Source organism: Chitinophaga sp. GbtcB8 (assembly GCF_019091455.1).
In the GTDB taxonomy this organism is placed as follows: domain Bacteria; phylum Bacteroidota; class Bacteroidia; order Chitinophagales; family Chitinophagaceae; genus Chitinophaga.
In genome coordinates, this window is sequence record NZ_JAGXJN010000024.1 from 1 (window position 1) to 57,671 (window position 57,671).

A 57,671-nucleotide genomic window follows, 5' to 3' on the forward strand; every position below is an offset into this window, starting at 1 on the left:
TCCTTAAAACTGTATTTGCCTCGTTTATCCATAAAAAATGCCCCCATAAAGTGTCCAACTTTATGGGGGCATTACATCCTGGGACCCGGCTTTTTGTTTTATAGATAAGATGGTGTGGCTTACCACCAGCCTAACTTATGATACTTGAAGTTGTGAATGTAATTGGGGCTAATGTACACCTGCGATAAGCTGGTGGTATTGGAGCGCAGCATACCAAACCAGCTGGTATTGTAAATGAACAGATCATCCCAACCGGAGCCACCATTGAAGTTGGTAACCGCCAGCTTGTCTACACTGCCCAGGTTCCAGCTGCCTATCCAGTCCTTTTGCCAGGTGCCGCTTAAAGTAGTACCGTTAGAGGTGAGGATGCCCAGGTATTCTTTATCCCAGTTGCTGGTATTATAAATGTACAGGTCCTTTTTACCATCGCCATTGGCATCGGCAACGTATAAACGATCATTGGGGGCCATTTCCCAGCCGGGTATTACGCCATCAAAACGTTTTACGTAAGAAAGGTTGCTGCCGGTGGATTTCAGCATCAGCAGGTATTCCGGGTTCCAGTTGGTACCATTAAATACATACATATCTGCTTTCCCATCTCCATCAAAATCACCTACCAGGTGCTGATCGTTATCGGCCATGGTCCAGCCGGGCAGGGTGTTATTAAATACGCGGATGCAGTTCAGCGTGGCGCCGGTGGATTTCAGCATGCCTACATAATTGGTGGTCCAGTCTTTCAGGTTCGCCATGTACAGATCGGCTTTTTTATCACCGTCAAAGTCGCCTACGTAGAACTTATCGTTCTTAGCCATGATCCAGTAGCCGGGTGCGCCCAGGTTGTTATCATACCTTTTTATAAAGCTCATTTTGTTGGAGGCGGCTTTCATCATGCCTACATACTTAGTGCTCCAGGTGGTGGTGTTCACAATGTAGAAGTCTTCTTTGCCGTCGCCGTCAAAATCGCCTACATAAAAATCATCGCCTGCTGACATTTGCCAGCCTTCCAGGGTTTTATCGTAACGTTTTACGCAGTCAAAACCGGTGCCGGTAGAGCGTAACAGGGCGAAGTAAGGGCCATAGCTGCCCCAGTCGCCGCTGTTAAATACATACAGGTCTTTTTTACCATCGCCATCAAAATCGGCTACATAAAATTTATCGCCGGGTTTAAACTGCCAGCTGGACCCGCCGGTATTCACCCTTTCGGTGCCGGTGAATACGTGGTTCATTTTAGTGCCGTCGGAGCTGTACATGGATATGCTGTTGCCATAATGCACTACCAGGTCGCCCTTACCATCGCCGGTAAAATCACCTGCGTAAGAGTTGTTGAAATTATAGCTGCGGTAAGGTTTTACCCTTGTCTGCATCTGGTTATAACATACGGGGCAAAACAGGGGCGAGTTACCTTTCATACGGCAGTTATAGGCAGGGCGGAACTTGCCAAGACCGGTGTACTGGGCACCTTCAAACACGCCGGCATCTTCGTCCGTATCATTACCGGAAGGGTTAGCAGCACTGCAACCGGAAATGGTGGGTACGGGGCGGGAAACGGGTACAAAATTCTTCCACTCCCCTTTTAAAGTAGCGCGGTTGGTGTTCTTGGTTACATTTACCTGTGCAGGTTCATCGCTGGTGTAGTTATCACAGTTCACGGTATACTCATCTGCCAGCAGGCCTACCATGTGGCCCATTTCATGCGCTGCGGTAGACCATCCCGGATCATTATCATTTGAACCACGGGTAATGGCCAGCTTGCCGCCGCCGGCGCAGCCGCCAAAACCGGTTTCATTCAGAATAATGAACACATAATTGTATTGCGGCACCAGGGTGGTGAGCAGGTTATTGAGGCGGGTGGCGGTGTTGGGACCAGGCTCCATCCAGCAGCGGTCCCAGATACCGCTGTAACGGTAATCCAGGGCGGTGTTGCGGGCGGTGGTTACGGTACCGCTGGCATTTACTTTAGTTACGCCAGACTGGGTGGAGTTTACGTTGATGCGGTAAATGTTATACGCATCCATCGTTTCATCATACAGGTCTTTGGTAAAAAGGTTCTTTACCAGGTTTGTTACGTGGGTGTTAAACGCGGCCTGGTCAGCGGCGGTAAACCCATCGCCTATGATCACCAGGTTTAGCTTGGCGCCATTGGAGCCATTGCGCAACACTTCTGTTACGGTTTGCGCTTTTATGGCTGCGCTTATAGTGCAGCATATAAATATGCTGAAAAGGATCTTTTTCATGACTTATTTTCTTTGGGGTATGTGTGGTGGTTACAGGTTATTTTCTTTGTATCACTTTTTGCAGCGCTTCTGTGCTGATGAGGCCTTTGCGTTGCAGCGTGGTGGCCTGCAGCATTTTTATATTGCGGTTCTCCGGCACTACTTCGCCGCGGATGCGGGAAAACTCCAGGGTGGGCGCTGCTACTGCATTCTTGTCCAATACCTGTTTGGGAAGGGTAATGTTAATGTAGGTTTCTTTGGCCTGCAATATTTTGTGGCTGCCATCGGGGGAATAACTGTGCAGCTCCAGCGGATCATCAATAGCGGCGGTGTATACATTCCTGCCATTATCCTTTAGCTGGTACACAAAATCGCCGGAGGCGGTGCTATCATTCACCAGATTGCCCTGCACCTTGGTGTAGCTTACCGGCTCATAACCATTGGGGGTTACTTTCACGGTTACTTTTACATAATAGTCATCTGTTTGCTGGGGTAAGGCTACCAGCTGTTGTGCGCGTATGCTGGTTGTTGCTACCCGTGTGGGCATATTACCGGCCCTGCTGGTTATGATGGCGGTGCGGGCGGTTCTTTTTTCTGTTACAACCGATTCTGCCGGCTTAATGCCCATGGCCACGGGTTGCGCTTTCAGCTGCATTTTAATGGCGGTGGCGCTGGTAATGCGGGAGCGTGCCTGCCGGGCCTCCGGTTTGCGGTCTTCCACTTCCGTGCTCCCGTTCATAAAACGGTAAAAGAAACGGGCAGATGGCGGCAGCGCTTCGCGCAGGGCATCGTCAATGAACTTGTCCTGCACATCACAGGTAACTTTAGTATCCATAGATACTTCCATTACAAACAAGCGGATGTTGTAGGCTGCTTCCAGCTTGCTTACCAGGTCTGACAAAGGTGCGTCTGTGGCTTTGATAGACATTTTGCCGCTTTTGCTGTCGTACCGGATGTTCACCTCTGCCCGCAGGTGGTAAGCGGCAGCTGGTGTGGCGTTGTGGTGCGCTGCCATGGCCGGATAAACCAGGGCGCTGCATAATACGGCCATTAATAATTGTTTGATCCGGTTAGGGGTGGTGTTCGGTGTACGGTTGGTACCGTAGCGCTGACCGATGCTGTTGAAAGGTAACACAGGGTTACATTTGCCATCAGCAATGGGGCTGTAGAATAGCTGTTTCATGCTTTTTGTTTGGGGTAAATGAAAAAAATTGAAAAACAGTACATTATCCAGTTTGTAACATGCTCTCTCTTAACAAACCAGGGGTTATTAAACTTGTAAACATATATGCAATATTAGTATGCCTAAGGATATTGAGAAAAGGAAAGTTCGCATTTGGCTAGAAAACTTTAATAAGTGGTGGATTTATAATGATAATTGCTAAAAAAGCATTTTTTTAGCTGACGGAGAAGGCGGGATGATTTCCATCTATGCCTAATCTCCTTTATTTTTGCAGACTTATATTTGAATTGCATGGAAGAATTATCAAAGAATTACCTGCCGGCAGCTACGGAAGAGAAATGGTATCAGCACTGGATGGACAAAGGATATTTCAGGAGCCAGCCGGATGGCCGACCTGCTTTTACCGTGGTAATACCGCCTCCCAACGTAACCGGGGTATTACACATGGGGCATACCCTGAATGAGACCGTACAGGATATACTGGTACGGCGCGCCCGCATGAGCGGGTTTAATGCCTGCTGGGTGCCGGGTTCTGACCATGCTTCTATTGCTACGGAAGCCAAGGTGGTGGATATGCTGAAACGGGAAAAAGGCATCGAGAAATCGCAGCTTACCCGGGAAACATTCCTGCAACATGCTTTTGAGTGGAAGGAAAAATACGGGGGCATCATTTACCAGCAGATCAAAAAGCTGGGCTGCTCCTGTGACTGGGGCCGGGTAACCTTTACCATGGACGACCATTATTACCAGGCTGTTATAAAAGTATTTATAGACCTGTACCGGAAAGGACTGATATACCGGGGCGCCCGTATGATCAACTGGGACCCTAAGGCTAAAACGGCCCTGAGCGATGAGGAAGTGGATTATAAGGACCTGCAGGGCAAGCTGTATTATGTGAACTATGCTATTGTAGATAGTGAGAACAACCCTACCGGCGACTATATTACCATTGCCACCCAGCGCCCGGAAACCATTATGGGCGATACCGCTATTTGCGTAAACCCTAATGATGAACGTTATGCGCACCTGAAAGGCCGCTATGCCGTGGTGCCGCTGGTGAACCGTAAAGTGCCGGTAATATTTGATGAATATGTAGACCCGGCTTTTGGTACCGGTGCGCTGAAGGTAACGCCTGCGCATGATATCAATGACTATAACCTGGGCCTGAAACATAATTTAGAGATCGTAGATACGCTGAATGAAGACGGCACCCTGAGCGCTGCTGCCGGCGTATTTATTGGCGAAGACCGCTTTGTGGCCCGTAAGAAAACCGTGGCTGCATTGCAGGAACAGGGCCTGCTGGTAAAAGAGCAGGAATATACTACCCGCCTGGGTTACAGCCAGCGTAACCCTGATACAGTGGTAGAGCCGCGCATTAGCACCCAATGGTTTGTGAAGATGGCTGAAATGGCCAAACCTGCCCTGGATGCAGTGGTGAACGGGGATGTGCGCATACACCCCGGCGACCGTTTCCTGGCTACCTACAAATACTGGATGGAGAATGTGAAGGACTGGTGTATATCCCGCCAGCTGTGGTGGGGCCAGCGTATACCGGCCTTTTACGCACCAGACGGAAGCTTTGAAGTAGCGGAAACTGCGGAAGAAGCACTGGAGAAATTACGGATTACGAATGCCGGATTACGTATGGAGGACCTGCGGCAAGATGAAGATGTGCTGGATACCTGGTTCTCCTCCTGGTTATGGCCTATGGAAGTATTTAACGGCATCAGCCAGCCGGGTAATAAAGATATTAACTACTACTACCCTACTTCTGTGCTGGTAACCGGGCAGGATATTATTTTCTTCTGGGTGGCACGCATGATCATGGCGGGGCTGGAATACAAGCAGGTAAAGCCATTCAGCGATGTATACTTTACCGGCATGGTGCGTGATAAGCAGGGCCGTAAGATGAGTAAATCATTAGGCAACTCGCCTGACCTGCTGGAGCTGATCCACCAGTTTGGCGCAGATGCCGTGCGTTTTGGGATCATGATCTCGTCCCCTGCGGGTAATGACCTGCTGTTTGATGATGCCAGCTGTGAGCAGGGCCGTAACTTCTGTAATAAGATATGGAATGCGTTGAAGCTGGTAAAGATGTGGGAAGGCAGACAGTCGGAAGCTGGCAGCGGGCAGTTGGCAGAAGGGAATTTTGCCGTGAAATGGTTTGAGAGCCGCTTGCTGGAAGTACAAACACAGGTGGCTGATCTGTTTAAAGACTTCCGTTTGAGCGAAGCGCTGAAAACCGTTTACAGCCTGATATGGGACGATTTCTGCAGCTGGTACCTGGAATGGGTGAAGCCTGGTTTTGAACAGCCTATTGATGCAGCTGTATTCCGCAAAACGCTGGACTTTTTTGACCAGCTGATGCAGCTGCTGCACCCCTTTATGCCATTTGTAACAGAAGAAATTTACCAGCAGCTGCAAACGCGTGGTGCTGGTGATGATCTGATCGTAAAACAATTTGTTACCCCTGCTGCCCCGCACCACGCTACGCTGGTAGAAGGCGCGCTGGCAAAGGAAGTGATCAGCAGCATACGCGATGCGCGTAATAAACACCAGATAAAACCTAAAGATCCTATTACGCTGCATATTGATACTGTACACGAAAATGCCTTTAAACAAATTGAAAGCATTTTGGCCAAGCAGGTAAATGCTAAAGCTGTTGTATATACGAAAACAGCGGTAGCCGGCAGCATTACACTGGTGGTGCAGAAAGATAAGTTTTACCTGGAAACAGAACATACCCTGGATACCGGCGCGCAGAAAGAGCAGCTGGAAGCTGACCTGAAATACCAGCAGGGCTTTTTGGAATCAGTAGAAAAGAAGCTGGGGAATGAACGTTTTGTATCAAATGCCAAACCGGAGGTAGTAGCCGCGGAGCGGAAGAAAAAAGCAGATGCAGAAGAGAAGATACGGGCGATCACGGAGAGTTTGAAGACGATGTAGGGGTAGGCTGAATGCTGAACGCCGAATGCTAAACGCTGCCTGCGTTATGTTGTTTGGGTTAATGAGAAAGATCCTGATGTGTAAATAGTTTATGTTAAGAAAGCCGCTACAGCAAAAGACTGTAGCGGTTTTCTATTTAGAGTGATGTTTATTGGTCATTATAAGGCAGGAAATTGCTTCGTCGCGCCTCCTCCACAAAATCCCCCCTGCTCCTCGCAATGACGGGGATAATCACTTAGATCAAAATGACTTTTTCCTGAAAATGATAAAGCTTAATAAAGCTAATATCCATACACCGAAACCTCCATATAACATAACCCATTCAAAGCCGTGTGTAAAAGCAGCGTGAACGGTAAGTCCTGAGGGATCCAGTGAAGAGAGTTCCGGATATTGGCTTTGCAGGCTCTCAAAACCGCCGGCTGCTGTTTTTTGAGACAGGGCATATAAACGGCCCACGGCGAATGCCCCATGAAAAGCGCCTTTCAGATGGGCCGCAATCCCCTCTACCAATATAAATCCCATCACAGCAATATTGATGGCAAGTGTGATCAGGCGTGCGCTTACATCAATGCCTGAAGCCATGCCGGCACGGTCAGCCGACACAGATCCTGTTGTAGTATTGGTGACAGGCGTATTGGTTAAACCAATGCCGATACCCGCCAGGAGAATACCGGGCAGCATGGTCCAGCCATTGGCATGCGCTACGCTTCCGCCGAACTTCATGAGTATAAAACCCAGCCCAATGGTGAACAAGCCCAGGGGAATAATAATCTGCGGCCTGTAACGCAGCAGCAAACGTTCTGCAACAGGCGACATCACGAAGTAAGGTATTGTATAGGCCAGCAGGAACAAACCGGTGGTAATGCTGTTATAACCCAGACCACCCTGAAAATAAACCGGCAGGTAGATCATCAGGGGCCAGAAGCTGAAATTCATTCCAATACAGCCAATAATAGCGCCTGAAAACTCCCGTATTTGGAAAACAGAAAAATCAAACATGGGATGAGGAGCTCTTTTTTCTACCCAAATAAAAAGTAAAAAACTGATAACAGCGGCGGCCAGAATACCCAGGGCAGGTACGCTGCCAAAGCCAAGCTGCGGCCCTTGTGTAATGTAATAGGCCAAGCCAAAAACAGCCAGCGAGAGCGTTATAATACCCCATACATCCAGCTGCTGCGCCAGCGGATCACGGGATTCCTGCACGCCTGCAAATGCAGGGATCAGTGAAAGGGCGGATAAAGGAACAAATACCAGGAAGATCCATTGCCAGTTGGATATGGCAACGATAAAACCACCAATGACAGGGCCTAATCCCAGGCCAATGCCACTAACAATGCCCCACATGGCAAAGGCTTTACTGCGCTCCTTACCTTCTCTGAACTGGTGCGAAAGAATGGCTATGGAGCAAATGAACATAGTGCCGCCAGCCAGGCCCTGGAATAACCTGCTGATGATGAGGCCCAATACCTGCTGCGACAAACCGCAAAACAGGGAGGTGATACCAAAAGCAATAATGCTGATAATAAATACCTGCTTGCGGCCAAACCTGTCTGCCAGGGTACCGGTAGCCATCAACACCGTGGTGCATGCAATCGTATAGGCATTCATTACCCATTGCATATCGCTGAATTTGCCATTCAGTACTTTTTCAAGTGTTGGCAGTATGACCGGCACGCTGGATATTTCAAGACCAAACATGAGCGATGCCAGGCATACGGCTGCGAGTGCCATTTTGTTGCTGCTGTGAAGAGTTCCATTCATAAGTTTATCTGTATTTCACAAAAATAGACTGATAACAGGCCTGCATATCAGTACATTTCTATGATAAAATGGTACATTTACGCCATGTTCAGAGAAAACATGCATCAACTGGTGGAGGTAGTACGCAAAACGCTGGACGGGCCGCCCATGAAAGAAACGCAGTTCAGCTTTTTCCAGATGGCTTATGTGATTTCCGGGACAGGCATTGTACAGATGAATGACAACCGGGCATTTTATAAGGAGGGAGCTTTTATTCTTATGAACCCCAGTGATGCTCATGCCTTCGATATTTCCAGCACAACCGAACTTTTGCTGATCCGGCTTAACAGCAGTTATGTAAAGGAATACCGGTGGAAAAGCCTGGATTGCCTGGAATGCCTGTTGTATTATGCTACCCGTGTATCGGGCTGCGTTATGCAATGCAAATCGGATATGGTGCGTATCAGAAAGATAGTTGAGCTGCTTTTATTGCAACAGCAGCAGCAGAACGATCCCTATTACCAGGACCTGACCATGCATTTTGTAAATGCGCTGATCGTTATTGCTGCCAGAAATATTTCGATGATGAAACCATCGAACCTTAAACCTAACAGTGATCAGCGTATCCAGGAGATCATCCGTTACATACAGAATAATATTTATGATCCGCAAAAGCTGAAAGCTGCTACCATTGCCAAAGAGGCAAGTTTATCGGAAGCGTACCTGGGCAGTTATTTTAAGAAGCAGTGCGGCGAAACCATTCAGCAGTTTATTGCGCAATACAGGATACGGCTGATCGAGCACCGGTTAAAGTTCAGTGATAAACTGATCAATGAGATCGTAGCTGAATTTGGGTTTGCGGATGAAAGCCATCTGAATAAGTTCTTTAAAAAACACCGTAACATGAGCCTGAGCGCGTACAGAAAAACAGTAATGAGCGCGGCATAAATGCTGTATCTTGGGGCTGGCAATTTCTGGGAGCGGGTGATAATTGAATGAGTGTCTTATACTTTTTATAACCGGTCAACGTTTTATATAATGAGCGGTTTGCAGGGAGCAGCCAAGCTGCCTGTTGTTCCGCCGGTTGAAGCCATAAATGCCGCAACTACACTGATCCATTATGCAGAAAACCTTTTTAATTTTCAGTCTTTTATGCGCGGCGGGTTTGCCGCTGAACGCACAATCTAAAACGGATAAAGGCAAAACAGCGTCCGGCAAAACGGCTGCTGCAGCTACCGGCACAGCGGGCAAAACCAACCTGCGCTTCCGCACCAGCTGGGGCGTATTTCTAAGCGATACCCTGCCCCGGCCCGAAGTGCTAAAACTACTGGATTCTGCACTGGTAGTACGTGATCAGCAGAACCACACTTTCCCTGTGATATCTTTTGACTTTACCTACGAGAAAAAAGAAGCTTATGTGAATGATACCACCGGCCAGCCGGGCGTGTATTCTGATTTTACCGGCGATAGTTTTAAGGCTGATAAACTTCCCACCCTCTGGAGCACCCGCCTGAAAGAAGTACTGCAACGGAATGAGGTACTGTACTTCGATAACATTATTATTAAGTATACCGGTGATAAGTATTACCGGGTGCCGGAATTAAAGATTGTTGTCCGATAATCAATAACTAAATAGCTGCTGCAGCGGCAAGATAAAGTCAAAACGGTTGCGGGTAACCTCTAGGGGATCGGGATCCAGGAGATGGCTGAAGCGCACGCCGAATGAAAAAGGAATGGTATTGCCTATTTTGGTATCAAAGAAAAGCTCTCCCCCTGTTGAGGCAAAACGCCGGCTGGTTTTAGTGCGGAAGTTGTAAGCCTGGCTGTAATCGTAAAACGCATTGCCCCGCAAGCGCATCAAATAGATTAGCTGCGCAAAACCCCAGTCCGGGTAAGCAATAGGAAAATGATAGTTAGCACCCAGCTTATAAATATGCCCGTAAAACGGCTCATTATACCCCCTCGCATATACGAAGTTATCTGTAAAAGAATACCGCTGCATAGTATCCTGCTGCTGGTAAGCAGCCTGTAATACAATGCTGTGATTCGGGAATAATCCCGGCAGGTACAGGTCAAAACGGCCGTAGAACTGCTCCGCCGGCACCTCGTCAATGGAGTGGGTGTATTGCAGGTACAGGTATTGCCCGAAATGACTATAAATATTCTGTGGCGCTTTTATGCGCTGGTTGTTAAACACCAGGGTGTTGCTTAAATATTGTATGCCCTCATCCCGGAATTTAAAACCATCGGGATAACTGCGCAGGTAGTGATAGTTGGAGCCTGCGGATAAGCTCCGGCCATATTTACCGGATGACAGCAGCAAGGGAATAGTAATACCACCATGCCAGTCCAGCTCCTTCCAGTATAAACGGCCAATATCCTTTACCAGCGCAGAGCGGTTAAAGGTATAATCCACGCCGGCCTGCAAATACGGGAACCAGCCGCCGAACAGGAAGTTGGCGCCTATGGCGGAACTGCCTTCATTGCGGTTATAGGTATAACCGATAGCGGTAGATGTGGTGTTCAGGATATTGTTACCGTATAACGTTAAACTATAATCCGGATCATCAAAGGTAGGCACCCAGCTATGCAAGTTAAAAGGCCGCGTAAGCTGGGGATACTTTTTTACCGGGTAATCGTTATGCGGTACAATGGGCAGTATGTTGCCACTTTCTTCCAGCTGGGGTTTTAGCCAAACGCTGTGCGCATCTACCGCAGTGTCAAGGGGCATCCACTGGCTGGCTTGCAGCGGGGTGCTGTATAATTTATAACCACCGGTGGTAAATTCGCTGAACACCATTTGCTGCTGCTGTGCATCTACTGCCCCATGTAATATGCTGTTAGGGCGGTCTGTTACCTGGTAGATCTTTTTATCAGCTAACGTACACGCGTATATGTTATTTACATCTTTCCAGCTGCCGGTAAAATACAGGGTATCCCCTGCTACTACAGGTGCGCCAATTACATTAAAACTAAAGGGAGTGAGCAGGGTGCTTTCCCCGCTGCTGATGGATTGCTGCACCAGGGCCATTTGTCCTAAACGATTGCGTACAGGGCTTATCACGGATTGACCGTCTGCCGTAAAACGGGGAAAGCTGTAATACCAGTTCTCCGGGTTAGGCAGCACCTGTTTTACGGCGCCGGTATGGGCATTCAGCAGGTGCAGGCCGTATTGCTGTTTGGGTGTGGTAAAGGCTACTATGATGGATTGGCCGTCATTTGTAATGTCCGGGGAAAAGTATTTGGTGCGGTGTGTAATGGTGGCGGTGTGGCCGCTGGCACGGTCGTACAGTTTGATGATGGAATAATCTTTCCATACCCAACGGGCATTATACCGTGCTTCTGTCCATAAAATGCGGCCGTTATTATAGGTAAAAAAGTCGTCAAAGCTATTACCGGGGCGGGTAAGCAGCTGCTCATGGCCGGTACTATCCACCAAATAAAAACCGGGTATGCGCTGATAGCTGCTTTTCAATGTAACCCATTGCCCGGGGCCGGCGCTGTACACATACCTGTAATTGGTAACTATGTTTGACGGTGCATTTAAGGGCTTTGCCGGTGTAATGGCTGGCCTGTTAGCATACTGCTGCCACTCATGCTGGTACTCCTGCATGGTGGCTTTATAAAAGCCGGTAATGTTATAACCTGTTCTGCGGCGTATGCTTTGTGATAAGGGATAGAACACTCCGCGGAAACGTACGGCATCTGTTGTTACATCGCGCCAGAAGGTTTGCCCGTAATGCGTGCGGCCGTATACGCTCATCAGGTAACCCAGCTCATAATGGTTAGGTACATAATCCCTGTAAGATCCGTTGCGGATCTTCATGTAGGAGTAATGTTTATTATCCAGCATTAAACCACGGAAGCCGTCAAAAAAAGCGGGCAGTCTTCCCCTGCCCTGCGGGCTAAGGGCTGTTTCCATAGTTACGGCATCACCTTCCCAGAACCAGTTAGGTACTGCTATATTGGTGATAGCGGCCTGTCCCAGCTCACCGCCCAAATAGGAAAATGCTTTAGAAATGCCCTGGCGAAAGTTCATATTCTGCAGCACGTGCCGGTATTCATGCAGGGCCAGCTGCTCGTCCCATTGCAGGGATCCCAGCTCCAGGGGAGAGGGTGGCGGGTTCAGATAAAACTCTGAACGGAAAGGACCCAGCTGTACGTAACCATTGGATTCCAGGGTTTGGTTCTGTAATACGATGTTCACCTTTTGCTGGCGGTTACCAATAGAATTACGGGTATGCTGATTCAGGTAATGTACAATGTTGGCTACACGCTCCCCCTGGGTTTCCAGGCCGGCGGGGAAAATAACGCGTACGGTATCTGTATTGATCTGCCGCCATTTTAAGGATGGCGGGTTGCCGCCGAAGTTTTGCGCGGATGCGGATAATGCGCCGATGTGCAGATATGCTGATGTGCAGATGAATGCCCGGATGAATATGCTGATGTACTTATATGCCGATGTGCTGATATTTGAGTGTAGGGCGTTGCAGGCTAATTTCATAATGTGCGGATGTGCTGGTATGCTAATATAATATATTAATGTGCAAATGTATATTTCCAGTTAGATTAACTGGCAGATTTCATCTGCACATTTGATATCACGCATATCATACTGGATCAGCATTCCGGCAGGCTAATGGGAATATTCACAGCCAGGCCGCCATCGGAGGTTTCCTTGTATTTGGAGTTCATATCCAGTGCGGTTTCCCACATAGTTTTTACCACGGCATCCAGCGATACTTTGGCCAGCTCGGGGTTGCTTTGCATAGCCAGCTGGGAGGCGGTAATAGCTTTAATAGCGCCCATGGTGTTACGCTCTATACAGGGTATCTGTACCAGCCCGCCAATAGGATCGCAGGTAAGGCCCAGGTGGTGTTCCATGGCTATTTCTGCGGCCATTAATACCTGGCGTTGCGATCCGCCCAAACACTCGGTAAGCGCTGCTGCGGCCATGGCAGATGATACGCCTATCTCCGCCTGGCAGCCACCCATGGCGGCAGAAATGGTAGAACGTTTTTTAAAGATGCTGCCTATTTCTGAAGCGGTGAGCAGGAACTGGATGATCTTTCCGGGGGCATAACCATCACAGAAAGTAATATAGTATTGCAGTACCGCGGGTATTACCCCTGCGGCGCCATTGGTAGGCGCCGTTACCACGCGGCCGAAGGAGGCATTTTCCTCATTCACTGACAGTGCAAAACAGCTTACCCAGTCCAGCGTATAGGCGAAATGGTTACCACCGCCGCGGATGGCCTGGATCCAGGTATGGTAATCAGTATAGGTACGGCCCTGTAATAATTTTTTGTTAAGTGCAGCGGCCCTGCGGGCTACGCGCAAACCGCCGGGCAGCTCGCCGGTTACATGGCAACCGCGGTACATGCATTCCTGCATTACCTGCCATATATGCAGCACACCCTCTTTGGTAGCGGCTTCTGAACGCCAGGCCTGCTCATTTTCCATTACCAGCTCGGAAATGGAGTAACCGGTTTTAATACACCACTGCAATAGCTGCTGCGCAGTATCTATGGGAAAAGGCAGCTCCACCAGGGGGCCGCTGCCGGACTGCCCTCCTTCCTTTACCACAAAACCGCCGCCAACAGAATACCAGGTAAATGCCTGCTGCTCCCCGCCTATAAAGGTTACCAGGAAGGTAAGCGCATTGGGATGGTAAGGCAGGGTTTCATCATACAGGAAATCAATATTTTCCAGGGGATCAAAATCAATGTTATACCGGCCATTGAGCGGCAGCTTTTTGTTGCGTCTTATGTCCGCTATTTTGGTGTGAATATTATTTACGTCGAAGGTTACGGGATCATCGCCGCAAAGGCCCAGCTGTACTGCAATATCAGTACCGTGCCCATGACCGGTTTTAGCCAGGGAGCCGTATAACAGCACGCTCACCTGCTCTACTGCCGGCAGGCGGCCGCTGGTTTCCAGTTCAGCTAAAAAATTTAATGCTGCCCGCCAGGGGCCTAAGGTATGAGAGCTGGAGGGGCCAATGCCTATCTTAAAGATATCGAAAACGGAAATGCATTCCTGTGCCACGTTTTGGTGTTTAGCTTTCAAAGATAGGGAAAAGGGTCCATCTACTTAAAATCCACCAGCTCGGCTTCGCATACCAGGATAGAGTTAGCGGGGATCTTATCAACGGCTATTTTGCCAAAGCCCAGGCCGGAGGGGATGATCATGAGTATTTTACCGCCTTTGGTGATCTTTTGTAAACCGATCTGCCAGCCGGCGATGTGGTCTTTGAGCTTGCGGCCGTCAAAATCTGTGGCGCCTATAGAGCCATCAATAAAGGTATTATCCATGAGGCGGCGGGTATAGATCATGTAGGGCACATTCTCCAGGGATATCCGGTTAATGCTGTCGCCATAGGCTATTACCTGGTAATACAGGCCGGAGGGATCTTTCTGTGCTTTAATATTATGGTAAGCAAGGTATTGCTGGATCTGGATGTCTTCACCGGCAGGTTCACCGTTCACAGCGTCGTACAGGGCCGAATTTTCCTTTTTGGCGCAGCCGGCAAACAGGCATAGGAGGATCATGCAATATAGACTGGCTTGTAGATTCCGCTTCATATGATATAAAACGCGATACCGGGCGGGAATGTTACATTCCGGGCGGCTTATAAAAAAGCTCCGTTCCGGAATTCCGGAACGGAGCCTATAAAAAACGGGTGTGTTTTTCTGGAAACTATTAATAGTCCATGCCCATACCATGGCCGCCCGGCATAGCAGGTGCGGAAGATTTAGGCTCGGGTTTGTCAGCTACCACACATTCAGTGGTCAGCAGCATACCGGCAATAGAAGCGGCGTTTTCCAGTGCAATACGGGCAACCTTAGTCGGGTCAATTACACCGGCAGCGATCAGGTTCTCATACACCTCTGTGCGGGCATTGAAACCGTAATCAGCCTTACCTTCTTTTACTTTCTGTACCACGATAGAACCTTCGATACCGGAGTTAGCGGTGATCTGGCGCAGGGGCTCTTCGATAGCGCGTTTGATGATAGCGATACCGGTTTGCTCGTCGTTGTTATCACCTTTCAGCTTATCCAGGGTTTCGATGGCGCGGATGTAAGCTACACCGCCACCAGCTACGATACCTTCTTCTACAGCAGCGCGGGTTGCGTGCAGGGCATCGTCTACGCGGTCTTTCTTCTCTTTCATTTCCACTTCGGTAGCAGCACCTACGTACAGTACAGCTACACCACCGCTTAATTTAGCCAGGCGTTCCTGTAATTTTTCGCGGTCGTAGTCAGAAGTGGTTACATCTATTTGTGCACGGATCTGGCTGATGCGGGAGGTGATATCTTCCTTCTTGCCTTTACCGCCTACGATAGTAGTGTTGTCTTTATCGATGGTTACGGATTCCGCTTTACCCAGGTAAGTGAGGTCGGCATTTTCCAGTTTGTAACCCTGATCTTCGCTGATCACGATACCACCAGTGAGGGTAGCAATGTCAGTCAGCATTTCTTTTCTTCTGTCGCCAAAGCCCGGTGCTTTTACTGCAGCTACTTTCAGGGTACCGCGCAGTTTGTTCACTACCAGGGTAGCCAGTGCTTCACCTTCCAGATCTTCAGAGATGATCAGCAGGGGAGCGCCTTGCTGGGCTACTTTTTCCAGGATGTGCAGGATATCCTTCATAGCGCTGATCTTTTTGTCGTAGATCAGGATATAAGGGTTCTGCAGCTCAACCTGCATTTTTTCGCTGTTGGTGATAAAGTAAGCGGACAAGTAACCGCGGTCAAACTGCATACCTTCTACTACTTCTACAGTAGTGTCGGTGCCTTTTGCTTCTTCAACGGTGATAACGCCGTCTTTGGTTACTTTATTCATTGCTTCAGCGATCAGTTTACCGATCTCGGCATCGTTATTAGCGGAGATAGCAGCTACCTGCTCGATCTTTTTATTGTCGCTACCAACTTTTTCAGACTGTTTTTTCAGGCTTTCTACTACGGATTTAACCGCTTTGTCGATACCGCGTTTCAGGTCCATCGGGTTTGCACCTGCAGCTACGTTCTTCAAACCTTCGCCTATGATAGACTGGGCCAGTACGGTGGCAGTGGTAGTACCATCACCTGCAACATCGGCAGTTTTGGAAGCTACTTCTTTTACCATCTGGGCGCCCATGTTCTCAATAGCATCTTCCAGTTCGATCTCTTTCGCTACTGTTACACCATCCTTGGTTACGCCGGGTGCACCGAATTTCTTTTCGATCACCACGTTACGGCCTTTAGGACCCAGGGTTACTTTCACCGCATCGGCCAGGATATCAACGCCCTTCTTCATTTTGTTGCGGGCATCGGTGTTAAAGAATATTTGCTTTGCCATAATTGTTAGAAATTTTTAAAGTTTTAGAGGTGGAATTGGGAAAGCTGTTAGCGGTTGGCTTTTAGCTTTTAGTATTTGCACTGGCTAAAAGCTAAAGGCTAAGAGCTAATAGCTGATCTAAACAATTGCCAGAATGTCGGATTCACGCATGATTAAGTAATCGTCGCCTTCAAAGCTGATCTCAGTGCCGGAATATTTACCGTATAATACGGTATCGCCCACTTTCACGGTTACAGGCTCGTCCTTTTTACCAGGACCTGCTGCTACTACAGTACCTTTTTGCGGTTTTTCTTTGGCAGTGTCGGGAATAATGATGCCACCGGCGGTTTTTTCTTCAGCGGCTGCAGGTTTCACGATTACCCTGTCAGCTAAAGGTTTAATACTTAAATTCTTAGCCATAATGTATATATTTTTTAAAAAAGGTAAGATGAATTTTTGTGTCAGTTCCGCCCACCAGAATAATGCCAATGGGTTTTTCGGGTCAAATTTTCAGTCAGTAAGGATCGCAAAGATAAGGAGGACGGATATAAATGTCAATTTTTCAGGAGAAATGTGACAAAATGGGTTGAATAGTCCATGGACTGCCGGAACGGACCGTGGACTCTTTTTGTGATTATGAACAAATTGCTCTAGCTTTGCGCCCTTATTAGTTCTTGTTATACGATATAAAAGATGATCAGCAGAAGAAACATCCGGGTAAAGGTTATGCAAACCCTTTACGCCCTGGAAACCATGGAACCAGGCACTATTAAACCAGGAACGGCTACCAGCCTGTTAAAAGAAAAGCTGGACCAGACCTGCCAGATCTTTACTTACTTACTTTACTCGCTGGTACGGGTGGCCCAATATGCAGAGATAGATGCGCAGGCCCGTGCTTCCAAACACTTACCTACGGCGGAGGACCTCCGGGTAAGCACCAAAATAACCGGGAACGAATTCATAGACCAGATCTCTGCTGATAAAGGTTTCCAGGTGAACCTGGACCAGTGGAAAATGAAGCTCATGCACGACCAGGAGCTGATCCGCAAACTATATAACATCCTGGCTGCTACCGACACTTACAAATCCTACATTAATACGCCCGACCGTTCCAAAACTTCTGAAAAAGAGCTGGTGGAATTTCTGTACAAACAGGTGCTTATTACCAATGAGGCCTTTTTACAGCATATGGAAGACCAGTTCCTGCATTGGGGTGATGACGCGGATATGATGGGCATCCTGATCAATAATTACATGAATAAACCGCACCTGTTCAACTTCCTGCAGCTCATCAGCCAGGAAAAGCTGGAATATGCGCGGGAGCTGCTGCTGACGGTGATGGATAAAAAAGAATACTGCCTGGAGCTGATAAAGCCTAAATTACAGAACTGGGACCCGGAGCGTATTGCTGCGGTGGATATGCTGCTGATGGAAATGGGCGTATGCGAATTCCTGTTCTTCCCTACTATTCCTACCAAGGTTACCATCAATGAATATATAGACCTGGCCAAAGCCTACAGCACGCCGCAAAGCGGGCAGTTTGTGAACGGCATACTGGATAATATTCTGAAAGACCTGGAACTGGGCAAGCAAATACAGAAAATTGACCGTACAAAAAAATAATTACTTTTGGAGCGAAAAGCGGAAAGCATAAAGCACAAAGGGAGGGTATAGTATTCAACACTTTTTGCTTTTAGCTTTAGGCTTTCAGCTCAAATACAGATCATGAAACAACTGTTCTATATCCTTATCAGTGCCGGTGTACTGTTCACCGCCTGCCAGTCAAAGGCTTCCAAAGAAGCGGACGGGCAAACGGCTGCCAATGTATCTGCTGCTCCCGACAGTATTAAAGCCGGGACTGCAGAAATGACCTTTGAGCAAACCGTGCATAACTTTGGCCAGATCACACAGGGCGAAAAGGTGGAATATGCGTTTAAATTCACCAATACCGGTAAAGAGGACCTGGTGATCCAGGATGCCATATCCAGCTGCGGCTGTACGGTACCGGAATGGCCTAAGGAACCGGTAAAACCCGGTCAAAGCGGCTACCTGAAGGTGGTATTTGATAGTCATGGAAAAGAAGGATATACCGAAAAAGAGATCAGTATAAAAGCAAATACCAATCCTCCTTTTATACAAGGTCCCAAGATCCAGTGTACGATTGTGAAGAATTAATGAATGCAATTAAACTACTAAACAAATAATACGATTTACAACATGAACAACATGCTGAACATTTTGTTGATGGCATCACCGCAGGGCGGCCAGGGTGGCGGCTCTCCCATGGTGTCTTTACTGTTCTTTGCGGGTATGATAGTGGTAATGTGGCTATTTATGATCCGTCCGCAAACTAAAAAAGCCAAATTACAGAAACAATTTGGCGAAGGATTACGCGAAGGTGATAAGATTGTAACCATTGCCGGTATACATGGTAAAATAAAGAAGATCAACGATAACAATACTATCCAGATGGAAGTAAGTCCCGGCACTTTCTTTACCATTGAGCGTTCTGCTGTTAGTATGGAGTACACTACTGCGCATAACAAACCTGCAGAGGAAAAGAAGTAAGAGATTGGATGTGAGAAGTGTGTATTAATGACTGACTGACAACATTGTTGTGATCTGTTTTTAATTTATGCAAATCATTATAAGGGATCCTGTTCCGGCTGCGGAACAGGATCTTTTGTTTTTAGGCCTTTTACGGCAGCGCGTATTTTCTTATTTTCCTATTTTACCCCTAACTTGCCCGGATGTTAAAGATCGGCATAACAGGCGGTATTGGTTCCGGCAAAAGCACGGTGGCAAAAATCTTTGAGCTGCTGGGCATTCCCGTATATTATGCGGATACGGCTGCCAAAGATATTATGAACCGTGACCCGGAACTGAAAGCCCAGGTGCAGCAGCATTTTGGCGCGGATGTGTATGACAGCAACGGGCAGCTGGACCGTAAACGCCTGGGCAACATTGTTTTCAACGACCAGGAAAAACTGCAGCTGCTGAATTCCCTGGTACATCCGGCTACCATCCGTGATTCTGAGCAATGGTCCCTTCGGCAAAAATCGCCCTATGTGCTGAAAGAAGCAGCCCTGCTGTTTGAATCGGAATCTTTTCATTACCTGGATAAGATCATCGGCGTATCTGCCCCGCAGCCTTTGCGTATTTTACGTGTAATGCAGCGGGATAAGGTTAGCCGCAATGAAGTTTTTGCCCGTATGCATAAACAAATGGATGAAACCATTAAAATGCGTTTATGCGATTACGTGATCTATAACGATGAACAGCAGATGGTAATACCGCAGGTGCTGAAATTGCATGAGGAGCTGTTGGCTAGCTGTTAGCGGTTAGCTTTTAGCAGTTAGCAACTCAAACATTTAAACGTGAAGTACTGAACAGATATGGCTGAGAAAAAAGATCCTACAGGAAAAACCATTATTATTACAGAGGGCGCCGGCAAACAAACGGTTACACCGGTGCTGTTGCTGGAGCTGGATAACGATGTTAGCCCGGCCGTAAAGATCAGCGCAGGCCTGCTGAAAACCGTGCAGGAAGAGCGCAAATGCCAGCGCATGCCGCTGCAGGACAAAAAATCACTGGCCATTTTCAATAAACTACCCCCCGGCGTGCAGCACCTGCTGCTGCCCTGCACACAGGAAGCCATGGTGCACAGGGAGCTGCAGCTTAAAGATAAGTTCCTGGCCAACCCGGTGAAAGAGCAAACCTTACAGCAATATATACAGGAAGGCATGCTGCAATACCTGTATCATACCCTGCAGCAATTACGGCCCCTGGCCCCTCTCCTGCCCTGGTACTGCCAGGTGGTGGAACACTCCCTTGAAAAAAAGATACGGCCGGTAGCCGTTAATAACTATAATCCTTTACTGTCGTTTGAGCTGGTGCGCACCAATAGCGGCGCGCTGCGGCTGCTGGCATTTGTAACGGTGAACGGGCAGTCGTACCCCCTTTCTGAGTTTGAGCAATATGGTTTTTTACTGCGCAGCCGTGGCGAGCTGTTTATACTGCCACCGGCAGACGGGCAAACACTGGAACAGTTCAAACAGGGTTTTATGGAAGTTCCGCGCGGGCAGGAAGGCCCTTTCCTGCAGCATACGCTGCCGGCGCTGGAAGCCCGCTACCCGGTTAACAAAAACATCCTGTTACAGAAAGAGGAAGTGGATGTACCGCCGCAATGCAATATATGGCTTAGTGAGCTGAATAACAGCTTCCTGATGCTGCGTATTCAATGGCAGTACGACCGCTTTACGCTGGACGCCGCAGCCAAAGATCCAGTGGTATGGATCACAGAGGGCGATGTGCAGTATGAAATTAAACGGCACCCGGAGGCGGAAAAAGAGGTTACCGCTTTTGTAAGGGGCCTGCATGCCCGCTTTTCCCAGCAGAACAACGGCTATTTTTACCTGCCCTTTGCAGAGGCAGAAAAAAGCCAGTGGCTGGTGAAATGTTACCGCAAGCTAATGGACCGTAACATTGGCGTGTATGGCATGGACGAGCTAAAACATTTCCGCTACAATACCCATATACCGGTAATGGATATACGCTGGTTGGGCAGTAATAAAGACTGGTTTGACCTGGAAGTGAAAGTACACTACGGCGACCAGCCCGTAGCCCTGGCAGATATACAAAAAGCCCTGCTGCACCGGCAACCGCACCTGCTGCTGAAAGACGGCACCATAGGCATTATTCCGGACGACTGGCAGCATAAATATGACCTGTTATGGAAACTGGGGCAGCTGCAGAAAGACCAGCTGCGCCTCTCTAACCTGCACTTTACCGTGCTGCAGGAAATACTGGAAACGCCTGTTACTGCGCAGGAAAGTATTAAACAGAAATGGGAACGCCTGCAACAGCAGCATTTTCCCGTACCGGCTGAAGTGCAGGCGCAGCTGCGTGATTACCAGAAAGCCGGTTTTGAATGGATGTGCCTTTTGGATGAAATGCGCTGGGGCGGCTGCCTGGCAGATGATATGGGTTTGGGCAAAACCCTGCAGACCATTACCTTTTTACAGCACCTGTGCGCCAAATATCCCGGTGAAACCCACCTGGTGGTATGTCCTACCTCGCTGATCTATAACTGGGAACATGAGCTGCAAAAGTTTGCGCCTGGTTTAAAGTATGCCATTTACCACGGCGCCAACCGTACGTTTGATGAAGCGCAGTGGCGCCAGCAGCAGCTTATTATTACCAGCTACGGCACTGTGCGCGGCGATATGGATACTTTTTCCAAATACGTATTTGGCTATGTGGTGCTGGATGAAAGCCAGGTGATCAAAAATCCTACCTCGCAAACCACGCGCGCCTTACAGGTGCTGCAATGCCGCAACCGCCTGATACTGAGCGGTACGCCCATCCAGAATAATACCATGGACCTGTACGCGCAAATGAACTTTGCCAACCCGGGCCTGCTTGGCAACCAGAATTTTTTCAGAACAGAATTTGCCTTACCGATCGATAAATTTTCCGACGGCAGCAAAGCGGCCGATCTGCGTAAGCTCATCTACCCCTTCCTGTTACGCCGCACCAAAGAACAGATTGCCAAAGACCTGCCGGATAAAACAGAGATCATAATGTGGTGTGAAATGGGGGATGAACAGCGGCAGGTATATAACCAGGTGAAAGCCCTGTTCAAAGAAAAGCTGATGAGCCGCATTAAGGAAGAAGGGGTGGCTGCCAGCGCTATTTACATCCTGGAAGGCTTAACCCGCCTGCGGCAGATCTGTAATGCCCCGCAGCTGGTGCCGGAGCAGGCCGGCGGAATTACCAGCTCTGTAAAACTGGATGAGCTGATGCGGGAAATTGTTGAAAACACCGGCACGCATAAGGTGCTGGTATTTTCCCAGTTCACCGGCATGCTGCAGCTGATATCACAAGCCATGGAAACCCAGGCTATCCCCTTCCTGTACCTGGATGGCAGCACCAAGGCCGAAAACCGCCAGCAGCTGGTAGCACAGTTCCAGCAGGATGAAAGCCAGCGCGTATTCCTCATCAGCCTTAAAGCCGGCGGTGTAGGCCTTACGCTTACGGCCGCAGACTATGTGTATCTGGTAGATCCCTGGTGGAACCCGGCCGCAGAGCAGCAGGCCATTGACCGTACACACCGTATTGGCCAGCAGAATAAAGTATTTGCCTACAAAATGATCTGTAAGGATACTGTGGAAGAAAAAATATTGGCCCTGCAGCAACGTAAAAAGATGATTGCAGATGACCTGATCAGCGAGGAAACCGGGTTTATGAAAAAGCTAAGCGAGGAGGATGTAGCCTTCTTATTTAGTTAATTTTAATATAACTTGGGGAGAAAATCCACAATAATGGTCTGATATTTGCCAAATTTGTCCTATGTTCCCAAGGAAAGTAATACTATACATCACGCTACTGACTGCCAACGTGCTGTTTCCTAATGCTTTATGGGCACAGGATAAAGCAAATAACGGCAAATTAGTGCTGCAGCGAGGCACCAACATCAGCCACTGGTTATCCCAAAGCCGCTTACGAGGCAAAGACCGGGCTGCCTTTTTTACTGAAAAGGATGTGACCTTTATTAAAGATCATGGTTTTGACCACATACGCCTGCCGGTAGATGAAGAACAACTCTGGTCAGAAGATAATACCAAGAACAAAGAGGCTTTTGAACTGCTGCACCAGGCCATGCAATGGTGTTACCTGCACCACCTGAACGCAGTAGTGGACCTGCACATTTTACGCAGCCATTATTTTGACGCCCGTGAAAAACCGCTGTGGACGCAGCCGAAGGCGCAGGAACGTTTTCTGGCATGCTGGAGCCAGCTGAGTGATGAGCTGAAAAAATACCCCGTATCCATGCTGGCCTACGAGCTGCTGAATGAGCCGGTGGCCGACAGTGCAGATCAATGGAACGAGCTGCTGGCGCGCGGTGTAGCGCTTATACGCGCTAAAGAGCCCAAACGTATGATCGTGATCGGCAGTAACCGCTGGCAATCCACCACCACTTTCCCGCAGTTAAAAGTACCTGAAAACGATCCTAATATTATTCTCAGCTTTCACTTTTATAACCCGTTTGTGCTTACACACCATATGGCCAAATGGACCAGGATCCGCGACTATGACGGGCCGGTGCATTACCCGGGCGCTACCATCACCCAAAAAGAAATGAATGCCCTGCCGGCCACTATCAGCAACCTGTTATACGGCGGGGAAAAAGTGTATAACCGCGATACCATGCAGGCGCAGCTGCAACCGGCCATCAAACTATCCAAACGCCTGAAGCTGCCGCTATACTGCGGGGAATGGGGCTGCCTGAACACCGTACCGCGCAAAGACCGCCTGAACTGGTATAAGGACCTGCGCAAAGTACTGGAGCAGAACAACATTGCCTGGAGCAACTGGGATTACAAAAGCAACAGCTTTGGTATTATAGGGGATGATGGAGAGGCGGATAAATCGTTGTTGAAGGCGTTGACGAAGTAAGATAAAATGGATTTAGTATCTATATAAATAGAAATGCAGCGGCCTTACACCGCTGCATTTCTATTTAAACCTATACCTGTTACTATTGAAGACCGTCAGCGCCTTTTTCTTTTCTCTCCTGCCTTTTTTCCTTCATCTTATCTTTCATTTCTTCTTTCACTTCCTGGTACTTTTCAAACTGCTCTTTACTAAGCACCTCGCGGTATTCAGCCTCTTTCTGCGAGTTGATCTTTTTGACTGTACGCAGTTTGGATAATTTGCCGCCATTGCCTTTTAGCACGGGATCCATTTGCAGGGCGTACTTCAGGTTAATGGCGCCTATCTTTTGTGTTTGCGCATCATCCAGCTGCAGCTGTTTTTTTAAATAATCTGTTTGCATTTGTGCACGTTTTTCAGGCGTGCTTTGTTTCATACCATCCTGGGCCAGCAATGCGGCAGGCGCCAGGGCAAAACAACAGGCCAGTAAGGCTGCTTGCAATAAGAATAGTGTTCTTTTCATATGTTCTTGCTTTTGTGTTATAAGGTAATTGGATGGCCTGCCGGGCGCCGGGTTGTAAAAGGGAGGGTGAAACAGCAGAATCAGCGGGTGAACTTGCGGCTAAGAATGGGGAAGCGGCTATCAGGCATTCATCCATGCCTTAAAAGCAGGTACACGGGCTTTGCTGATGAGGATCTTTTCCGCAGCTTCGGGGGTAGTTTTTACCAGCAGGCGTCCATTGAAAAAGAAATCTACTTCCTGTATGGCTTTGCGCTGTACAATAAACTGGCGGTTGGCGCGGAAGAAAATATGCGGGTCCAGCTGCTGCTGCAGCTGCTCCAGGGTAAAGTCAATGGTGTATTGTTTATGTTCCAGTGTGCAGGCCTGCACTATTTCGTTGGCGGTGTAAAACCAGGCTATCTGCGCGGCTTCCAGTGACAGCATCTTTTCCCGGAAATGCACTAAAAAGGATTGTTTGTATACCGGCTGCTCCTGCATACTTTTTAACAGCCGTACCATTTGCTCCTGTGCACCGGCGTTCAAATGTCCGCCGGTAAGCTTACGGTATTTTTGCAGGGCACGGCTAATCTCCTCCATTTCATAGGGTTTAAGCACATAATCAATGCCATTGGATTTAAAGGCCTGCAGTGCATAATCATTATATGCTGTTACAAAGATCACGGGCTGCTCTACTTTCGTTTTCTCAAAGATCCCGAAAGATAAACCATCTGCCAGGCGTATATCCATGAAGATGAGGTTACACGCGTTGCTGTTTTGCTGCAGCCAGCTTACAGATGCCGCTACGCCGGGTAAAATGGCGGTTATGTTAATAGCGGGGTCAATGTCCTGCAGCATGCGTTGCAGGTTGCGTGCGGTAACAGGTTCGTCTTCGATGATAAGGATATTCATTGTGCTGTTAGTTATTAGTAAGCGGCAGCTTCACCAGGAAACTATCTGCTGTTCGTATAATACTGATCTCTTTTTTCAGCAGGATCTTAAAACGTTCATCCAGGTTGGCCAAACCCAGGCCTGCGCCGGATTGCGGGAAGTGTACCGGTTGCAGGTTATTCTTTACGCACAGCTCATCCCCCTCCACATAAACCTGCACCTGTAATGGTTGCGCAGCCAGGGCGCGGTTATGTTTGGCTGCATTTTCTATAAGCAGCTGTAAAGATAAATGCGGTAACAGCTGCTGATGATATTGTGCCGGCACATCTACCGTAATTACAATACCATCTTCAAAACGCATTTTTAATAGTTCGGTAAAAGAGTGCAGGTGCTGCAATTCATCTTTTAAAGGGATCAACTGCTGCTGCTCCTGCAACAGGTTCCGGAAGGTACGGGACAGGTGCCCGATGAACTGCTGCGCTTTCACCGGGTTTTCCCTTACAATGCCGGAAAGGGTGCTGAGCGAGTTAAAAAAGAAATGCGGGTTCAGCTGCTGTTTCATCAGCTCCAGCTCTGAACGCAGGTAACGGCTTTTGATCTGTTCTGTTTCCAGCTCCCTGGCCTGTGCCTGGCGCAGCAGGTATATGATCCGGATCACCAGCATTTCCACCACCATACATAGCGCCAGCCGGGCCAGGTAAGTAGCGCGGAAAAACCGTACCGGCAAATGATTGGTATCTACCGACAAGCGCCGTTGTATAGCTATGCCTATAATGCAGAAGATCATAAGCAGCAGAAAGTTCCAGAAGGGGTAAATGGCGTAGGTATTGGCCAGCTTATTTTTGCGCAGTTTGGGAAACCAGTGCAGGTTCAGCTCAAATACCAGCCAGCAGAACAGGAAGGTCCAGGCAAACTGGAAGCTGAACTCCCAGGGGTTAAAGGTGGTGAATTGACTGATCCAGCTGCCGTTGCGCGCCTGCAGGATCTTAGGCAGGTTTACCAGTAAGGTTACCAGCAGGGCGCTATAGAATACGATCTTTTTTTCAACGGCCAGTTTCATTTTTCAAAAATGCGGAAAAACGGGCAGATTGTTGCTTGCCGGGCCGGCGAAACGTCTTTTTGTGCTGGTGAATTTCACCGCCGCCCACAGTCCCTGGCGCAAAAGAAAAGGTCCGGTACTAGCCCGGACCTCTTGTATCAAACATTCAAGCTGAATTCTTATTTTTTTGCTTCTGCGGGTGCAGCTACTTTTTTGTTAGTAGTGGGTACTACGTCGCTTTCATTTGCCAGCTCGTTCTTATGGTCAAAGTCAACCAGTACAGGAGCAGCTACAAAGATAGAGGAGTAAGTACCGGTGATCACACCGATCAGCATAGCAAAGGCAAAACCGCGGGTTACTTCACCACCAAAGATAAACAGGATCAGGATGGTCAGGAACACCGTGAGGGAGGTCATTACCGTACGGCTCAATGTATCATTGATAGCGCGGTTAATGATGGTATTGCGGTCGCCGCCTTTCTTTTCACGGAAGTACTCGCGGATACGGTCAAATACGATCACCGTATCGTTCATGGAGAAGCCGATCACCGTCAGGATAGCTGCAATAAAGTGCTGGTCTATTTCCAGTGTAAAGGGTACAATATCTTTAAAGAAAGAGAATACTGCTAAGGTCACCAACACGTCATGCAGCAGGGAGAAGATAGTACCGATAGAGTACTGCCACTTACTAAAGCGCAGCAGTATGTACAGGAATATCACTACCAGCGACAGCACCGTGGCCTTGATAGCGCCGGCACGCAGATCGTCCGAAATGGTGGGCGATACGGTTTGTGAGCCTACTATATAACGGTTAGAGCTAAACGCTTCATATGTTATACCGGCATCGTAGTATTTTTTCAGGCCCTGGAACAGTTTTTCTGTTACTTCCTTATCAACAGCCAGGCTTTGTTCTTCTATTTTATAAGAAGTAGTGATGCTCAGCTGGTTATTGCTGCCGCCGATGGTTTTCACATAAGGCTCTGCACCAAATACTTTCTGCAGGTCTTCGCGTACCTCTGCTTCATTCACAGATTTATCAAAACGGACAGTAAAGCTGCGGCCACCGGAAAAGTCGATACCGTGGCGGAAACCATGGAAGAAGGAGGCAACACCCATTACCATTACCACTGCAGAGATCATGTATGCATACTTTCTTTTGCCTACAAAGTCAAAGTTCGCATGTTTAAAGATCTTGCGGGAAACGGGGGTGAAATATTCAAAATGTCTTTTCTTGTTAGTCCACCAGTCGGTTACAATACGTGATACCAGGATACCGCAGAACAGGGACAGCAACAGACCGATGATCTGTGTGGTAGCAAAACCCAGTACCGGGCCCAGGCCGAAATATAACAGGATGATAGCGGTGAGCAAAGAGGTGATGTGACCATCCAGGATCGGCGCGTAAGAACGTTTGTAACCGTCTTCCACCGCCTGCTGATAGGTTTTACCGCGGCTCAGCTCATCTTTTATCCTTTCAAAGATAATTACGTTCGTATCCACTGCCATACCAATGGTAAGTACCAGACCGGCAATACCAGGCATAGTGAGTGTAGCGCCCAGGGAAGCCAGGATACCTACGGTGAACAGCAGGTTCAGGATCAGGGCAATATTGGCAACCCAGCCACCGGTGTTATAGTACACCAGCATGAGGGTGAATATAATAATAAAGGAGATGATGAAGGATTTAGCGCCTGCTGCGATAGACTCTGCACCCAGGGTAGGTCCTACGATCTGTTCCTGTACAATCTGTGCAGGAGCCGGCATTTTACCGGATTTCAGGATATTGGCCATATCCTTTGCTTCTTCCACGGTAAAGCTACCGGTAATGGATGAACGGCCACCGGCAATTTCACCCAGGATAGAAGGAGCGGAATATACAATACCATCCAGTACAATGGCTACATAGTTAAAGGTAGAGCGGTCGTCCGGGTTGGTAGGGGCCAGCTGGCCGGTCAGCTTTTTCCAGTCGCGTGCGCCGGTGTTATCCATGGTCATGCTGATCTCAGGACTGCCGTTCTGGTCAAAATCCTGGCGTGCATCCACTACCCTTTCGCCACTTACCGGGGGTGCAGGGTTAGCAGGGTTCACTTTCAGCGCATATACTTCCATGGCGCCATTGCGGTCTGTTTTATTTTCCTGTCCGTATACAAATACCAGGTCTTTGGGAACCAGGTTCTTTACGCCGGGCATTTGCAGGTAACGGCGGAAGGTAGCAGTATCCTTAGGCAGGATCATACCTACTATGGGGCCGGGTACTATCTGTCCGTCCTGGGAAATATAAGGACGCATTACAGAGAACAGCGGGTTGGTTTTAGCAAAGTCGCGTTCCAGCTGTGCCTGCGTCTGGGCAGAATCAGCTTTTTTACCTTTACCGCTACTGTCTTTAGCCAGGTAGCTATCCAGGCTGGCGGTTTTGGTGGTATCTTTAGTGGCAGCGCCTTTTACGGTATCGCTGGATGCCAGTAAGGCAGAATCGGTTTTAGCAGCAGTGGTATCAGCTGCGTTCTTACCGCCCAGGGCAGCTTTCAGCGCATCGTTAACCGGCTGCAGCACACCTACTACAAATTCCTGGTTGTTCTTATAAGTTTCGCGGAATTCCAGGTTGGCGCTGGCCTGTAAGTATCTTCTTACACGGTCAGGGTTGTCAACCCCCGCCAGTTCCACGGAGATAATACCTTTATTTTCATCCAGGCTGATGTTAGGCTGTGATACCCCGAACTTATCGATACGTTTTTGCAGTACCAGGTAAGTATTCTTGATAGCAGCATTGGCCTCGCGACGGATCACGTTCAGCACCTGCTGGTTGGTAGAGTTGAAAGTAAGATCTTTTTCGTAGGCATTGGCGAAGATGGTGGCCAGGCGTCCGCTGGGCTGTACTTCTTCATATGCAGTACCGAAGAGGGATACGAAATCAGACTGGCTGGCTTTCTTACGCTGATGGGCCAGTTCCAGGGCTTTATTAAAAGCAGGATCCTTGGAGTGACCGCTCAGGGAACGGATCACATCTTCCACGCTTACATCCAGCACCACGTTCATACCACCCTGCAGGTCCAGACCCAGATTCAATTCCCTGTCTTTGGCTTTGTTATAAGTCACGTACAAAGGAAACCCTACGATCTGTTTGTTACCCACGCTGTCTAAAATCTCTTGCCTCCGCAATTTGATCTGGTCGTTCAGGCTATCCTGGTAAAAAGCCTGTTGCTCTTTGCTACCCGGATATTTCTGTTCAGGTGTAGGATATTGTTTGGTCACATCGTTCTTGGCCTGCTCCACTATTTTCTTCTCATAGTTGCGCACCACGAACGTAAAGGACAATTGGTACAGCGATATAAGGATCAGCGCCGCCGCAAAAATTCTAACCAGTCCCTTTAGTTGCATATTCTTTCGGGTTTATAAATTTTTTTTAAGAGTTGCAAAGATAGAATTTAAATTGATATATTAAAGTCATGTCCAGCATGGGCCTTTCGTGCTATTTTTTTGTAGATCCAATCTGTTGAGCTATGCGTTGTTTCTGTATCCTTTTAATGATCCTGGCTGCCTGCAACACTGACAAATATATGCAAACCCGCCATTATCCTGCAACAGATAATTTTTTAGATACCCTTTTACAGGCGAATGCGCAGCGGCTGGGACCGGTATTTGCGTACCCGGACAGCTTTCAGTTGCAGATCATTTACACCCGGATAGACCGGGACGCCCATAACCGCCCCCATTTCCGGGATTTTTACTACCATGTTGATACCGGACGGTATTTTTACCCTGCCTCCACTGTAAAACTGCCCGGGGCGGCGCTGGCCCTGGAAAAGCTGAATGATCTGCATATTCCCGGCCTGGACCGCAACACGCCTATGTATATAGACAGCCTACCCGGTGTAAGCCCGGCGGTGTACGAGGATCATACTTCCGCCAATGGCCAGGCCAGCATTGCCCATTATATTAAAAAGATATTCCTGGTAAGTGATAATGACGCCTTTAACCGCCTGTATGAGTTTGTGGGCATGGAGGCCATGAATGAGCGCCTGTGGCAGATGGGGTACCCCTGTGTGCAGCTGCGTACGCGCACAGGCGTGGGGTTTCTGCCCCCCGACAGTAACCGGCATACCAATGCCATGCACTTTATACACGAGGGGCAGGAGGTGTACCGGCAGCCGGACCAGTACAGCCAGCTGGCCTTTAGCCCCCGGCATGACAGTGCGGGCAGGGCCTTTTATGACCGTAATAAAGTGCTGGTGCCCCGGCCCATGAACTTTTCCAAAAGGAACCGCCTTTCCCTGCCGGATGTACATATGATCCTGAGGAGCTTAATTTTTCCGGAGTCTGTAACAAAAAGCCGCCGTTTCCGTTTAACGGAAGATGATTACCGGTTTTTGTACCGCTGCATGTCGCAGTACCCAACGGAAACAGCCTACCCGGCTTATGATTCCACGGAGTTTTACCCGGCCAAAGTAAAGTTCCTGTTGTATGGCGGCGACCGGCGGCTGCAAATACCACCCTACATCCGTATATTCAACAAACCAGGATGGGCTTATGGATATTTAACAGATGTAGCCTATATTGCGGACTTTTCCCACCAGGTAGAATTTATGGTGGCAGCCACGGTATATGTAAATAAAGACGGCATCATTGGCAGTAACTACCAGTTTAACAAAACAGGAAAACCATTTATGGAGGCTTTAGGCCAGGTACTTTATCAGCATGAACTACAACGGAAAAGAAAATACCTGCCGGATCTTTCGCGTTATAAATATTAAAACGAGCACATTCGTACATTATCAATCATAAACTGCTAACACTTAAAAATCAATAAAAACAATCAGTGTGATGAGGACTAAAAAGTATCGTTTATGGGCAATAGCCGCCCTCGTTGTGACCGTAACCGGATTTACCGCCTGTTTAAAATCAGACCCTGTGCAGCCGCAACGGCCGCAAGCCTACTTCTGGTTCATTGGCGCTTATAGCACCAGCTTAACCCTGGACGTATTGGACAATGGCACTAAACTGAATTCAACAGCGCTGGCTTTTGATTTTGTTGCACCTTACAGTACCGTGGGAGGCCCGCACGTATTTACTTTCAAGAAAAGTGGTGCAGACAGCACGATAGTAGAAAATACCAACCTGTATGATTCCTTGCAAAGCTATACCCTGATACTGCATGGAGACGCTACTACCGGCGCCAAGCTGACGCGTGTTATTGATGACTACACTGCTACCAGCACCTCTAAAGTGAATTACCGTTTTTATAACCTGAGCCCCAGCATAGGCCCGGTAGACCTGTACATTAACGACACTAAGCTGACCAGCAATGTGAACTACGCAGGCCAGGGCGGTTTTTACAGTGCCTTTACCACTACAGATGCTACCGGCAGCGGTAACGTATCAATTAAAGTAAAAGCACCTGGTAAGGATTCTGTAATTGCACAGAAAGATAACGTACCCTTAAGCGTAGGTTACCCCTACACTATTTACCTGAAGGGCGAAAAAAATGCGCCTACCGATGCACGCAAGCTGAGCGTAGGTATCATACAGCATAGCTAATACAGCATTGCAACTACTATAGACAAATTTAATTGATGGCAACAATGGGCTGAACAAATGTTCGGCCCATTTTCATTTATGCCCTTCCACTAATATTGTGCTGCTTTCACTTTTTTGCTGTAGGTTTGTCGAGGTCAATCCATCATTTATTCTATGACACAACTCGCAGAAAGATTATCCCGGATATCCGAGCCTGAGACCATTAAGATGGCAAAATTGAGCCGTGAGCTTAAAGCACAGGGCATAGACATTGTAGACCTGAGCATAGGCGAACCGGATTTTGAAACCCCTGTACATATCAGGGATGCAGCTAAAAAGGCTATTGACGAAGGTTTTACCCACTACACACCGGTAGCCGGTTATGCGGACCTGCGCCAGGCCGTGGTACACAAATTAAAAAGGGATAACGGACTTGAATATACGCCGGAGCAGATCGTGGTATCTACCGGCGCTAAACAAAGTATTGCCAATGCAGTACTGAGCATTGTAGACCCGGGTGATGAAGTGATCATTCCTACCCCCTACTGGGTTACCTATTCAGAACTGGTAAAACTTTGCCAGGGCGTAATAAAATTTGTGCCCTGCAGCATTGAGAATAAATATAAGATCACGCCGGAGCAGCTGGAAGCCGCTATTACGCCTGCCACCAGGCTGTTTATGTTCTCCAGCCCCTGCAACCCTACCGGGGCGGTGTATTCCAAGGCAGAACTGGCGGCACTGGCCGAAGTATTTGCCCGGCACCCGGAGGTATTCATTATTGCCGATGAGATCTATGAATACATTAACTATGTAGGCCAACATGAAAGCATAGCGCAGTTCGGCGACCTGAAGGACCGCACCATTATCATTAATGGTTTAAGTAAAGGTTTTGCCATGACGGGCTGGCGCCTGGGTTACCTGGCCGCACCCCCTGCCGTAGCTAAGGCTGCGGATAAGATCCAGAGCCAGTTCACCTCTGCTACCTGCTCTATTACCCAGCGGGCGGCCATTACCGCCCTTACCGGCGAGCTGACATCTGCTATGGCTATGGTAGCAAAGTTTAAGGAAAGGCGTGCATTCATTTACAAAGCCCTGTCTGAAATTCCCGGCCTGAAAGTAATTGAGCCGGAAGGCGCTTTTTATATGTTCCCGGATGTAAGCGCCTTTTTTGGCACTTCTTATGACGGAACTTCCGTGAAGAATGCGGATGATCTCTGCATGTATCTTCTGCATAAATCCCATGTATCTGTAGTAACCGGCGCTGCCTTCCAGCAGCCGGGATGTATCCGTATCTCCTATGCCAACAGCATGGAAAAGCTGGCAGAAGGGGTGAAAAGGATGGCGGATGGATTGGGGAAGCTAAAATAATGTGAGGATGTGCAGATATGCAAATGTGCAGATGGATCTAATGTGCTGATGTAGTAATATGAGCCCATCATTTGAGCTATTTCATTGCAGACCTGCCTATTTGCACATTTGCAAATTAATTATATATATTTGCGTGAAAATTATTGCTGCTACATGCCTTCTACTCAAACGTTGCTGTATATTGTAATTACCATTGGCGCTATTGCGCTGATCTATATGACCATCAAAGACCTGATCAAACCTAAGAAGGATGAACCGGCAGCAGCCCCTAACCCGGGCGCCAGCGCTGCCGTACTGCCTTTACAGTTACAGGCCTATGAGCGCCTGGTATTGCTGGTAGAGCGTATTAACCCGCAAAGCCTCATCAGCCGCCTGTATATGCAGGAAATGACGGTGGTAGATATGCAGATAGCACTGATACAAACTATTAAAGCTGAATTTGATCATAACATTTCCCAGCAGATCTATGTATCACCTGCTGCCTGGGAAACCGTGAAAACATTAAAAGAGCAAACCATTACGCTCATTAACCAGATCTCTGCCCAGTTACCGGCCGATGCGCCGGCAAAAGAGCTGAACCGCCCTATACTGGAAGCTTTCCTGCAGGCCGGAGAATCGCCTTCAGAGCTGGCCAGCCAGATATTGAACGGGGAAGCGAAGAAAATTATGAGATAATTTTCAATTACACTTTCCTATCGTTTCACCATATGCACCCGTTTCGGGCGTATCACTTCATACAACAGGTATCCTCTTCCGTTAAAAGAAATATATAAGGGCTCGCCCATGTACCAGGGCGTATCCTTGTTAGTTTTGGCATGTGCCTGAATATGCAGGTGCGGTTCAGAGCTGAAACCGGAATTACCTACGCAGCCCAGCGCCTGCCCCTGCTGCACCCATTCATTTTCATGTACCACTACGCTGCCTTTTTTCATATGCGCCAGGAAAATGTAGCTGGAATCAGTTTCCAGCAGTACCTGGTTGGTATTTTGCGGACCGCGGTCCATGTTGGGTGGAATGTTATCCGGGTTATCGCTGTAGGCCCGCAGCACACGGCCGCTGCAGGGCGCATAAATGGTGTCGTTGAATATTTCATAGTCTTCCAGCCGGCTGCTGAACACTTTGTTGGCGCGGCCGCCCCAGCTGTTGAGCTTCACGATGTCCATTGCATAAATGGCGCCCCGCAGGCTGAAGTGGAATAGGTTGGTAGGCAGGCCTTTACCTCCCTGCAATACAAAATAGCGGCCTGTTTTCAGCGGAAAGGCCAGCTCTACCCGCTTTTGTTTTAAGCCGGTGGTGCCGGTGAAATAGGTGATACATAAAAAGCCCAGAATGCCTACCCATAATAAAGACATGGCCCTTTTCCAGGGCTGCGGCGGCCTGGCATTTGGTTTTTTGCTGCGTACCAGTGCGGATAACAGGCATAATAACAGCAGCACACCAAACACATATTTGGCATGTACCGTCAGGTACACCCAGGTGCCATACAGGTAAATGAACAAACCAAGGGATAGTGCCAGCAACCCCTGGGACCAGCCATAGCGGAAGGGTTTTCCGGTGGCCCTAAACATGAAATACAAGCTTAATAACGCTAATGCCAGACTAAGTGACAGGATTCCGTAAATGAACATATAAATATAATGTGCTAATGTGCCAATAGCTTATGTGCTGACAAAGGTATGAAGCAATTGCCGATGTATTTGACCTGTCAGCACATCAGCAAAATTATGTAACATTGTTTATGGAAAAACACGTTACAGATGCCGGTATCACCATACAACCGGTATATACGCAACCGGTAGCTATGCAGGAATTACCGGGACAGTTCCCTTTCACCCGCGGCATACACGCCTCCATGTACCGCGATAAGCTCTGGACCATGCGGCAGTACGCAGGTTTCAGCACCGCAGAAGCATCCAACCAAAGATATCATTATCTCCTGCAACAAGGCGTTATGGGTTTAAGCGTGGCCTTTGACCTGCCTACCCAGATAGGATACGATTCCGATCACCCGATGGCGGAAGGCGAAGTAGGTAAAGTAGGTGTGGCGATTGATTCCCTGGAAGACATGGAGCGTTTGTTCAAAGACATTACGCTGGAACAGATCTCCACCTCCATGACCATCAATGCCACCGGTTTCATCTTATTAGCGCTCTATATAGCCCTGGCAAAAAAGCAGGGCGCTGACCTGAAGAAAATATCCGGCACCATACAGAATGATATACTCAAAGAGTATGCCGCCAGGGGTACTTTTATTTATCCGCCCCAGCCTTCTATGCGGCTGATCACTGATATTTTTGCCTATTGCAGTAAAGAGGTGCCCAAATGGAACACCATTTCCATCAGCGGATACCATATCCGGGAGGCCGGCGCCAATGCTGTGCAGGAGCTGGCCTTTACCCTCTCTAACGGCAAGGCCTATCTGAAGGCTGCCCTGGATAAGGGGCTGGATATAAATGTGTTTGCCCAGCGCCTCTCCTTCTTTTTTAATGCGCACAACCATTTGTTTGAGGAGGTGGCCAAGTTCCGGGCAGCCCGCCGTATGTGGGCCAACATTACCCAGTCACTGGGCGCAACAGATCCCAAGGCGCAAATGCTGCGCTTCCATACCCAAACCGGGGGCAGCACCTTAACTGCGCAGCAGCCGCATAATAATATTGTACGGGTAGCCGTGCAAACACTGGCGGCCACACTGGGCGGCACCCAATCCCTGCATACCAATGGTTTTGACGAAGCCCTTTCCCTGCCCACTGAAGAAGCGGCTCGTATTGCGCTGCGCACCCAACAGATCATAGGTTATGAAAGCGGCATAGCTGATACCGTGGACCCGCTGGCCGGATCGTATTACGTGGAAGCGCTGACCAATGAAATGGAAACCCGCGCCTGGGAGCTGATGGGGAAGATAGATGCTATGGGCGGCGCCGTAAGCGCCATAGAACAGGGTTTTGTGCAGGAAGAAATTGCCCGCAGCGCCTACCTGTACCAGCAGCAGATAGAAAGGGGCGAAAAGGTGATTGTGGGGATGAATAAGTTCACCATGGAGGATACCGGCTCGCCGGAGATATTCCGGATAGACGACAGCATCCGCAAAGTGCAGAGCGACCGCCTGGCTGCCCTGCGTGCCAAACGGGATAACGGACAGGTACAGCTTTTGCTGCAACAACTGGAAACCACAGCCCGCAGCAGCGATAACCTGATGCCGCTGGTAGTAACGGCGGTGGAGAACTACTGCACCCTGGGAGAGATTGCGGATACGCTGAGAAAGGTGTGGGGAGAGTACCGGGGGAACTAAGGAGGCTTTCACCTTTTGCTGTATGCTTTTGTTTTTTACCTTTTTCCTTTTTTACTTTTTATTTTTGCGCATCCAACAGGAGACCGTAAACAGAAAACTTGCATGAGTTTAATCTACTATAACAGCTGCCCGCTTTGCGGGTCGTCCAACATCAGAGAGGTACTTACCGCACAGGATTATACCGTATCAGGGGAAAAGTTTGAAGTATGGCAATGCGGCCAGTGTACCGGGCGTTTTACACAAAATGTACCTACCAGCAGCCGTATTGGCCGTTATTACCAGTCGCAGGAATATATTAGTCATTCAGAAACCCGCAAGGGCCTGATCAACCGTTTATACCACAGCGTTAGAAAGATCACCTTACGCTCTAAAGCCAACTGGGTAAAAGCCGCTACTGGTCTTAAACAGGGCGAGCTGCTGGATATTGGCTCCGGCACGGGCGCTTTTCTGCACTATATGCAGCAGAACGGCTGGAAGGCCAGCGGCCTGGAACCGGATGAACAGGCCAGGGAGAATGCACAAAAGATCTATAAGGTAACGGCGCAACCGGTAGAGCAGCTTTTTTCCCTGCCGCCGGCCAGCTTTGACGCCATTACCATGTGGCATGTGCTGGAGCATGTGCACGAGGTACATGCTTACCTGCAGCAGATCGGTACTTTATTAAAACCGGAAGGCGCTGCGCTGATAGCAGTACCCAACTATACTTCCCCGGATGCAGCCCATTATGGCCCTGCCTGGGCAGCGTATGATGTACCGCGCCACCTGTACCACTTCTCCCCTGCTGCCATGCAGCAATTACTGGAACAGCATAACCTGAAGATCGTGAAAAAACACCCCATGGTGTTTGATGCGTTTTATGTAAGCCTGCTGAGCGAGAAATACAAAACAGGCCACAGCCGCCTGGTAGCCGGGGGCTGGAATGGATTTCTTTCGTACCGCAAAGCGTTGAAGGAAACGGATAGGTGTAGTTCGATTGTGTACGAATGTAAGCTGAAAGCATAAAGGATAAAGCAGAAAGCTGATTGGAGCGTATGGATACGGGGCCATTAGCTTTTTGCTTTTAGCTTTCTGCTAAAGCAAAAACGCTGATTGACTGGAATGTTTTCCGCAATCAGCGTTTTGCTTTATAAACTATGCATATTGTGTTTACGCGTTACGCATTCAGCTTTATGCTTTGCGCTTTCAGCTTTATGCTGCAATTAATACAAGTAGTTCAACGCAATTATGTCATTTGCATTAAAAGTACGGTTGCCGCCGTTAGAGCATGCCAGCATCCAGGAAGCTGCATCAGGACCGGAAGGGGTGCCGGGGATGCGTACAGCGCCTATGCCGGCAGAACCTTCGTTACCACCGCTGCCGCAGCTGTAAGCACGGTTCATATAATCAGTATGACGGAAGCCAATGCAGTGGCCAATTTCGTGCTGTATTACAGAACCTACATAATTTACATTCGGGTTAGAACCGTATGCAGCTGCATTGGTGTTCATGCTGATAGAGCTATACGGGTTGCCGCTGCGGGTGGGGAAACCGGAAGAGCCCAGTGTAATAAAACCACCGCTGGGGCCTTCATTAAAACCACTGATAGTGATGTTGGCGGAACCGCTGGTAACGCGGCGGAAAGTGAGCTGCAAACCCCTTGCGTTGTAACGGGAAATGGCCAGGTCAGTGCCATCAATAAAAGGTTGGGTTAAACCGGTTACGCGGATAGTGATCACGCGGGGTAAACCAGTTACAAGATTGTTGGTGCGGTACTGTTCTACTTCTGCAATGCGCAGGTTAGGAGAAGAGGATACAGATGCCAGCTCCTGTTCACTCAGCAGGATGTCGCCTTCTACCAGGTAACCGCCTGTTACTTTGTGTACATCAGCTGTGCTGAAACCTTTGTTGCTGATCTTTTGCAGCACATCCTGGGAGATCTTTTGATTTTGTTGTTGTTCTGTGCCCGCATTGTCCTTCTGACAGGAAATAAACAATGCGCCTGCCATCAGGCAGCCCATGAGGCTACGGGTTACTTGTTTGAACATAAATGTGGATTTTGGGTTTTGGATAATTGGATTGATTTGCTCATGCATAGTATATCTGTATTTAATAGCATAGCTATAGCGGCTGCAAATATGCAGGCACTAACGGGTTCGGATAAATGTAAAAGGCTGTGAATAATGAAAGCTAAAAAGTGAAGGAAAAACGATTCCTGCACTTACAGTTAAGTTTCAATTTTCACCAATAGAAATTCCGGAAATTAATGCTCCGGGTTTAACAGATCTTGCTCTAATAAAATTTGTGCTAAAACGCGCTGGTTCAGATTTTGCTTGTTTTCAATTTAGATCCTGGTTGTGCCGGTTCTTTCTTTTTCTGCGTTCAATATTACAACATTAGCATAATTTAAAAAAACATTTTCGGCCCTGTTTATAAAAAATTGGGATGCTGCTTTAATTGCATTAGTTTTATTATGCACACTGCAATTATATTCCGTTACATGACACACATCATTGCCAGATCACTATGGGTGCTGCTGTTCCTCTATGCCCCCCAATCATTACAGGCCCAGCAAGCCACTGGTAATGATACCGTATTGCAACGGTATGGGGTTTTACCAGCTGCTAAAACCGTACAAGACAGCAGCCATAAATCCGTTTTTTACCTGGTAAAATTTCGCGTATATCCCGGTGTTTCTTCTTTGCAGTCATATGGTGTTGTAAAAACCATTAACCGCTTTTATTACATCTTACAACAACCAGTTAGGGATACCTCTTTATTGCACAATGTAGTATATACTTATGTGGCTAATGATAACTGGAAATGCAGTGAAGGATTGTTACAAAGGCTGGAAAAACTGCGCCCTGCTGACAGCCTGGCCCTGCAGGTACAGCTGGACAGCAGCGGGCAGCAACCTGCCTTTTGTAAAGTGCAGCGGGTATGGGCCGGCCATTTTGCTGTAGTAAAGGTAAAACGGGCGGACTGGCCGCGCTTTATATCGCAACCTGTGATCCGCTTTGCAGATGCCTTGCGCAGGCCTAAAACAGAGATCATTATTCCCAGTAATGATATGACCCTGAACCGGGTAAGCACCGTGCAGCAATTGTACCCTAACCTGCAGGGGCAGAACATGACAGTATCTATCAAAGAAAATATTTTTGATACTACAGATATAGACCTTACCGGCCGGTACACAGACGGGGGGATAGCATCTACCCAGGTTGATATACATGCTACTATTATGGCTACCATTATTGCCGGAGCAGGCAATACTGGCCCGGAAGGCAGGGGTGCGGCTGTGCGGGCGCGTTTAACATCCTCTGATTTTAATACCTCGCTTTTACCGGATGATGCCGCCCTTTACGGGCAACTGCATGTGCGTGTGCAAAACCATTCCTACGGTACCGGCATAGAAAACTATTATGGCGCAGAAGCCGTAGCATACGATCAGCAAGCCCTTAGCATGGACACGCTGCTGCATGTATTTTCTTCCGGTAATGATGGGAACCAGGCGCCTGCAGATGGCGTGTACAGCGGTATAACAGGCGTAGCCAATCTTTCCGGCACTTACAAACAGGCTAAGAATGTGCTGGTAGCCGGTGGTACGGACGGAGAAAATAACCTGCCTGCACTTAGCGCCAAAGGCCCGGCTTACGACGGGCGTGTAAAACCGGAGCTGGTGGCATATGGGCTGGATGGCACATCCAACGCAGCGGCGCTTACCAGCGGCATAGCCACCCTGGTGCAGGACGCCTATATACAGCAATATGGCAGAACGCCAGCAGCTGCTTTGCTGAAAACCATATTGATCAACAGCGCAGATGATATTGGTACTCCGCAGGTGGATTACCAGACCGGCTTTGGGGCCATTAACGCGCTAAAGGCCATCAACACGGTAAAAGAGCAGCGGGCTACCAGCGGCGTGGTAGCTACCGGCGCTACCCAGGACTTTTTTATTAATGTGCCGGCCGGCATGCAGCAGCTAAAGGTAACCTTAGGCTGGGCAGATCCTGCTGCGGCCGTAAATGCGCCCAAAGCGCTGGTTAATGATCTGGACCTTTGGGTAAGCGATAATTCCAATACGATCCGTTATGATCCCTGGGTGCTAAGCACCTACCCTGCTGCAGACTCCCTGCTGGCGCAGGCCCGCCGCGGACGCGATACGCTGAATAATACAGAGCAGGTAACCGTGGATAATCCTTCCGGCGGGGTATTTATACATGTAAATGGCCGGGCGGTACCCCGCGGGCCGCAAACCTTTTACCTTGCATATGAATTTATTCCCCGGTTATATTTCCGCTGGGATAACCCGGCCCCGCAAAGCAGCTTTAGCGCGGGTACTAATGTGCCGCTGCGCTGGGCTACTAACCTTACCGGCAGTGGCGATCTTTCGTATAGCCGGGATAGTATCAGCTGGCAGCCCATTGCCCTAAACCAGCTTTTGGCAGATGGTACCTATAACTGGCAAACGCCCGGCACTTTTTCCAAAGCCTGGCTGCGTATGAAAACTACCGATACCACTTACACCAGCGCGGCTTTTTACATTTCCCCTGCGCCGGAGCTGCATGTAGGTTTTGATTGTGCTGATTCTACCCTGTTATACTGGCCGGCCGTACCGGGTGCAGATGGATACGAGGTATATGCGCTGGGCGCACAGTTCCTGGAAACGTACCTGCGTACCCGTGATACCTTTGTTTTAATTCCCAAACAAAGTGTAAGCGCTACCTGGTTTGCTGTAAGCGCCATTCACCCGGATGGGTGGACCGGTACAAAAAGCTACGGCCTTGATTACCGCAACCAGGGGCTGAGCTGTTATGTATCCAGCCTGCTGGCAGACCCACAGGATAATGCGCAGGTGCGGCTTACGCTTAGCCTGGGCAGCCTGTATAACCTGAAAACCATCTGGTGGGAACGGTTGAGCGGCAATACGTTTATGCAGCTGCAATCCACCCCTGTTAGCGGCAGCAATGATTATACGATCGCCGATACCTCTCCGCAGGAAGGTGTTAACTATTACCGCGTACGGCTGGAAACCCAGGATGGGCGCATGTTGTATTCGGATACTGTATCGGCCCTTATCATTGGGCCGGCCAATGCATTCTTATTATTCCCGAACCCTGCCACTACCAGCCTGCAGCTGGTAAGCCGGGAACCGCTGGAACGGGTTTGCCAGATTGTGGATATGAGCGGGCGGCTGGTGCGCAGGCTCATTGTAGCCAACCTGCAGGAAAGTATTGATGTGAGCATGCTGGCGCCGGGCGGGTATGTGCTGGCAATTTATGAGGACGGGAAGAGAGTGTTTGTGAAGAAGTTTGTGAAGGCAAATTAGCTTACTGATGTTACTGTTTAAAATGAAAAAAGGCGCAGAGATTATCTGCGCCTTTATATTTTGATCTGTTTTTTTGATCTCTTACAGGTGGATTGCTTCGCCGTAAGCCACTTCTATAGCGTCTTTTACAGATTCGCTCATAGTGGGGTGCGGGTGAATGGAATCCAGCACTTCCTGGTAGGTGGTTTCCAGCTTGCGGGCGGTTACTGATTGTACAATGATCTCTGTTACGTTAGCGCCGATCATGTGAGTACCCAGCCATTCGCCGTATTTGGCATCAAACACCACTTTAATGAAACCTTCTGTTGCACCGGCAGCACTTGCCTTACCAGAGGCAGTGAAGGGGAATTTGCCCACTTTAACTTCGTAACCTGCTTCTTTGGCTGCTTTCTCTGTATAACCTACAGATGCAATTTCCGGTGAGCAGTAGGTACAACCCGGTACATTGTTATAGTCAATGGGTTCAGGTTTGTGTGCGTATTTCTTTTCATTGTAGGCAATGGCTTCCACGCAAATAATACCTTCTTTGGAGGCTACGTGGGCCAGGGCCTGGCCAGGTACCATATCGCCAATGGCGTATACGCCCGGGATGTTGGTCTGGTAGTATTTATCTACTAATACCTTTCCTTTGTCGGTTTTAATGCCCAGGGCTTCCAGGCCTAAGTTCTCGATGTTGGCAGTAATACCTACCGCGCTGAGTACCACATCTGCTTCCAGGGTTACTTCGCCGGTCTGGGTTTTTACTTTGGCTTTTACGCCGTTGCCGCTGGCTTCTACTGCTTCTACAGAAGCGTTGGTCATTATTTCAATGCCTTTCTTCTTGTAGATCTTTTCCAGCTCTTTGGAGATGTCTTCGTCCTCTACCGGTACTATGCGGGGCATGAACTCAACGATGGTTACTTTAGTACCCATGGTGTGATAGAAGTAGGCAAACTCCACGCCGATGGCGCCGGAACCTACTACGATCATGGATTTAGGCATCTGGGGCAGCACCATTGCTTCACGGTAGCCGATCACCTTTTTGCCATCTATTTTCAGGTTGGGCAGCTCACGGGCGCGGGCGCCGGTGGCCAGTATAATGTGTTTTGCTTCGTGGGTTGCAGTTTTGCCGTCCTTGTCCTTCACTTCGATCTGGCCTTTACCTTTTACGGTGGCAGTGCCCATGATCACATCTATCTTGTTCTTCTTCATCAGGAACTGAACGCCCTTGCTCATTTTGTCTGCAGAGCCGCGGCTACGCTTAACTACAGCGTCAAAATCTGCCTGTGCACTACCTACGGTAATGCCGTAATCTTTGGAGTGTTGTATATATTCAAAAACCTGTGCTGATTTCAGTAATGCTTTGGTTGGGATACATCCCCAGTTCAAACAGATACCGCCTAAGCTTTCCCGCTCAACTATAGCCGTTTTAAATCCCAGCTGTGAAGCCCGGATAGCAGCCACATATCCGCCGGGGCCGCTACCTATTACGATTACGTCGTATGCCATAATGCTTAATTTTAAGTCAAAAACTTGCCAAAGATAGCAAAAAGCTGAAAGGATAAAAGAAAAAGCTGATTGAGGAAGACATCTGTCTGTCAATCAGCTTTTTGCTATATATTTTAAGGACTATATTATCGCAGGTCTACTACTTCTACGCCGGGATACTTTTTGGGATCAAAGGTGAAAGTAGCGTCTGTAACGGCGGTGTTGGGCGTAAAGCTGGTAATTTCGTAAGTATACTGGTTACCATTCTTTTCAAACACCTTCATTCTGGCTATGTTCTGGTTCTTTTTATCAACAGACAGCACCACCTTAAAGATGTTCTTGGATTTGTCGGTGGGCGTCATTTCTATATTCTGGAGGGTTTTACCTTTTTCAGTGCTCTCCCCTTCCAGGCGATACAGGAAATCCTTGTCGTAGAAATTGGTGAACAGTTTTGCCGGTGTAATGGTGGTGGCTGACTGGTCTACGTTATTAATAGTTACTTCGTTCACATCTTTTGCATAGGTCCAGGAGGTTTTATTGTCGCTGATAATTTCCTGGCCTTCCATGCTCACTTTATATTTAGATCCTTTCAGGTACACAGTACCTTTCCTGGAATCATTTACGCTATTGTTGCCGCCCTGTACTTTCAGCACAAAGTTGGCTACGACGGTTTTAAGGGTTTTAAATTTCTTGCTCACATTATCCAGCACCGTCTTTGCTTTTGGATCATTTTGCCCCAGGCTGCCGCGGGTTTGGGCCATACCGCTTAATACCAGACCTCCCATCAACATACCTATTAATACAATTTTCTTCATCATTATCTTATTTAATGTAATGTTTCTAAGTCAAATGTTATGCCATCAGCCCTTGCTGGCTGGCAGCGACCGCGAAATTAGCTGTTAGCGTCCTTAAAATTATGTTAAAAGCTGTTCAGGATCTCTTCCAGGTCGGCTTCCGTCTTTACCAGCACGTCTCTTGCTTTGGAACCCATGTTAGGGCCTACGATGCCGGCGGCTTCCAGCTGGTCCATTAAACGGCCGGCGCGGTTATAGCCCAGTTTCATGCGGCGCTGTAACAGCGAGGTAGAGCCTTGCTGGTTTTGTACTATAACACGGGCAGCTTCTTCAAACAGTGTGTCCCGGTCCTGCAGGTTGAATTCCTTGCCTTCCAGCTCTTTTTCATCCACGTACTCCGGCAGCATAAAGGCTTCCGGGTAACCGCGCTGCCCGCCAATGAACTCTGCTACTTTCTCTACCTCCGGCGTATCTACAAAGGCGCATTGCAGGCGCACCAGCTCCCCGTTAAAGGACACCAGCATATCCCCCTGCCCTATCAGCTGCTCTGCCCCGCCAATATCCAGGATGGTGCGGCTATCTATTTTAGAGGATACCTTAAATGCAATACGGGCCGGGAAGTTGGCCTTAATGGTACCGGCAATAATATTCACGGACGGGCGCTGTGTGGCAATGATCAGGGGAATACCTACGGCACGGGCCAGCTGGGCCAAACGGGCTAGGGGCATTTCCACTTCCTTACCAGCGGTCATGATCAGAGCCGCAAACTCATCTATCACCAGCACTATGAAGGGCAGGTAACGGTGGCCTTTCTGCGGGTTCAGGCGGCGCTGTACGAACTTGGCGTTATACTCGCGGATGTTACGGGTGCCTGCTTCTTTAAGCAGATCGTAACGCACATCCATCTCAATACATAATGCATTGAGGGTATGGATCACCTTTTTGGTATCGGTGATAATAGCATCTTCCTCACCCGGCAGCTTGGCCAGGAAATGTTTTTCAATGAGCTTGTACAGGCTTAGCTCCACTTTCTTGGGATCTACCAGTACAAACTTCAGCTGAGAAGGATGTTTTTTATACAACAGGGATACCAGCAGGGTGTTAATGCCCACGGATTTACCCTGACCGGTAGCACCGGCCATGAGCAGGTGCGGCATTTTGGCCAGGTCGGCAATGAAGTTTTCGTTATCGATCTTTTTACCGATGGCAATGGGCAGGTCCATATTGTTCTGCTGGAACTTTTCAGAGGCCAGCAGCGCTTTGAGGGACACAATACTTTTTTTCACATTCGGCACCTCAATACCAATGGTGCCTTTACCGGGTATGGGCGCAATAATGCGGATGCCCAGCGCGGAGAGGCTTAGCGCAATATCATCTTCCAGGTTCTTGATACGGGAAATGCGCACACCGGCGGCAGGCACAATCTCGTACAAGGTAACGGTAGGCCCTACTGTGGCGCTGATCTTCTGGATAGAAATATCGTAGTTCTTGAGGGTGTCAATGATCTGGTTCTTGTTCTTATCCAGCTCCGTGGCGTCCTGCACAATCTTTTCATTGGCATGGGTATCCAGCAGGTCCAGGGCGGGATACAGGTAATCGCGCAGGTCCAGCAGCGGATCATAGGGATCGGCGTGTACTGGTTCCCGTTGGATCTCTACCTCATCGTCTATTTCTTCTTCCTCGTCCCTGAATCCTTTTATTTCAAAGGCCACTTCTTCGGGCGGGGTACGTTTCTTTTTAGGTGTGGGCTCAACGGTTTCCTCTATGTATAAGAGCGGCCCCGGATCTTCTTCCTCCTCCTCTTCCAGCTCTTCCTCCTCTTCCTCTATTACGGGTGGTATTGTAGCTGCAGGCGGAATATAAGTGATACCTGATTTAGCTTCTGCCCGTTCTACCAGCTGCATTTCCTCCCCTTCAGGATCTGTTTCTGCAGGCGGAATTACCATCACGCCTACATCGCCTTTTACCCCATTCTTACGTTTGCCTTTGCCATTGATCACCGGCGCTTCTTCCATTACAGGTTCCGGCTGCGGTATGGGCACGGCTGCTTTTTCAGGGCGGGGCTTACGCTCCGGCCATTTGAAATCGAAGTTGAACTTCCATACCAGCCAGGAAAGACCGGCTACCAGCAGCATGAGCGCTGTACCGGTTTTGCCGATAAAACCATTGCTCCAGCGGTTAATGGCATCACCCACGGCGCCTCCCCAGGGGAAACCGTCGTGGATGGCTATGAAGGCCATTACACTACTGATGAACAGCAGCCCGAATAAGATATGCTTGATATTGCGCCATACACGGAATACGCGGCGGCCTACAATAAAGTTGATTCCCAGTATAAAAGTGAGATAGCAGAAAAAGTAGGAGGCTACGCCAAACCCGCCATAGAAGAACCAGTGGGATACAAAGGCGCCCAGCCTGCCCAGGAGGTTATCGACCTTTACATCGTTCATAAACAGCACATTGGCTGCATAGCGGAATACTTTGTCCTGGTCTTCTTCCCAGGTGAACAGGTAGGAGGTGAAAGCGATGAAAAAGTACACGGACAGCAGCAGGCATATCATTCCCAGTACCTTATGTGTGCGTTCATCTTTGACCAGCTCTTTGACCTTTAGATCGGCCTCTTTGTCTTTTTTGAGCACATTCACATCCGGTTGTTCCTTGCGCGGCGGCTTTTTGCTGTCAGGTTTTTCCGTTTTTAATTTATTTTTTGACATAATACGAGGTCAAAAATAGGAAGAAATTTTAATGTGCAGGTGGGGAGATGTACACATCTGCAAATGTGCAGATGTGCTAATTTGATGGTATCTAACAGATTAGGTGTATAAATGTGGATACCAATATGCTGATATTCTTGTGTATCAATGTGCTGATATTTGGAGATTTGCTGGTCATCTCCCTAAAACGATTATATAATTAAGATAGTATCTGGCGCATATTAAGCTTTATTGCAGGTTTACCACGGCCTGCACCCAGCGGGTAATGAAGTCCAGTACGGCCGGGTCCATGGTTTGGTCCAGGGTAACATATTCGGAGGTGGTGCAGGTTTTACATTGCTGGAAAAGGTGGTTCAGGCCATCCAGGCTGTGAGCGGTGATCTGCTGGTTACCACCGGTAAGCACTGCTTTTTCAATGGCGGGCAGCTGCAGGTTGGCATCCATTACAATATCCCGGCTGCCATTGAGCGCCAGTACCGGGCATTTGATCTTTTGCAGATAGGTGAGCGGATCAAACCGTACGGCGGATAAGCTGTGCGGGGTGGTTTGCAGGGCAATGAGCCGTTCAATGTACTTCTCCTCCTCTGCCGGCATGGGATTACCTACCAGCTTGCGGTACATCTCCTTTAACAGCTCCCGGCTTTTTTGCTGCGCTACATCCGGATCGGTTTCAGTAGCCAGCATCTTAAACCAGGGCTGGGTATATTTTATATAACGGGTAATAGCGGAATCGCCTTTTTGCGGCATGGAGGCGCGGAGCACCTGTGCCATTTGCACTTCCTGCAGCTGGCGGGCGGGCAAACCGGCGCCTGCCAGGGAAATTACAAATGCAATGCTGTCTTCCGGCCGGCTTGCTGCCATGGCGGCAATGGAGGCGCCTTCCCCGTGACCTAAAAGTCCAATTTTGCTATGGTTAACATCTTTCCGCTGGCGCAGGTAAGCAATGGCAGCGCGTACATCGGCTGCCAGATCTTCAAAAGTAGCATCATCATAATCCCCTTTGCTGCCGCCTGTGCCGCGGTCGTCCCAGCGCAGCACAGCAATGCCCCTGCGGGTAAGGTAATCGGCCAGCAGACCAAAAGTTTTGTGGCCTACCATTTCTTCATTGCGGTTCTGGGGGCCTGCATCGCTAAGCAGGATAACCACGGGATATTGCTGGGCGCTATCCGGGCGGGTAAAGGTGCCTGACAGGGCAATACCTTCCTCTTCCTGGCTGGTGAACATTACCTCTTCCTCCCGGTAACCCAAGGGCCCTTGCGGATCCTGGGGGCGGCGGTATACGTCGGCTGCTTTGATCTGGTCCTGCGACAGGTTTAACGGCGCCTGCTGGCCACCCTGGGTAAGTAAACCGCCAAAGCGGCGGTTAGCGGCGTCCCATCCTCCTTTGAAACTGATATCAACCACGTTTACCCGGAACCGTAGTGTACCGGCGGTATAGTCTACGCTATCCATGGGCAGTGAAACATCTGTTCTGTCGGGGCTTTTGAGCTGGCCTTTGTAACCATGTTTGGTTTTTTCCAGCACTATCATGAGGCGTTGTTTTTCGCCCATGGTATTGCCGGTCATGCCGTACCAGACGCCGGAAATATTATGTTCCATTTCTTGGGCGGAGGTGGTGAGTGCAAGCGCGCAAAAAAATATGAGGAAGGAGTATTTGAGCATGATCTTAATGTGCTAATATGCTAATGTGCTGGTGTATGTTAATGATGTTTTGATGATAGTGTATGGCATCCTATGTGTAGATGATTATTATAATCGTAATAATTACCAGCGTGTTTAGGATAAATGAGATGAAATATAACGTTCATCAAATATACCAGCACACTAGCATATTAGCACATCAGCAAATTAACATTAACATTATTTTTTCAGTACTGCCAGTAATAGAGAGATCCATCCGACGATGAATACCAGTCCGCCGATAGGCGTAATGATCCCAACACCGCGGAGGCCTACATTGTTCGTCATTTTCAGGGCGGTTAAAAGATACAGCGAGCCTGAAAACAGGATGATACCGATAATGAAACAACGCCCGGCCCAGATAAGCTGGGGTGCGGGAATGTGTGCGTATAATATTCCTACTGCCAGTAAGGCAAATACATGATAGAACTGGTAAGTAACGCCTGTCTGGAAGGTGCTTACAGTTTCCGGCGGTACCAGCTCTTTGAGCTTATGCGCGCCAAAGGCGCCTAATATAACGGCCAGGGCGCCTAACGCTGCTGCCCACACTAAAAAACCTTTATGCATCATGCTTTAATTCTTTTTCAAATGTATCCAGTGATATATGATCCGATTCTATGATGTGCTTTGACTGCTGGTAGAAGGGCTGCCGCTCTGCCAGCTTTTTTTCGATGAAGTCCGTGAGGTCTTCATCCGGTAGGTCCTGTATAAGCGGACGTTTATACTTTTTGCGTTGCAGGCGCTCTACCATGATGGCTACGGAGGGATTAAGCCATACGGTGGTACCGTTATTATTCATGAAGTCCATGTTGTCCTGGAAGCAGGGTGTTCCCCCGCCGCAGGATACCAGGAAGACCTCTTCCCGTTGTACCAGGCCGCGCAGAGTGGCGCTTTCGCGTTCGCGGAAATAGTCTTCCCCTTTGGTGGCGAAGATATCGCTGATGGCCATTTCTTCTTCTGCCACAATAATTTCGTCCAGGTCGTAATAGGGTAGGCTCCAATGCTCTGCTAATTGTTTGCCCCAATAAGATTTTCCGGCGCCCATGAAGCCGATTAGAAATATTTTCAAGTTAATAGGAATTTAATAGTTTGCTGTTAGCTGTTAGCAGCCGATTGTGTTATGTTCGGGTGGCAGTTGGTGCAGTAGTTGTTCCCTGACTGCCTACTTCTTCCTCTTTGGCCGTCCAGGCCAGGCACAACTCTCCTTCCACTACATATTGCAAATATAACCGTGCATTTTTATCTGTCCTGTTAAAATTAGCGGTAATGAAACCGGCGGGGCGGAAATCGAAGGGTTCCAGCTGCATATGTTCTTTAAAATCAACGCTTCCCAGGCCGTACCATTTATAGATGGCCTCTTTGGCGCTCCAGCAAACCGTTTGGTGAGCCAGGGTATGTTCCCGGTCTATGAACACCTGTTCTGCCGGCCCCAGGAACTTGTGCGCTATCTTGCCCACCTTGGGCTGCATAGCTTCTATATCGATGCCTACGGCATACTTTTTACTGACAATAGCTGCCACATGATCCCGGCAGTGGGATATGGAAAAGTGGAAGCTATCATCCGGCAGGTAAGGCTTCCGGCTTTTCATGAGCCGGATGTGCTGCACGGGAAATTCCGGGAACAGCTCCAGCAGCAGGTAACGGCCGGCAAAGTGCTGCAGGCGTTTATGCGGGTGGTGTATTTCCGGGGAAATATTGACGCGGGTCCGGAAGAATGCCTCTTGTTCACCAATTTTCCACACCCCCAGCCGGGTAGCCTGATCCATTTGTATGGTACGTATTAATGGCATATCTTGGCAAATTAAAGCAGAAAGCTGAAAGCAAAAAGCCGAAAGCTGATTATGTTTTGCACCAGGCTTTACCTTTATGCTTTAGCTTCACGCTTTCTGCTCAATTCAAACTAACCACTCACTTATGATCCTTTCTGATACACGTATCCTCGAAGAAATTGAAAAGGGCACTATTGTTATTTCGCCTTACGACCGGAAATTCCTGGGCACAAATTCTTATGATGTGCACCTGGGGAAATACCTTGCTACCTATAAGGACCGGGTGTTGGATGCGCGGGCGCATAATGAAATTGAGCATTTTGAGATACCGGCAGAGGGATTTGTGCTGCAGCCGGGTACGTTGTATTTAGGCGTTACGGAGGAGTATACGGAAACACATGCGCATGTGCCTTTCCTGGAAGGTAAGAGCAGCACCGGGCGCTTAGGGATCGATATTCATGCTACGGCCGGTAAAGGGGATGTGGGTTTTTGTAATACCTGGACGCTGGAGATCTCCTGCGCACAGCCGGTACGGATCTATGCAGGCATGCCGATCGGGCAGCTGATCTATTTTGTGGTGGAAGGAGAAGTTAAGACATTTTATAATAAGAAAGGGAATGCGAAGTATAATGGGAGAACGGTGAGGCCGGTGGAGAGTATGATGTGGAAGAATGAGTTTTAGGTCTTCTTCCTTGTTTCCTTTTTCCCGCAGGTTCGAAGACGAACTGCGCCCGCCTGTTTGGATGGCTATTGGGCGTTTGGTTGTCGTGGGGGCTGCGGGAATTTTTTTGGGCGGTATCAAGCGTGGCGCGCCGGGCAAAGGTTCGTCTTTCGAAACCTGCGGGAAGGCGGAGGATGAAGACCTTTGTGTGGGGGTGCGAAGGAGGAGGTTGGAGGCCTTTGTGGTGGGGTTTTGTACTACCCTACTTCTCACTACTGCCTTAGCTTATCGCCTCCTGCCAATGGGTTTCCAGCTCGGGGTTGTTGGGCCAGCCGCCGCTTTCTTTCATGGCAATGAGGAGGTAACGTTTGGCTTCTTCGAGGGAGGCTGCGCTTCCGCGTACGGTGGCGCCGGGCCAGGGGGCCTTTTCGGAGGGCATCAGGTATTCAAAATAGATCTCTTTTTGTCCCAGGCAGCTGATGATGACCCACCAGGTAGAGTAGGCATCGTCGTTGGTTAACAGTACCAGGCGGTCGTGCGAGGTGAGGCCCCAGAGCGGTGTTCCGGGAAAGGTTTTGTTGATCAGCTCCAGGAAGGCTAACATCGTATAGCCGATCTCGGCCCATACCGGGCTGTTGGCATCATTCACCAATGCTGAATATACGGCTTCCAGGGATTGCTGTTTTTGTAATGAGCATCTCGTTATGGGCATCAAATAGGATTTGGTTGGTTCTTAATGGTTGATTTACACAAAATAGTATTTCTTGGATTGGTTTTAAAATTTGAAGCAGGTTTTTATTTACCCCCGGCATTATGCTGCTCCATTTGTTTGATGATGTTGGTTACCTCTGCTTCTGTGGAGCGTAATTTTTGCTGGCAAAATTCAATGAGCACAGCGGCCCGTTTTACTTTCTCTGCCAAAATATCTACAGGTACGGATCCGGTTTCGATATCGGCGGCAATGGCCCTTAGTTCATTGTAGGCGGCTTCATATGTCAAATGCTGTTCCATTGGTTTCATTTTTTGCGGTGACGGTGGCGTTGAGCGTGGCGCTGTTCAATACTACCTGGATGTTGCTGCCGGGCTTGATGGTATCCGGGTTAGCCGTTACTTTACCATCCTGGTATACCAGGGCAAAACCCCGTTTTAAAATGCTGGCGGGGCTCATTAAGCGGAAAACGGTTTTGTGATGTTCCAGCTCACTGTGTTTGTTTTGAAAATACATCCGGTTGAAGGATGTGATATTAGCTGTTATATTTTCCAGTTCATTCCGTTTATGCGCTACCAGTATGGTAGGTTTTGACAGTACCTGGCCGGATACGGCCAGCAGCTCCCTGTGTTTGCTTAACAGGATGGATTGTGTAGTATTAATGACGGTTTGATTGTAACCCTGCAGCTGATCCTTATGCCTGGACAACATGGTGCGGGCCTGGTTCACGATCATACTATTGAGGGCTGATAAAGACTGGGAGCGGGCAGAGAACAATTGCTGCGACTTGATTAGGATAGTCTTTTGCAGATTGATCACCTCATCTTCAAATGCCTTGTTGTGGGCAATAATGAACTCTGCTGCTTTGGTAGGTGTTTTGGTAGGGCTATGCGCCATGAGGTCTACCACGGTTTCATTTTTCTGGTGGCCGATACCGGTAATAATGGGTATGGGAAACCTGGCCACTGTTTTGCCTAAACGGTAAGTATCAAAAATGAGGAAATCTGTTTGGGCACCCCCTCCCCTGATGATCACTACTGCATCATAAGGCGTGCCTGTATTAAAAATATCTATGAGGCGCTGTTGCAGCAGCTCGGCTTTTTCTTCGCCCTGTACTGCCGTGAAGTATGGATGAATGATAAACCGGTACCCAAAACGGTTATTGTCCAGCGTATGCTTAAAATCCTGGTAACCGGCGGAGTTGCCGGAGGATACTACTGCTAGCTGCTGGATGACGCGGTTTAATACGAGCCGGTTATTACGGGTAAGGTATTGATCACCGGCTTTCTGAATGAATTCAGGGTTTTCTGTTAGCAGCCTGGCTAATACCGCCTGTTTCTGTTGTTCCAGTAAACCGATAGTGAAATTAGCGTCTATATCCAGTACGGTTATCTGCAGGCCGTATTGGTTGTGATAGTTCACAGATACCTTTACCAATACATTGATACCGTTCTGAAATACCTGGCCGGTGATACGCTCAAAATCTTTGATCTTATCGGCTCCGGCGCCCCAGGCTACGGCTGCTACTTTTGCAATGATGCCGGCGGTGCCTTCCTGTTTTTCTACGAGATCAAAGTAGTGATAGCCTTTTTGCTGGTAGTAAGAGTAATTGGTAATGTCTGCAATGATCCAATACGTTTGCCCGGCAAAGACATTGTTGATGGCTTGCTGGATCCTGTTGGTAAGGTCAGATAATCTGATGGGCGGTGTGTTGGACATGTACTCTAAAGCTTAGGCATTCTGCGAGTACAAATAAAAGAGTTTTTATTGGAAGTATGGGGATCAGTTTGCGATGAGATAGGATGTCAGTATGGTAGCTATTTATTTTTTTCTTATATTGAATCGATTTTGACCAACTTAGATTGAAGGCCCTCCTCCTTTTTACCCTAAAATATTAATCCCTATGAATTGGTCATTTAGAAATCCACGAATGCAGTATCCTCCTCTGAAATGACTCGTACCGGTACTGATAAAAAAGATACGCGTACCTATGTTAATCTGCATGCCGACGGTGTTTACTATAGGAAGAAAATTACGGGTGACATTTCCTACACACCATCGCAGGTACATACTTATTATCAACCGGGGGATAACAATATAATACAACACACTATTACATCTGCTCCGGTTGATCAATTAACGGATATTGATTCTAAAGATTTTATTGATGAATTAAATATCAAATCTAGCCGATCTTCATATTTAAATTGGTTCGGTATTTTACCAGCGATTCTCTTCTGTATTTTTCTGATTGCACATTATAGCCGGATTGCTAAAGTCGCTTATGACAAAAAATATATTGTTACCATTAAAGAAGCCAAGACAGGTATAAATATCAGGTTGGATCCAGACAAAAAGAATGCTGTGGTAGGAGGCGCCCTCAAAGGTGATCAATTTGATCTCGTTGATTCCACAAAGGCAAACTGGTATGAAATAAATCATAGGGAAATGAATGCGTATATTTCCAGGGAATATGCTGCCATAGATTCTTTAAACATTAATAAACGTACCTATTCCGGCTTTGAGGTAGAATCAGATAGTTTCATAAAGTGGTTCTTAGCTGGTATGTTATAAATACAATGCTGGCGCAGCAAAACTGATCACCCGGATAGGGGTAAAAAGCGTGTATAACAACAAAAAACCATCCTCTGCTTTTATCACGAATGTGAAGGTGCCTAATATTAACCTCCGGAACACCGAGCTGTATTTTTTCCCTGAACGTTTAATCATCAAGAGAGGCAACCATTTTGCTGCGATATTCTATAAATTCCTAACAATTGATTCCAAAATCACACGTTTTATTGAAGAAGAGCCTCTTTCATCGGATGCAGTTGTTGTTGGGCATACCTGGAAATACCTGAATAAGAATGGTACTCCAGACAGACGATTCAATGATAACCGGCAGCTTCCGATTTGTTCATATTCTGAGTATACCATACGGTCAAATTCCGGCGTACATGAAATAATCACAACTTCTAAACGCGGCGCATTTGATAGTTTCACACACTTTATTGCAGCGATAGGAACCCTTCAAAATAAAATGGCGAATGCTCTAAGCGAATCCTAATGATAAACAACCAGCTTTAAAAATCGATACTTCATCATTTTAAATATAATCATGACAAATATTGAATATTTACAAGACTTTATTGGAACAGCTATCGAAAGCCTGAAAGGTGTTCAAGCTAAGGGGGTAAAAAATGAATATTCCTTCGACATTAACTGTTCAGATCTGGAGGATTTCAACTTCATAGATATCAGACAAGCTGAAAAATTTAAGAAAATTTTTGACAGATTAAAAGAAATGAATGGCCCTGCATTATACCGGTTTGAAATCATATCAGATACTGAAGGTTTACGGGTAATTGAAGCTTTAAATAGCTACAAGGCATCTACTGAAAGAAAGGCTACTCCCGCCCTAAAATCTAAAATAGATCATAGTTCAAAAATTCTGTATGTTGGTAAAGTAAAAGGTTTTTTCTGGGGCCGGCTTATACAGCACCTAGGCTTCTTTAAAGTGAAGGCTACACAAGGCCTTCAATTATTTTACTGGGCCAAAGGCCTACCGCTACATTTAAGGGTTAACGTATTAGAATTTGATAGCAACATGGCTGAGCTTATGTCTGTACTTGAATACTCACTTGCTCAAAAGCTTAACCCGTTAATCGGCAAACATAAATAACATTACTAATAAAGCTTACTCATTCACGTGAGTAGGAATTAACTACGTTCGACTATAGCTCACTAGGGAAAAACAGGGCATTCAGGCTCACTCCATTTCGTTTGGAAAGGGCATTTAAGATGGAATTTTTTGAATAGATAAAGACCAGGCTGATCTAAGCGGGTCTTGTATCGCCTGCCTAGGAATTATTTCTTTACTAATATTTTTAGTATATTTACTAAAAACCATTGAACGAGAGCCCTATGGCCTTCTCAGATATGCGCTATTGTGTAAAAAGCTGTAAAAGTTAATACCTACTAAAAATTGTTGCCATGTTGAACTTTGCCATTGTAAAAGATCTGATCACCAAACACGTGGAAGTTAGAGAACAACTCAATTTGCTGGCCATTGCCGGCGTTCAGATCGATGCATTTGACCAGCTGAACTTATTTGATATTGCTTTAGATGTTATTGGTTTTCCTAAAGACAATACCCAGGGAATGGATTTTGAAGAACTCGATGAAATGCATTCCAATGGTACTGTGTTTAGCCGGGATAAATGGGATTTTATTGTTTTTGAATTGCAAAAGGAGAATATAGATGCATTTGTAAAACAGTTGTATGCGGAGTATAATGAGCTGATACTGGAGCGGCCGCATTTGTTTGTGAGGGAGTAAGGCTATAATGATCAATAATGAAGTTCTTCAAAATTAAAAATGGCAGGTAACTATAAAGAAACCTGCCATAATTTTAATGACAAAATCTAAATCAATGAAATCTCAGAATAAAGGACATCTCTTCTGTAAAACTCAACAATCTTGGGAAACGTAATATTTTAGTCCACCTGGTCGGCAAAATGCCAGGATCATCTCGGAAGAGGAAGAACACTGCTTAATCAGCTGATCTCCGAAAACGAAGATGCCAGACAGCTGTGGAATTACTTGCGTGAAGAACATGCGGGGCTGCAGAAATGAATAACAGCCGCTTGCCGGCATTATTTTCAGCGGTGTGCTGGACCGCAACCATCCGCTGGATAAACAGCTGATTCTTTTGAGGCCGAAAATGTACAATATTACTTTAAGGATGTAGTACTGCATTTCAAGTGGATAATATTCAACTTATAATATAAAGTCATTTATGATTTTTCACCAATAGATTCTAGTTTCAGGGCCACTTTCTAGTGGCCCTTTATTTCTTATTACCCGGCTTCAGAAAACAAGTAAAGCTCAACATAAAAAATCGCTGCAATACGGTTGCCTGCATATCCTCTATATAGTTGGTTCCATAAGTACGCATAACCGCATGGTTCTGGTTCAACAGATCAAAACCCTGCAATTTCATTAACCCTGTTTTTCTGCGGAAAACACTCCTGGCTATATAAGCGTTTACCATTGTTACATTTTGGTTATAAGCGGCAGTTATGCCCGCGTTGTGCTGATAATTAACATTACCGCCTATGCTAAACCCTATTGGTAATATTATATTCCCGCTCAATGCAGCCGTATAGCTATATAAATCAATATTACTTCCTTTTTGCAGGGAATACCTGGCGCCGTTATAATTTATTCCTGTACGGAATGCAAGGTCCAGCAGCCGTTCATAATTATAATTAAAGCTAATGTGCTGACTAACATACAGGTTTTTCACATCACCCGGTTGGTCATTGGTGTAATTGATATCCCTGTTAAAGGCAATCATTGTATTAGTGTTAATGTCCGTATGAATCTTCTTTAACCGAAAAGCATTGGTTATATTAACACCCAGGTTATAAACACCGTTAGCATTCAACGGCTGGCTTACCTGCCTGCCGAGGGAGTCCAGCCGGCTGGCTGTTATAATCTTATTTGTAAATAATACAGCACTTGCATTAAAGTTCATTCCCTGGAAAGTACCCGGGTTAAATGTATTATAACCAACATTGAAACTATGCATAACCGTTGGCTTCAGATCCGGGTTACCTAATTGAATGTACAGCGGATTGTTATTATTCGGCACAGGCTGTAGTAAGTTAACATCAGGTGGCTGAGTGCTGCCGTTATATTGCAACCGCAGGCGGTGGTTGCTGCTGAAAGCATAATTAAAAACGGCTACCGGGAAAAAGCTGTTCGTATTTTTCCAGAGCTTGTTATGTCCACTAATGTTATTGTTATAGAGATTACTTAATTGCATCAGCACCCCGATGCTGTAATCATATTTTGCTTTCTGCGTACGAAAACTAAGACTACTATGCTGCAGCACAAAAGTATTCTTAAAAGAATTACTCAAACTATCATTAGGACGGTCATAAGCCCCCTTGGCTGCGTTGTAATCATATGCAAGCTTATCAGCGGAGGTCATACTACGATTATAGGTATAAACTGCATCCAGAAAATGATCTTTATAGAGCGGCTCTGTATAAGTAAAATTGAATGAAATTACCTGGTTCCGGTTATTAATATCATTCCGCTGATTTATAGTATCCCGGAACATTTCCCCATCCG

The 57,671-nt window shown here is 47.9% G+C and carries 46 protein-coding genes (1 of these 46 running past the window's edge); 21 read left to right on the forward strand and 25 right to left on the reverse strand.

Annotated elements, in window-relative coordinates; genetic code table 11:
* Positions 1 to 119: 119 nt before the first annotated feature.
* Together KVT36_RS19690 and KVT36_RS19695 are read right to left on the reverse strand one after the other, a co-directional pair.
* Entirely contained in the window at positions 120 to 2,234 is a 2,115-nt protein-coding gene (locus KVT36_RS19690; RefSeq protein ID WP_217605173.1) for a M64 family metallopeptidase, read from the reverse strand.
* A gap of 37 nt (positions 2,235 to 2,271) precedes the next feature.
* Complete coding sequence (locus KVT36_RS19695) at positions 2,272 to 3,396, reverse strand: hypothetical protein (RefSeq protein WP_217605174.1); 1,125 nt, start codon at positions 3,394 to 3,396, stop codon at positions 2,272 to 2,274.
* Between the two features lie 291 nt (positions 3,397 to 3,687).
* Between KVT36_RS19695 and KVT36_RS19700 the strand changes: the two genes are divergently transcribed.
* Positions 3,688 to 6,342 carry a valine--tRNA ligase gene (locus tag KVT36_RS19700; protein WP_217605175.1) on the forward strand — a complete coding sequence of 885 codons (2,655 nt, stop codon included), beginning with the start codon at positions 3,688 to 3,690 and terminating at the stop codon, positions 6,340 to 6,342.
* A 240-nt stretch (positions 6,343 to 6,582) separates the two neighbouring features.
* Here KVT36_RS19700 and KVT36_RS19705 read toward each other — a convergent pair whose 3' ends face one another.
* Entirely contained in the window at positions 6,583 to 8,103 is a 1,521-nt protein-coding gene (locus KVT36_RS19705; RefSeq protein WP_217605176.1) for an MFS transporter, read from the reverse strand.
* A gap of 84 nt (positions 8,104 to 8,187) precedes the next feature.
* Between KVT36_RS19705 and KVT36_RS19710 the strand changes: the two genes are divergently transcribed.
* Both KVT36_RS19710 and KVT36_RS19715 read left to right on the forward strand, forming a co-directional pair.
* Positions 8,188 to 9,030 (forward strand): AraC family transcriptional regulator, encoded by an 843-nt coding sequence (locus KVT36_RS19710; protein ID WP_217605177.1) that lies wholly within the window; start codon positions 8,188 to 8,190, stop codon positions 9,028 to 9,030.
* A gap of 172 nt (positions 9,031 to 9,202) precedes the next feature.
* On the forward strand, positions 9,203 to 9,703 hold the full coding sequence (locus KVT36_RS19715) for a hypothetical protein (RefSeq protein ID WP_217605178.1): 501 nt from the start codon (positions 9,203 to 9,205) through the stop codon (positions 9,701 to 9,703).
* Here KVT36_RS19715 and KVT36_RS19720 read toward each other — a convergent pair whose 3' ends face one another.
* The 5 genes from KVT36_RS19720 to groES all read right to left on the reverse strand — a co-directional run bounded on the left by KVT36_RS19720 (position 9,704) and on the right by groES (position 16,818).
* Positions 9,704 to 12,586 carry a hypothetical protein gene (locus KVT36_RS19720; RefSeq protein ID WP_217605179.1) on the reverse strand — a complete coding sequence of 961 codons (2,883 nt, stop codon included), beginning with the start codon at positions 12,584 to 12,586 and terminating at the stop codon, positions 9,704 to 9,706.
* A 116-nt stretch (positions 12,587 to 12,702) separates the two neighbouring features.
* Positions 12,703 to 14,130, reverse strand: a complete 1,428-nt coding sequence (locus tag KVT36_RS19725) for an L-serine ammonia-lyase (RefSeq protein WP_217605180.1) — start codon at positions 14,128 to 14,130, stop codon at positions 12,703 to 12,705.
* Between the two features lie 41 nt (positions 14,131 to 14,171).
* Positions 14,172 to 14,633, reverse strand: coding sequence for an FKBP-type peptidyl-prolyl cis-trans isomerase (locus KVT36_RS19730; RefSeq protein ID WP_217605181.1), 462 nt, complete (start codon positions 14,631 to 14,633; stop codon positions 14,172 to 14,174).
* Between the two features lie 151 nt (positions 14,634 to 14,784).
* Positions 14,785 to 16,419, reverse strand: coding sequence for a chaperonin GroEL (gene groL / locus KVT36_RS19735; protein ID WP_217605182.1), 1,635 nt, complete (start codon positions 16,417 to 16,419; stop codon positions 14,785 to 14,787).
* A gap of 117 nt (positions 16,420 to 16,536) precedes the next feature.
* Positions 16,537 to 16,818: a co-chaperone GroES gene (groES, locus tag KVT36_RS19740; protein WP_089915754.1), complete on the reverse strand. Its 282-nt coding sequence runs from the start codon at positions 16,816 to 16,818 to the stop codon at positions 16,537 to 16,539.
* A gap of 273 nt (positions 16,819 to 17,091) precedes the next feature.
* On the opposite strand from groES, the gene nusB reads away from it, so the two are divergent.
* The 6 genes from nusB (at position 17,092) to KVT36_RS19770 (ending at position 23,856) form a co-directional block, all read left to right on the forward strand.
* On the forward strand, positions 17,092 to 18,021 hold the full coding sequence (nusB, locus tag KVT36_RS19745) for a transcription antitermination factor NusB (protein ID WP_217605183.1): 930 nt from the start codon (positions 17,092 to 17,094) through the stop codon (positions 18,019 to 18,021).
* A gap of 102 nt (positions 18,022 to 18,123) precedes the next feature.
* Positions 18,124 to 18,573 carry a DUF1573 domain-containing protein gene (locus KVT36_RS19750; RefSeq protein ID WP_217605184.1) on the forward strand — a complete coding sequence of 150 codons (450 nt, stop codon included), beginning with the start codon at positions 18,124 to 18,126 and terminating at the stop codon, positions 18,571 to 18,573.
* Positions 18,574 to 18,624: 51 nt separating this feature from the next.
* Positions 18,625 to 18,966 carry a preprotein translocase subunit YajC gene (gene yajC, locus KVT36_RS19755; protein ID WP_089915757.1) on the forward strand — a complete coding sequence of 114 codons (342 nt, stop codon included), beginning with the start codon at positions 18,625 to 18,627 and terminating at the stop codon, positions 18,964 to 18,966.
* 182 nt (positions 18,967 to 19,148) lie between these two features.
* Complete coding sequence (coaE, locus tag KVT36_RS19760; RefSeq protein ID WP_217605185.1) at positions 19,149 to 19,736, forward strand: dephospho-CoA kinase; 588 nt, start codon at positions 19,149 to 19,151, stop codon at positions 19,734 to 19,736.
* A 57-nt stretch (positions 19,737 to 19,793) separates the two neighbouring features.
* Positions 19,794 to 22,688: a DEAD/DEAH box helicase gene (locus tag KVT36_RS19765; RefSeq protein ID WP_217605186.1), complete on the forward strand. Its 2,895-nt coding sequence runs from the start codon at positions 19,794 to 19,796 to the stop codon at positions 22,686 to 22,688.
* Between the two features lie 61 nt (positions 22,689 to 22,749).
* The gene (locus KVT36_RS19770; RefSeq protein WP_217605187.1) at positions 22,750 to 23,856 is read left to right on the forward strand and encodes a glycoside hydrolase family 5 protein; all 1,107 of its coding nucleotides are present in this window, start codon (positions 22,750 to 22,752) and stop codon (positions 23,854 to 23,856) included.
* Between the two features lie 82 nt (positions 23,857 to 23,938).
* Here the strand turns inward: KVT36_RS19770 and KVT36_RS19775 are convergent, their stop codons facing one another.
* From KVT36_RS19775 to secDF, 4 genes are all read right to left on the reverse strand, one after another.
* A complete protein-coding gene (locus tag KVT36_RS19775) occupies positions 23,939 to 24,355 on the reverse strand; it encodes a hypothetical protein (RefSeq protein ID WP_217605188.1) in 417 nt (138 codons plus the stop codon).
* 120 nt (positions 24,356 to 24,475) lie between these two features.
* The gene (locus tag KVT36_RS19780) at positions 24,476 to 25,243 is read right to left on the reverse strand and encodes a LytTR family DNA-binding domain-containing protein (RefSeq protein WP_217605189.1); all 768 of its coding nucleotides are present in this window, start codon (positions 25,241 to 25,243) and stop codon (positions 24,476 to 24,478) included.
* 7 nt (positions 25,244 to 25,250) lie between these two features.
* Positions 25,251 to 26,282, reverse strand: coding sequence for a sensor histidine kinase (locus KVT36_RS19785; RefSeq protein WP_217605190.1), 1,032 nt, complete (start codon positions 26,280 to 26,282; stop codon positions 25,251 to 25,253).
* 158 nt (positions 26,283 to 26,440) lie between these two features.
* A complete protein-coding gene (secDF, locus tag KVT36_RS19790; protein ID WP_217605191.1) occupies positions 26,441 to 29,638 on the reverse strand; it encodes a protein translocase subunit SecDF in 3,198 nt (1,065 codons plus the stop codon).
* A gap of 122 nt (positions 29,639 to 29,760) precedes the next feature.
* On the opposite strand from secDF, the gene KVT36_RS19795 reads away from it, so the two are divergent.
* From KVT36_RS19795 to KVT36_RS19810, 4 genes are all read left to right on the forward strand, one after another.
* Positions 29,761 to 31,011, forward strand: a complete 1,251-nt coding sequence (locus KVT36_RS19795) for a serine hydrolase (protein ID WP_217605192.1) — start codon at positions 29,761 to 29,763, stop codon at positions 31,009 to 31,011.
* A 70-nt stretch (positions 31,012 to 31,081) separates the two neighbouring features.
* Positions 31,082 to 31,795 carry a DUF4397 domain-containing protein gene (locus tag KVT36_RS19800; protein WP_254640105.1) on the forward strand — a complete coding sequence of 238 codons (714 nt, stop codon included), beginning with the start codon at positions 31,082 to 31,084 and terminating at the stop codon, positions 31,793 to 31,795.
* A 207-nt stretch (positions 31,796 to 32,002) separates the two neighbouring features.
* Positions 32,003 to 33,142, forward strand: coding sequence for a pyridoxal phosphate-dependent aminotransferase (locus KVT36_RS19805; protein ID WP_217605194.1), 1,140 nt, complete (start codon positions 32,003 to 32,005; stop codon positions 33,140 to 33,142).
* Between the two features lie 153 nt (positions 33,143 to 33,295).
* A complete protein-coding gene (locus KVT36_RS19810) occupies positions 33,296 to 33,817 on the forward strand; it encodes a hypothetical protein (protein WP_202909281.1) in 522 nt (173 codons plus the stop codon).
* 17 nt (positions 33,818 to 33,834) lie between these two features.
* Here the strand turns inward: KVT36_RS19810 and KVT36_RS19815 are convergent, their stop codons facing one another.
* On the reverse strand, positions 33,835 to 34,710 hold the full coding sequence (locus tag KVT36_RS19815; protein WP_217605195.1) for a M23 family metallopeptidase: 876 nt from the start codon (positions 34,708 to 34,710) through the stop codon (positions 33,835 to 33,837).
* Positions 34,711 to 34,880: 170 nt separating this feature from the next.
* On the opposite strand from KVT36_RS19815, the gene KVT36_RS19820 reads away from it, so the two are divergent.
* Both KVT36_RS19820 and KVT36_RS19825 read left to right on the forward strand, forming a co-directional pair.
* Positions 34,881 to 36,431 (forward strand): methylmalonyl-CoA mutase, encoded by a 1,551-nt coding sequence (locus KVT36_RS19820; RefSeq protein ID WP_217605196.1) that lies wholly within the window; start codon positions 34,881 to 34,883, stop codon positions 36,429 to 36,431.
* A gap of 102 nt (positions 36,432 to 36,533) precedes the next feature.
* The gene (locus tag KVT36_RS19825; protein ID WP_217605197.1) at positions 36,534 to 37,433 is read left to right on the forward strand and encodes a class I SAM-dependent methyltransferase; all 900 of its coding nucleotides are present in this window, start codon (positions 36,534 to 36,536) and stop codon (positions 37,431 to 37,433) included.
* A 197-nt stretch (positions 37,434 to 37,630) separates the two neighbouring features.
* Here KVT36_RS19825 and KVT36_RS19830 read toward each other — a convergent pair whose 3' ends face one another.
* A complete protein-coding gene (locus KVT36_RS19830) occupies positions 37,631 to 38,455 on the reverse strand; it encodes a M57 family metalloprotease (RefSeq protein ID WP_217605198.1) in 825 nt (274 codons plus the stop codon).
* 452 nt (positions 38,456 to 38,907) lie between these two features.
* Between KVT36_RS19830 and KVT36_RS19835 the strand changes: the two genes are divergently transcribed.
* The gene (locus KVT36_RS19835) at positions 38,908 to 41,736 is read left to right on the forward strand and encodes a S8 family serine peptidase (RefSeq protein ID WP_217605199.1); all 2,829 of its coding nucleotides are present in this window, start codon (positions 38,908 to 38,910) and stop codon (positions 41,734 to 41,736) included.
* Positions 41,737 to 41,817: 81 nt separating this feature from the next.
* Here KVT36_RS19835 and lpdA read toward each other — a convergent pair whose 3' ends face one another.
* From lpdA to KVT36_RS19870, 7 genes are all read right to left on the reverse strand, one after another.
* Complete coding sequence (gene lpdA, locus KVT36_RS19840; RefSeq protein ID WP_217605200.1) at positions 41,818 to 43,224, reverse strand: dihydrolipoyl dehydrogenase; 1,407 nt, start codon at positions 43,222 to 43,224, stop codon at positions 41,818 to 41,820.
* A 125-nt stretch (positions 43,225 to 43,349) separates the two neighbouring features.
* The gene (locus KVT36_RS19845) at positions 43,350 to 44,021 is read right to left on the reverse strand and encodes an outer membrane lipoprotein carrier protein LolA (RefSeq protein WP_217605201.1); all 672 of its coding nucleotides are present in this window, start codon (positions 44,019 to 44,021) and stop codon (positions 43,350 to 43,352) included.
* Positions 44,022 to 44,122: 101 nt separating this feature from the next.
* Complete coding sequence (locus KVT36_RS19850) at positions 44,123 to 46,711, reverse strand: DNA translocase FtsK (protein WP_217605202.1); 2,589 nt, start codon at positions 46,709 to 46,711, stop codon at positions 44,123 to 44,125.
* 228 nt (positions 46,712 to 46,939) lie between these two features.
* On the reverse strand, positions 46,940 to 48,310 hold the full coding sequence (locus KVT36_RS19855) for a S9 family peptidase (protein ID WP_217605203.1): 1,371 nt from the start codon (positions 48,308 to 48,310) through the stop codon (positions 46,940 to 46,942).
* Positions 48,311 to 48,571: 261 nt separating this feature from the next.
* Positions 48,572 to 48,958 (reverse strand): DUF423 domain-containing protein, encoded by a 387-nt coding sequence (locus tag KVT36_RS19860; protein ID WP_217605265.1) that lies wholly within the window; start codon positions 48,956 to 48,958, stop codon positions 48,572 to 48,574.
* Complete coding sequence (locus tag KVT36_RS19865) at positions 48,951 to 49,460, reverse strand: shikimate kinase (RefSeq protein WP_217605204.1); 510 nt, start codon at positions 49,458 to 49,460, stop codon at positions 48,951 to 48,953. The genes KVT36_RS19860 and KVT36_RS19865 overlap by 8 nt, the downstream gene beginning before the upstream one ends.
* A 49-nt stretch (positions 49,461 to 49,509) precedes the next feature.
* Positions 49,510 to 50,181, reverse strand: coding sequence for a 4'-phosphopantetheinyl transferase superfamily protein (locus KVT36_RS19870; protein WP_217605205.1), 672 nt, complete (start codon positions 50,179 to 50,181; stop codon positions 49,510 to 49,512).
* Positions 50,182 to 50,305: 124 nt separating this feature from the next.
* Between KVT36_RS19870 and dcd the strand changes: the two genes are divergently transcribed.
* Positions 50,306 to 50,842 (forward strand): dCTP deaminase, encoded by a 537-nt coding sequence (gene dcd / locus KVT36_RS19875; RefSeq protein WP_089914891.1) that lies wholly within the window; start codon positions 50,306 to 50,308, stop codon positions 50,840 to 50,842.
* 259 nt (positions 50,843 to 51,101) lie between these two features.
* Here dcd and KVT36_RS19880 read toward each other — a convergent pair whose 3' ends face one another.
* The 3 genes from KVT36_RS19880 to xseA form a co-directional block, all read right to left on the reverse strand.
* Positions 51,102 to 51,533, reverse strand: coding sequence for a hypothetical protein (locus tag KVT36_RS19880; protein WP_217605206.1), 432 nt, complete (start codon positions 51,531 to 51,533; stop codon positions 51,102 to 51,104).
* A gap of 83 nt (positions 51,534 to 51,616) precedes the next feature.
* A complete protein-coding gene (xseB, locus tag KVT36_RS19885; protein ID WP_217605207.1) occupies positions 51,617 to 51,832 on the reverse strand; it encodes an exodeoxyribonuclease VII small subunit in 216 nt (71 codons plus the stop codon).
* Positions 51,810 to 53,249 carry an exodeoxyribonuclease VII large subunit gene (xseA, locus tag KVT36_RS19890; protein ID WP_217605208.1) on the reverse strand — a complete coding sequence of 480 codons (1,440 nt, stop codon included), beginning with the start codon at positions 53,247 to 53,249 and terminating at the stop codon, positions 51,810 to 51,812. The genes xseB and xseA overlap by 23 nt, the downstream gene beginning before the upstream one ends.
* Before the next feature lie 231 nt (positions 53,250 to 53,480).
* Between xseA and KVT36_RS19895 the strand changes: the two genes are divergently transcribed.
* From KVT36_RS19895 to KVT36_RS19910, 4 genes are all read left to right on the forward strand, one after another.
* The gene (locus KVT36_RS19895) at positions 53,481 to 54,104 is read left to right on the forward strand and encodes an SH3 domain-containing protein (RefSeq protein ID WP_217605209.1); all 624 of its coding nucleotides are present in this window, start codon (positions 53,481 to 53,483) and stop codon (positions 54,102 to 54,104) included.
* Between the two features lie 49 nt (positions 54,105 to 54,153).
* Entirely contained in the window at positions 54,154 to 54,597 is a 444-nt protein-coding gene (locus KVT36_RS19900) for a hypothetical protein (RefSeq protein ID WP_217605210.1), read from the forward strand.
* A 51-nt stretch (positions 54,598 to 54,648) separates the two neighbouring features.
* On the forward strand, positions 54,649 to 55,212 hold the full coding sequence (locus tag KVT36_RS19905) for a hypothetical protein (protein ID WP_217605211.1): 564 nt from the start codon (positions 54,649 to 54,651) through the stop codon (positions 55,210 to 55,212).
* A gap of 311 nt (positions 55,213 to 55,523) precedes the next feature.
* Positions 55,524 to 55,868 carry a hypothetical protein gene (locus KVT36_RS19910; RefSeq protein ID WP_217605212.1) on the forward strand — a complete coding sequence of 115 codons (345 nt, stop codon included), beginning with the start codon at positions 55,524 to 55,526 and terminating at the stop codon, positions 55,866 to 55,868.
* Between the two features lie 511 nt (positions 55,869 to 56,379).
* Here the strand turns inward: KVT36_RS19910 and KVT36_RS19915 are convergent.
* Positions 56,380 to 57,671: the end of an outer membrane beta-barrel protein gene (locus KVT36_RS19915; protein WP_217605213.1), read on the reverse strand. 1,378 nt of this gene lie beyond the right edge of the window; only the last 1,292 of its 2,670 coding nucleotides appear in the window; its start codon lies beyond the right edge, outside the window — the gene reads right to left on this strand; its stop codon occupies positions 56,380 to 56,382.

What these genes read in the sequence shown, in the direction of transcription:
- KVT36_RS19690 (WP_217605173.1), bottom strand. Translation starts at nt 2,234, where the DNA reads ATGAAAAAGATCCTTTTCAGCATATTTATATGCTGCACTATAAGCGCA.
- KVT36_RS19695 (WP_217605174.1), bottom strand. Translation starts at nt 3,396, where the DNA reads ATGAAACAGCTATTCTACAGCCCCATTGCTGATGGCAAATGTAACCCT.
- KVT36_RS19700 (WP_217605175.1), top strand. Translation starts at nt 3,688, where the DNA reads ATGGAAGAATTATCAAAGAATTACCTGCCGGCAGCTACGGAAGAGAAA.
- KVT36_RS19705 (WP_217605176.1), bottom strand. Translation starts at nt 8,103, where the DNA reads ATGAATGGAACTCTTCACAGCAGCAACAAAATGGCACTCGCAGCCGTA.
- KVT36_RS19710 (WP_217605177.1), top strand. Translation starts at nt 8,188, where the DNA reads ATGTTCAGAGAAAACATGCATCAACTGGTGGAGGTAGTACGCAAAACG.
- KVT36_RS19715 (WP_217605178.1), top strand. Translation starts at nt 9,203, where the DNA reads ATGCAGAAAACCTTTTTAATTTTCAGTCTTTTATGCGCGGCGGGTTTG.
- KVT36_RS19720 (WP_217605179.1), bottom strand. Translation starts at nt 12,586, where the DNA reads ATGAAATTAGCCTGCAACGCCCTACACTCAAATATCAGCACATCGGCA.
- KVT36_RS19730 (WP_217605181.1), bottom strand. Translation starts at nt 14,633, where the DNA reads ATGATCCTCCTATGCCTGTTTGCCGGCTGCGCCAAAAAGGAAAATTCG.
- groL (WP_217605182.1), bottom strand. Translation starts at nt 16,419, where the DNA reads ATGGCAAAGCAAATATTCTTTAACACCGATGCCCGCAACAAAATGAAG.
- groES (WP_089915754.1), bottom strand. Translation starts at nt 16,818, where the DNA reads ATGGCTAAGAATTTAAGTATTAAACCTTTAGCTGACAGGGTAATCGTG.
- nusB (WP_217605183.1), top strand. Translation starts at nt 17,092, where the DNA reads ATGATCAGCAGAAGAAACATCCGGGTAAAGGTTATGCAAACCCTTTAC.
- KVT36_RS19750 (WP_217605184.1), top strand. Translation starts at nt 18,124, where the DNA reads ATGAAACAACTGTTCTATATCCTTATCAGTGCCGGTGTACTGTTCACC.
- yajC (WP_089915757.1), top strand. Translation starts at nt 18,625, where the DNA reads ATGCTGAACATTTTGTTGATGGCATCACCGCAGGGCGGCCAGGGTGGC.
- coaE (WP_217605185.1), top strand. Translation starts at nt 19,149, where the DNA reads ATGTTAAAGATCGGCATAACAGGCGGTATTGGTTCCGGCAAAAGCACG.
- KVT36_RS19765 (WP_217605186.1), top strand. Translation starts at nt 19,794, where the DNA reads ATGGCTGAGAAAAAAGATCCTACAGGAAAAACCATTATTATTACAGAG.
- KVT36_RS19770 (WP_217605187.1), top strand. Translation starts at nt 22,750, where the DNA reads ATGTTCCCAAGGAAAGTAATACTATACATCACGCTACTGACTGCCAAC.
- KVT36_RS19775 (WP_217605188.1), bottom strand. Translation starts at nt 24,355, where the DNA reads ATGAAAAGAACACTATTCTTATTGCAAGCAGCCTTACTGGCCTGTTGT.
- KVT36_RS19780 (WP_217605189.1), bottom strand. Translation starts at nt 25,243, where the DNA reads ATGAATATCCTTATCATCGAAGACGAACCTGTTACCGCACGCAACCTG.
- KVT36_RS19785 (WP_217605190.1), bottom strand. Translation starts at nt 26,282, where the DNA reads ATGAAACTGGCCGTTGAAAAAAAGATCGTATTCTATAGCGCCCTGCTG.
- secDF (WP_217605191.1), bottom strand. Translation starts at nt 29,638, where the DNA reads ATGCAACTAAAGGGACTGGTTAGAATTTTTGCGGCGGCGCTGATCCTT.
- KVT36_RS19795 (WP_217605192.1), top strand. Translation starts at nt 29,761, where the DNA reads ATGCGTTGTTTCTGTATCCTTTTAATGATCCTGGCTGCCTGCAACACT.
- KVT36_RS19800 (WP_254640105.1), top strand. Translation starts at nt 31,082, where the DNA reads ATGAGGACTAAAAAGTATCGTTTATGGGCAATAGCCGCCCTCGTTGTG.
- KVT36_RS19805 (WP_217605194.1), top strand. Translation starts at nt 32,003, where the DNA reads ATGGCAAAATTGAGCCGTGAGCTTAAAGCACAGGGCATAGACATTGTA.
- KVT36_RS19810 (WP_202909281.1), top strand. Translation starts at nt 33,296, where the DNA reads ATGCCTTCTACTCAAACGTTGCTGTATATTGTAATTACCATTGGCGCT.
- KVT36_RS19815 (WP_217605195.1), bottom strand. Translation starts at nt 34,710, where the DNA reads ATGTTTAGGGCCACCGGAAAACCCTTCCGCTATGGCTGGTCCCAGGGG.
- KVT36_RS19820 (WP_217605196.1), top strand. Translation starts at nt 34,881, where the DNA reads ATGGAAAAACACGTTACAGATGCCGGTATCACCATACAACCGGTATAT.
- KVT36_RS19825 (WP_217605197.1), top strand. Translation starts at nt 36,534, where the DNA reads ATGAGTTTAATCTACTATAACAGCTGCCCGCTTTGCGGGTCGTCCAAC.
- KVT36_RS19830 (WP_217605198.1), bottom strand. Translation starts at nt 38,455, where the DNA reads ATGTTCAAACAAGTAACCCGTAGCCTCATGGGCTGCCTGATGGCAGGC.
- KVT36_RS19835 (WP_217605199.1), top strand. Translation starts at nt 38,908, where the DNA reads ATGACACACATCATTGCCAGATCACTATGGGTGCTGCTGTTCCTCTAT.
- lpdA (WP_217605200.1), bottom strand. Translation starts at nt 43,224, where the DNA reads ATGGCATACGACGTAATCGTAATAGGTAGCGGCCCCGGCGGATATGTG.
- KVT36_RS19845 (WP_217605201.1), bottom strand. Translation starts at nt 44,021, where the DNA reads ATGATGAAGAAAATTGTATTAATAGGTATGTTGATGGGAGGTCTGGTA.
- KVT36_RS19850 (WP_217605202.1), bottom strand. Translation starts at nt 46,711, where the DNA reads ATGTCAAAAAATAAATTAAAAACGGAAAAACCTGACAGCAAAAAGCCG.
- KVT36_RS19855 (WP_217605203.1), bottom strand. Translation starts at nt 48,310, where the DNA reads ATGGAACATAATATTTCCGGCGTCTGGTACGGCATGACCGGCAATACC.
- KVT36_RS19860 (WP_217605265.1), bottom strand. Translation starts at nt 48,958, where the DNA reads ATGCATAAAGGTTTTTTAGTGTGGGCAGCAGCGTTAGGCGCCCTGGCC.
- KVT36_RS19870 (WP_217605205.1), bottom strand. Translation starts at nt 50,181, where the DNA reads ATGCCATTAATACGTACCATACAAATGGATCAGGCTACCCGGCTGGGG.
- dcd (WP_089914891.1), top strand. Translation starts at nt 50,306, where the DNA reads ATGATCCTTTCTGATACACGTATCCTCGAAGAAATTGAAAAGGGCACT.
- KVT36_RS19880 (WP_217605206.1), bottom strand. Translation starts at nt 51,533, where the DNA reads ATGCCCATAACGAGATGCTCATTACAAAAACAGCAATCCCTGGAAGCC.
- xseB (WP_217605207.1), bottom strand. Translation starts at nt 51,832, where the DNA reads ATGGAACAGCATTTGACATATGAAGCCGCCTACAATGAACTAAGGGCC.
- xseA (WP_217605208.1), bottom strand. Translation starts at nt 53,249, where the DNA reads ATGTCCAACACACCGCCCATCAGATTATCTGACCTTACCAACAGGATC.
- KVT36_RS19895 (WP_217605209.1), top strand. Translation starts at nt 53,481, where the DNA reads ATGACTCGTACCGGTACTGATAAAAAAGATACGCGTACCTATGTTAAT.
- KVT36_RS19905 (WP_217605211.1), top strand. Translation starts at nt 54,649, where the DNA reads ATGACAAATATTGAATATTTACAAGACTTTATTGGAACAGCTATCGAA.
- KVT36_RS19910 (WP_217605212.1), top strand. Translation starts at nt 55,524, where the DNA reads ATGTTGAACTTTGCCATTGTAAAAGATCTGATCACCAAACACGTGGAA.